This is a genomic window from Streptomyces sp. NPDC058880, assembly GCF_042742535.1.
Lineage (GTDB): Bacteria > Actinomycetota > Actinomycetes > Streptomycetales > Streptomycetaceae > Streptomyces.
This window is the reverse complement of the sequence record NZ_JBHYMC010000021.1, coordinates 46,858-104,528: the sequence shown is the minus strand read 5'-3', so window position 1 is coordinate 104,528 and position 57,671 is coordinate 46,858. Positions and strand designations below refer to the sequence as shown.

At 73.2% G+C, this 57,671-nt stretch carries 35 protein-coding genes, 1 tRNA gene and 1 pseudogene (1 of these 37 running past the window's edge); 11 read left to right on the top strand and 26 right to left on the bottom strand.

The window, feature by feature from the left end; all coding sequences use genetic code 11:
- The 14 genes from ACFW2G_RS15350 to ACFW2G_RS15285 form a co-directional block, all read right to left on the bottom strand.
- Positions 1 to 7,108 carry the 5' portion of an amino acid adenylation domain-containing protein gene (locus ACFW2G_RS15350; RefSeq protein ID WP_384580833.1) on the bottom strand. It extends 71 nt beyond the left edge of the window, so the window shows 7,108 of its 7,179 coding nt (coding positions 1-7,108); the start codon lies at positions 7,106 to 7,108; its stop codon lies beyond the left edge, outside the window.
- A gap of 46 nt (positions 7,109 to 7,154) precedes the next feature.
- On the bottom strand, positions 7,155 to 15,047 hold the full coding sequence (locus ACFW2G_RS15345; protein ID WP_384580831.1) for an amino acid adenylation domain-containing protein: 7,893 nt from the start codon (positions 15,045 to 15,047) through the stop codon (positions 7,155 to 7,157).
- 83 nt (positions 15,048 to 15,130) lie between these two features.
- Positions 15,131 to 16,855, bottom strand: a complete 1,725-nt coding sequence (locus ACFW2G_RS15340) for a condensation domain-containing protein (RefSeq protein ID WP_384580829.1) — start codon at positions 16,853 to 16,855, stop codon at positions 15,131 to 15,133.
- A 50-nt stretch (positions 16,856 to 16,905) separates the two neighbouring features.
- A complete protein-coding gene (locus ACFW2G_RS15335) occupies positions 16,906 to 18,432 on the bottom strand; it encodes an AMP-binding protein (RefSeq protein WP_384580827.1) in 1,527 nt (508 codons plus the stop codon).
- Positions 18,433 to 18,493: 61 nt separating this feature from the next.
- Positions 18,494 to 19,804: a PLP-dependent aminotransferase family protein gene (locus ACFW2G_RS15330; RefSeq protein ID WP_384580825.1), complete on the bottom strand. Its 1,311-nt coding sequence runs from the start codon at positions 19,802 to 19,804 to the stop codon at positions 18,494 to 18,496.
- Positions 19,801 to 20,907 (bottom strand): alpha-hydroxy acid oxidase, encoded by a 1,107-nt coding sequence (locus tag ACFW2G_RS15325; protein WP_384580823.1) that lies wholly within the window; start codon positions 20,905 to 20,907, stop codon positions 19,801 to 19,803. The genes ACFW2G_RS15330 and ACFW2G_RS15325 overlap by 4 nt, the downstream gene beginning before the upstream one ends.
- Positions 20,904 to 21,986 carry a 4-hydroxyphenylpyruvate dioxygenase gene (hppD, locus tag ACFW2G_RS15320; RefSeq protein ID WP_384447588.1) on the bottom strand — a complete coding sequence of 361 codons (1,083 nt, stop codon included), beginning with the start codon at positions 21,984 to 21,986 and terminating at the stop codon, positions 20,904 to 20,906. Before hppD ends, ACFW2G_RS15325 begins: the two co-directional genes overlap by 4 nt.
- The gene (locus ACFW2G_RS15315) at positions 21,983 to 22,801 is read right to left on the bottom strand and encodes a thioesterase II family protein (RefSeq protein ID WP_063890540.1); all 819 of its coding nucleotides are present in this window, start codon (positions 22,799 to 22,801) and stop codon (positions 21,983 to 21,985) included. The genes hppD and ACFW2G_RS15315 overlap by 4 nt, the downstream gene beginning before the upstream one ends.
- Complete coding sequence (locus ACFW2G_RS15310; protein WP_384447592.1) at positions 22,798 to 24,582, bottom strand: amino acid adenylation domain-containing protein; 1,785 nt, start codon at positions 24,580 to 24,582, stop codon at positions 22,798 to 22,800. Before ACFW2G_RS15310 ends, ACFW2G_RS15315 begins: the two co-directional genes overlap by 4 nt.
- The gene (locus ACFW2G_RS15305) at positions 24,575 to 25,636 is read right to left on the bottom strand and encodes a TauD/TfdA family dioxygenase (protein WP_384580821.1); all 1,062 of its coding nucleotides are present in this window, start codon (positions 25,634 to 25,636) and stop codon (positions 24,575 to 24,577) included. Before ACFW2G_RS15305 ends, ACFW2G_RS15310 begins: the two co-directional genes overlap by 8 nt.
- The gene (ddaH, locus tag ACFW2G_RS15300; RefSeq protein WP_384447598.1) at positions 25,633 to 26,481 is read right to left on the bottom strand and encodes a dimethylargininase; all 849 of its coding nucleotides are present in this window, start codon (positions 26,479 to 26,481) and stop codon (positions 25,633 to 25,635) included. The genes ACFW2G_RS15305 and ddaH overlap by 4 nt, the downstream gene beginning before the upstream one ends.
- Positions 26,482 to 26,485: 4 nt before the next feature.
- On the bottom strand, positions 26,486 to 26,698 hold the full coding sequence (locus tag ACFW2G_RS15295) for an MbtH family protein (RefSeq protein ID WP_384580819.1): 213 nt from the start codon (positions 26,696 to 26,698) through the stop codon (positions 26,486 to 26,488).
- An 11-nt stretch (positions 26,699 to 26,709) separates the two neighbouring features.
- On the bottom strand, positions 26,710 to 27,030 hold the full coding sequence (locus ACFW2G_RS15290) for a hypothetical protein (RefSeq protein ID WP_384580817.1): 321 nt from the start codon (positions 27,028 to 27,030) through the stop codon (positions 26,710 to 26,712).
- Between the two features lie 9 nt (positions 27,031 to 27,039).
- Positions 27,040 to 27,249, bottom strand: coding sequence for a hypothetical protein (locus ACFW2G_RS15285; RefSeq protein ID WP_384580815.1), 210 nt, complete (start codon positions 27,247 to 27,249; stop codon positions 27,040 to 27,042).
- Between the two features lie 250 nt (positions 27,250 to 27,499).
- Between ACFW2G_RS15285 and ACFW2G_RS15280 the strand changes: the two genes are divergently transcribed.
- Both ACFW2G_RS15280 and ACFW2G_RS15275 read left to right on the top strand, forming a co-directional pair.
- Positions 27,500 to 28,477, top strand: coding sequence for a helix-turn-helix domain-containing protein (locus ACFW2G_RS15280; RefSeq protein WP_384580813.1), 978 nt, complete (start codon positions 27,500 to 27,502; stop codon positions 28,475 to 28,477).
- A gap of 180 nt (positions 28,478 to 28,657) precedes the next feature.
- On the top strand, positions 28,658 to 31,735 hold the full coding sequence (locus tag ACFW2G_RS15275; RefSeq protein ID WP_384447610.1) for a BTAD domain-containing putative transcriptional regulator: 3,078 nt from the start codon (positions 28,658 to 28,660) through the stop codon (positions 31,733 to 31,735).
- On the opposite strand, the gene ACFW2G_RS15270 is transcribed toward ACFW2G_RS15275, so the two are convergent.
- Positions 31,719 to 31,910: a hypothetical protein gene (locus ACFW2G_RS15270; protein ID WP_037916094.1), complete on the bottom strand. Its 192-nt coding sequence runs from the start codon at positions 31,908 to 31,910 to the stop codon at positions 31,719 to 31,721. The two genes, ACFW2G_RS15275 and ACFW2G_RS15270, sit on opposite strands and share 17 nt — an antisense overlap.
- A 717-nt stretch (positions 31,911 to 32,627) precedes the next feature.
- Between ACFW2G_RS15270 and ACFW2G_RS15265 the strand changes: the two genes are divergently transcribed.
- From ACFW2G_RS15265 to ACFW2G_RS15240, 6 genes are all read left to right on the top strand, one after another.
- A complete protein-coding gene (locus tag ACFW2G_RS15265) occupies positions 32,628 to 34,610 on the top strand; it encodes an ATP-binding protein (protein WP_384580811.1) in 1,983 nt (660 codons plus the stop codon).
- A gap of 86 nt (positions 34,611 to 34,696) precedes the next feature.
- A complete protein-coding gene (locus ACFW2G_RS15260; RefSeq protein WP_384447684.1) occupies positions 34,697 to 35,119 on the top strand; it encodes a roadblock/LC7 domain-containing protein in 423 nt (140 codons plus the stop codon).
- Positions 35,116 to 35,547: a DUF742 domain-containing protein gene (locus tag ACFW2G_RS15255; RefSeq protein WP_384447616.1), complete on the top strand. Its 432-nt coding sequence runs from the start codon at positions 35,116 to 35,118 to the stop codon at positions 35,545 to 35,547. Before ACFW2G_RS15260 ends, ACFW2G_RS15255 begins: the two co-directional genes overlap by 4 nt.
- A complete protein-coding gene (locus ACFW2G_RS15250) occupies positions 35,525 to 36,169 on the top strand; it encodes an ATP/GTP-binding protein (RefSeq protein WP_384580923.1) in 645 nt (214 codons plus the stop codon). The genes ACFW2G_RS15255 and ACFW2G_RS15250 overlap by 23 nt, the downstream gene beginning before the upstream one ends.
- A complete protein-coding gene (locus tag ACFW2G_RS15245) occupies positions 36,169 to 36,714 on the top strand; it encodes a GAF domain-containing protein (RefSeq protein ID WP_384447619.1) in 546 nt (181 codons plus the stop codon). The genes ACFW2G_RS15250 and ACFW2G_RS15245 overlap by 1 nt, the downstream gene beginning before the upstream one ends.
- Before the next feature lie 158 nt (positions 36,715 to 36,872).
- Positions 36,873 to 36,949 (top strand) — tRNA-Pro (locus ACFW2G_RS15240).
- A 28-nt stretch (positions 36,950 to 36,977) separates the two neighbouring features.
- Here the strand turns inward: ACFW2G_RS15240 and ACFW2G_RS15235 are convergent.
- The 3 genes and pseudogenes from ACFW2G_RS15235 to ACFW2G_RS15225 all read right to left on the bottom strand — a co-directional run bounded on the left by ACFW2G_RS15235 (position 36,978) and on the right by ACFW2G_RS15225 (position 40,578).
- Positions 36,978 to 38,378, bottom strand: coding sequence for a tyrosine-type recombinase/integrase (locus ACFW2G_RS15235; protein ID WP_384580809.1), 1,401 nt, complete (start codon positions 38,376 to 38,378; stop codon positions 36,978 to 36,980).
- Positions 38,379 to 39,010: 632 nt separating this feature from the next.
- Positions 39,011 to 39,317: pseudogene (locus ACFW2G_RS15230) on the bottom strand (hypothetical protein); the annotation flags it as partial.
- Between the two features lie 442 nt (positions 39,318 to 39,759).
- A complete protein-coding gene (locus tag ACFW2G_RS15225; protein ID WP_384580807.1) occupies positions 39,760 to 40,578 on the bottom strand; it encodes a TetR/AcrR family transcriptional regulator in 819 nt (272 codons plus the stop codon).
- Between the two features lie 242 nt (positions 40,579 to 40,820).
- On the opposite strand from ACFW2G_RS15225, the gene ACFW2G_RS15220 reads away from it, so the two are divergent.
- Together ACFW2G_RS15220 and ACFW2G_RS15215 are read left to right on the top strand one after the other, a co-directional pair.
- The gene (locus ACFW2G_RS15220) at positions 40,821 to 44,582 is read left to right on the top strand and encodes an AAA domain-containing protein (protein ID WP_384580805.1); all 3,762 of its coding nucleotides are present in this window, start codon (positions 40,821 to 40,823) and stop codon (positions 44,580 to 44,582) included.
- Positions 44,579 to 46,279 carry a hypothetical protein gene (locus ACFW2G_RS15215; RefSeq protein WP_384580803.1) on the top strand — a complete coding sequence of 567 codons (1,701 nt, stop codon included), beginning with the start codon at positions 44,579 to 44,581 and terminating at the stop codon, positions 46,277 to 46,279. Before ACFW2G_RS15220 ends, ACFW2G_RS15215 begins: the two co-directional genes overlap by 4 nt.
- Before the next feature lie 230 nt (positions 46,280 to 46,509).
- Here ACFW2G_RS15215 and ACFW2G_RS15210 read toward each other — a convergent pair whose 3' ends face one another.
- Entirely contained in the window at positions 46,510 to 47,286 is a 777-nt protein-coding gene (locus tag ACFW2G_RS15210) for a hypothetical protein (protein ID WP_384580801.1), read from the bottom strand.
- A gap of 458 nt (positions 47,287 to 47,744) precedes the next feature.
- Between ACFW2G_RS15210 and ACFW2G_RS15205 the strand changes: the two genes are divergently transcribed.
- Complete coding sequence (locus ACFW2G_RS15205) at positions 47,745 to 48,152, top strand: HEAT repeat domain-containing protein (protein WP_384580922.1); 408 nt, start codon at positions 47,745 to 47,747, stop codon at positions 48,150 to 48,152.
- Between the two features lie 27 nt (positions 48,153 to 48,179).
- Here the strand turns inward: ACFW2G_RS15205 and ACFW2G_RS15200 are convergent, their stop codons facing one another.
- From ACFW2G_RS15200 to ACFW2G_RS15170, 7 genes are all read right to left on the bottom strand, one after another.
- A complete protein-coding gene (locus tag ACFW2G_RS15200) occupies positions 48,180 to 49,388 on the bottom strand; it encodes an IS110 family transposase (protein ID WP_384580920.1) in 1,209 nt (402 codons plus the stop codon).
- A gap of 416 nt (positions 49,389 to 49,804) precedes the next feature.
- Positions 49,805 to 49,996 (bottom strand): hypothetical protein, encoded by a 192-nt coding sequence (locus tag ACFW2G_RS15195; RefSeq protein WP_384580918.1) that lies wholly within the window; start codon positions 49,994 to 49,996, stop codon positions 49,805 to 49,807.
- Positions 49,997 to 50,521: 525 nt separating this feature from the next.
- Positions 50,522 to 51,883, bottom strand: a complete 1,362-nt coding sequence (locus ACFW2G_RS15190; protein ID WP_037916109.1) for a carotenoid oxygenase family protein — start codon at positions 51,881 to 51,883, stop codon at positions 50,522 to 50,524.
- Between the two features lie 400 nt (positions 51,884 to 52,283).
- Positions 52,284 to 54,275, bottom strand: coding sequence for an ATP-binding protein (locus ACFW2G_RS15185; RefSeq protein WP_384580799.1), 1,992 nt, complete (start codon positions 54,273 to 54,275; stop codon positions 52,284 to 52,286).
- 123 nt (positions 54,276 to 54,398) lie between these two features.
- On the bottom strand, positions 54,399 to 54,791 hold the full coding sequence (locus ACFW2G_RS15180) for a nuclear transport factor 2 family protein (protein ID WP_384447625.1): 393 nt from the start codon (positions 54,789 to 54,791) through the stop codon (positions 54,399 to 54,401).
- 159 nt (positions 54,792 to 54,950) lie between these two features.
- Positions 54,951 to 56,192, bottom strand: a complete 1,242-nt coding sequence (locus ACFW2G_RS15175) for a cytochrome P450, cyclodipeptide synthase-associated (protein WP_384447628.1) — start codon at positions 56,190 to 56,192, stop codon at positions 54,951 to 54,953.
- A gap of 257 nt (positions 56,193 to 56,449) precedes the next feature.
- Positions 56,450 to 57,253 (bottom strand): helix-turn-helix domain-containing protein, encoded by an 804-nt coding sequence (locus tag ACFW2G_RS15170; protein ID WP_384580797.1) that lies wholly within the window; start codon positions 57,251 to 57,253, stop codon positions 56,450 to 56,452.
- Between the last annotated feature and the right edge of the window lie 418 nt (positions 57,254 to 57,671).

Sequence of the window (57,671 nt, the reverse complement as noted above, 5' to 3'; positions counted from 1 at the left end):
CGTGCGCACAGGGTATTTCGTGATGGGCGACCGGGCCGGTGACGTACGGCTCCCACACCCGCGGCCCGGGCGCGTCCTGCTCGTGGGCGGCGGCGGCCAGCGTCACCCCACCCCGGAACACCCCGGGACGGTGGGCGGCGGCCAGCCGGTCGTGGTGGACGTAGGCCCCACCGAGGGCGGCGACGGTCTCCCCGTCGAAGACCGCCAGCGGGCCCTCCTCGGCGGCGGCCGCCGCCATCAGCCCGGCGAGGGTCAGCGGCACCCCTTCGGCCGCGCCGCACTCCTCCCGCGGCGGATAGCCGAGCGATTCCAGCAGGTCCCGCAGCGGGTCCGCGGCCGGGGCCGCCGGCTCGCCGGGGGCTGCCGGATACCCATCGAGCAGGGTGAGGCCGGCCACCTCCTGACCGTCCTGCTGGAGCGTCACGGCCACCGCGTGCGCGACCACCGCCCCGAAGGACCAGCCCAGCAGGTGGTACGGGCCGTGCGGCTGCACCGCGCGGATCCGCGCCGCGTACTCCGCCGCCATCTCCGTGACGCTCCCGGGCCGCGCCTCCGGCGCGCTGAGCGCCCGCGACTGCAGGGCGTGCACGGACCGCTGCGGATCCAGGTGCTCCAGCAGCCCCCGGTACACCCAGCCGGTGCCCGCGCCCGGGTGGACGCAGAACAGTGCGGGCGTGCCGGGCGCCCCCGTGCGCAGCGTGACCAGTGGCGCCAGCGGGTCCGCGTCCCCGCGCGACACCGGGCCGCCGCAGCGGGCGGCGAGCCCCGCGGCCGTGGGCGCGGCGAACAGGTCTTGGATCCCGAGCTCCTCGCTCAGCGCCTCGCGTACCCGGGCCATCAGCCGGGCCGCCAGGAGGGAGTGACCGCCCAGGTCGAAGAAGCCGGCGTCGGCACCCACGGAGTCCGTGGGCAGCCCCAGCACCTGGGCGAACAGGCCCGCCAGGACCTTCTCGCGTCGGCCGCGCGGCGCCCGGCCCACGCGGCCGTCCTCGGCTTCGCCGGGATCCGGCGCGGGCAGCGCAGCCCGGTCCAGCTTGTCGTTCGGGGTCCGTGGGAAGGCGTCCAGCACGACGAACGCCGACGGCACCATGTGTGCCGGGAGCATCCCCGCCAGGTGGGCGCGCAGGCCCGCCGCGTCCACCGCGGAGCCCGTACCGCCGCCGGAGGCCGGGACGACGTACCCGACCAGCCGCTTCGCACCGCCGGGTCCGTCCTCCCGGACGGTGACCGCGGCCCGGTCCACCCCGGGCGCCGCAGCGAGCGCGGCCTCGATCTCGCCGGGTTCGATGCGGAAGCCGCGGATCTTGACCTGGTCGTCGGCGCGGCCGAGGTACTCCATGCGGCCCTCGCCGTCCCGGCGGACGAGGTCGCCGGTGCGGTACATGCGCGCCCCGTCCTCGAACGGGCAGGCCACGAACCGCTCCGCCGTCGTGCCCGGGCGCCGCAGGTAGCCCCGGGCCAGCCCGGCACCCGCCAGGTACAGCTCGCCGGGCACCCCCGGCGCCACCGGCCGCAGCACCGCGTCGAGCACGTAGGCACGGGTGTTGGCGACCGGACCGCCGATGAGCGGGCGTTCGCTGTGCGCGGTGTCCCACCACAGGGCGTCGACCGTGCACTCGGTGGGTCCGTACAGGTTGTAGGCGAGCATCCCCTCCGTGGCGCGCAGCCGGCTCCACAGCCCCTCGCCCGCGGCCTCCCCGCCGATCAGCAGCAGCCGCGGCGGGGCGTCGAGCAGGCCCTCCTCGATCAGGTGCTCGGCGTGCGTGGGGGTGGTGTCGACGACGTCGAGGGCGGCGTCGGCGGCATACCGGACGAAGGCGGCGCCGTCGTGCCGCTCGGCGTCGCCGATCAGGTGGAGTTCGTGCCCGGCCACCATCCACAACAGGGCGTCCCAGGAGGCGTCGAAGGAGAGCGAGGCCACCAGCGCCACCCGCAACCGCCAACCGAGGGCGGTCCGTTCCGCCTCGGCCATGGTGTGGGCGCGGTGGAAGGCGTACAGGTTGCGCAGCGCGGCGTGGTCGACCACGACGCCCTTGGGCCGGCCCGTGGACCCCGAGGTGTACACGACGTAGGCGGCGTCGCCCGGCCGGGGCGGCCGCAGCTGCCCGGCACCGGGCGCGAGGGCGGCGGTGTCCACCTCGTCTGCCTCGTCCGCCTCGTCCGCCTCGTCGGTGAGGACGAGCGGGAACTCCGCGGACGGCAGCAGCGGTGCGGTCGCGGAATCCGTGACCAGCAGCGCCGGGGAGGAGTCGGCCAGCATGTGCGCGATCCGCCCGGCCGGGTATCCGGTGTCCACCATGACGAAGGCCGCACCGGCCTTGAGGACGGCCAGCATCGCGGCCACCGCCGCCGGGGAGCGGGGCAGGGCGATGGCCACCAGCCGCTCCGGACCCGCCCCGTCCCGGACCAGGCGATGGGCGAGCCGGTCCGACCAGGCGTCGAGGGCGGCGAAGCCGATCCGCTCGGCGCCGTGCACCAGCGCGGTCGCGTCCGGGGCGAGGGCGGCCCGCGCCGCGAACAGTTCGGGCACGGTGGCCTCCGGCACCGGCAGCGCGGTGTCGTTCCACTCCACCAGCGCCCGCCGGCGGGCCGCGGGGGTCAGCGGGTCGGCGGCCCCGATCGGCAGCCCCGGCGCCGCTGCGAGCAGCCGGACCATCCGTACCAGGGTCGCGGCGAGGTCCTCGGCGGTGGCGTGGTCGAACAGCTCGGCGGCGTACTCCAGCAAGCCCGAGATCCCGGCGGGGCGGCCCTCGGCGTCCCGGTGCTCCTGGACGTCCAGCGTCAGGTCGAACTGGGCGACGTCGAAGCGGAACGGCTCGGGGCGTACGTCGAGGCCGGGCAGCGCGAGCGTGCCGTCCTCGCCGGCCTGCACCTGGAGCAGCACCTGGAAGAGGGGGTGGCGGGCGAGGGAGCGCTCGGGGTTGACCGCCTCCACGACCCGCTCGAAGGGCACGTCCTGGTGCTCGTGCGCCGCGAGGTCGATCTCCCTCACCCGGCCCAGGAGTTCAGCGAAGGTCGGATCGCCCGAGACGTCGGTGCGCAGGACGAGGGTGTTGACGAAGAAGCCGACGAGGTCGTCCAGGGCCTCGTCCGTGCGGCCCGCGACGGGCGTCCCGATCGGGACGTCGTCCCCCGCGCCGAGCCGGGACAGGGTCACGGCCAGCGCCGCCTGCACCACCATGAAGAGGGTGCAGCCGTGCTCGCGGGCCAGTTCCAGCAGCCGGCCGTGCAGCTCGGCGTCCAGGACGACGGGGGCGGAGCCGCCGGCGAAGTCCGCCGCCGCCCGGCGCGGCCGGTCGTAGGGCAGGGACAGCTCGGCGGGTGCACCGGCCAGCGCGTCGGTCCAGAAGGCGAGTTGGCGTGAGACCGGGCTCGCCGGGTCGTCCTCCGAGCCGAGCAGCTCCCGCTGCCACAGCGTGTAGTCGGCGTACTGCACCGGCAGCGGGGCGAAGGCGGGCGCGGCGCCCGCGCACCGGGAGGCGTACGCCTCGGACAGGTCCCGGAACAGCGGCCCCCAGGACCACCCGTCGAGCGCGATGTGGTGAACGACCAGGGCCAGCACCCACTCCTGCGGCCCGGCGGCGAGCAGCGCCGCCCGTACGGGGGGCTGGCCGGCCAGGTCGAACGGGCGGGCCAGCAGCGCGTCGAGGGCCGCGGCGGTGCCCTGCGGACCGCACTCCACCAGCTCCAGCGGAACGCCGCACCCTGCCGGCAGCACGCGCTGGTACGGCTCGCCCGTCGCCTCCGGGAACACCGTGCGCAGGGCTTCGTGCCGGTCGGTGACGTCTCCCAGGGCCGCGGCCAGCGCCGCGGTGTCCAGTGGGCCGCGCAGCCGCAGCGCGAACGGGCAGTGGTAGCCGGCGGACTGGCCCGCCCGGCTCAGGAACCACAGCCGGCGCTGGGCGGCCGACAGCGGCGGGGCCTCGGGCCGCTCCGCCACCGCGGTCAGGGCCGGCCGGGGGGCCGCCCCGGCCGCGGAGCCCTGCGCCAGGCAGGCGGCCAGCCCGGCCACCGTCGGGTGCTGGAACAGCTGGCGGATGCCCAGGTCGCCGCCGAGGACGGCCCGGATCCGGGAGAGCAGCCGGGTCGCGAGCAGCGAATGGCCGCCCAGCTCGAAGAAGCTGTCCTCGGCGCCCACCGACGGCAGCCCCAGCACCTGCGCGAACAGCTCCGCCAGGAGCTCCTCGCGGGGCCCACGCGGGGCGCAGGAGGACAGCAGCGCGCCGAAGTCCGGTGCGGGCAGCGCCGCCCGGTCCAGCTTGCCGTTCCGGTTCATCGGGAAGGCGTCCAGGACCACGAAGGCCGAGGGCACCATGTGGTCCGGCAGCTGCGCGGCGAGCCGCCCGCGCAGCGCGGCCGGGTCGGCGCTGCGCCCCGCGGCCGCCACCACGTACGCCACCAGGCGCTTCCCGGCGGGGCCGCCGTCACGGGCGAGCACCGCGGCCTGCGCCACCTCCGGGAAGGCCCGCAGGCAGGCCTCGATCTCGCCGGGTTCGATGCGGAAGCCGCGGATCTTGACCTGGTCGTCGGCGCGGCCGAGGTACTCGATGCGGCCCTCGCGGTCCCAGCGGACGAGGTCGCCGGTGCGGTACATGCGGGCGCCGTCCTCGAACGGGCAGGCCACGAAGCGGCCCGCGGTGAGCGCCGGCCGGTTCAGGTAGCCGCGGGCCAGGCTCGGCCCGGCCAGGTACAGCTCGCCCGGGACGCCCGGGGCGACCGGCTGCAGCCCGGCATCCAGCACGTACGCCCGGGTGTTGGCGAGCGGGCGGCCCACCAGCGGCTCCTCGCTGGCGGCGGCGTCCCACCACAGGGTGTCGACGCTGCACTCGGTGGGCCCGTACAGGTTGTGGCAGAGCATCCCGTCGGCGGCCCGGACCCGCGTCCACAGGGCCGCGCCCGCCGCCTCGCCGCCGAGCAGCAGCACCTTGGGCCGGTGTACGGGATCGTCCAGCAGGCCCTCCTCGACGAGCTGTTCGGCGTAGGTCGGGGTGACGTCGAGGGCGTCGATGCCGGCGCGGGCGATGTGCCGGACCAGCGCGGCCGCGTCGCGGCGGGTGTCGTCGTCCACGAGATGGAGCTCGTGGCCGGCCACCATCCACAGCAGCCCCTCCCACGACGTGTCGAAGGAGAGTGCGGCCGTCAGCGCCATCCGCATCCGGCGGCCGTCGTACAGCTCCTCCGCGCGGGCGATGACCCCGGCCCGGTGGAAGGCGTACAGGTTGCGCAGCCCCGCATGGTCGATGACGACGCCCTTGGGCTCGCCGGTCGACCCCGAGGTGTGGATCACGTAAGCGGCACTGCCGGGCAGCAGCCGGCGGCCCGGGACGGGGCCGGCGGAGCCCGCCGGGGCCGCGCCCGGCGCATCGACGAGGATGCGGACGCCGCCGGTGTCCGGGAGCCCCGGGGCGGTCGCGGCGTCGGTGACGACAGTGGTCGTGGTGGACAGCAGGTGCGCGATCCGCTCGGCCGGGTAGTCGGTGTCGACGGGGACGAAGGCGGCGCCCGCCTTGAGTACGGCGAGCAGCGCCACGACGGAGTCGGCGGACCGGGGCAGGGCCAGGGCCACCAGGTGCTCCGGTCCGACCCCGTGCCCGGCGAGCCGGTGCGCCAGCGCGTCGGCGCGGCCGTCGAGCTCGGCGAAGGTCAGCGCGGTGTCCCGGAAGACCAGGGCGGTCGCACCGGGGGTGCGGGCGGCCCGCTCCTCGAACAGCTCGGGCAGGGTCCCCGCAGGCACCGGCGCGGCCGTGTCGTTCCAGCCGGAGAGGACCAGTGCGCGCTGCTCGACGGAGAGCGGGTCGGTCCGCCCGACGGGCGCGGCGGGGTCGGCGGCGAGGCGCTCCAGCACCCGGGCGAGGGCGGCCGCGAGGTCCTCGGCCGTGGCCCGGTCGAACAGGTCCGTCGCATATTCCAGGGCTCCGCCGATCCCGGCCGGGGCGCCGCCCGCGTCCCACTGCTCCTGGAAGTCGGCGGTGAGGTCGAACTTGGCGACGTCCCAGGCGGCGGTCTGCTCCGCGGACTCCAGGCCGGGCAGGGTGAAGACGGGACCCGCGCCGCTGTCCAGGGTCATCATCACCTGGAAGAGAGGGTGGCGGCCGAGGGACCGTTCGGGGTTGACCGCCTCGACGACCTGCTCGAAGGGCACCTCCTGGTGCTCGAAGGCGGCGAGGTCGCTTTCCCGCACCCGCTCTAGGAGGTCGGTGAAGGTCGGGTCGCCGGAGAGGTCGGTGCGCAGGACGAGGGTGTTGACGAAGAAGCCGACGAGGTCGTCGAGTGCTTCGTCCGTGCGGCCGGCGACGACGGTTCCGATGGGGATGTCGGTGCCGGCTCCGAGGCGGGACAGGAGGACGGACAGGCCGGCTTGGAGGACCATGAAGAGGGTGCAGCCGTGCTGCCGGGCCAGTTCGAGCAGTCGTCCGTGCAGCTGCGCGTCCAGCTCCAGGGGGACCGAGCCGCCCGCGAAGCTCGCCACCTCCGGGCGCGGCCGGTCGGCGGGCAGCGCCAGTTCGGCCGGGGTGCCGGCCAGTTCCCGCGTCCAGAAGGCGAGTTGTGCGGCGAGCAGGCTCTCCGGGTCGTCCTCGGCGCCCAGCAGCTCGCGCTGCCACAGCGTGTAGTCCCGGTACTGCACGGGCAGCGGCTCGAAGGTGGGCGCCGCGCCCGCGCACCGGGCGGCGTAGGCGGTGGCCAGGTCGGTCAGCAGCGGCCCCCAGGACCAGCCGTCCGTGGCGATGTGGTGGATCACCAGCGCTAGCACCCACTCCTCGTCGCCCAGGGCGAACAGGCGTGCTCGCAGTGGGAGTTCGGTGGTGATGTCGAAGACGTGCCCGGCCTCGGCGGCCAGCGCGTCGGCGAGCTCGGGCTCGCCGAGGCGGACCAGGGGCAGCTCCGGCGCCGCGTCGGTGATGTGTTGCACGGGCTCGCCGTCCACCTCGGGGAAGACCGTCCGCAGCACCTCGTGGCGCCCGGTCAGATCGCCGAGGGCCGCGGTCAGCGCCTGCGGGTCCAGGGGACCGCGCAGTCGGGTGGTGAGCGGGCAGTTGTAGGCGGCGCCGGTCTCGCCGAGCCGGCTGAGGAACCACAGCCGCCGCTGGGCGGACGATACGGGGAACACAGGACCTCCAGGGGCGTGCGGGGTGGTGCGGGGGCGGGGAGTCGGCTCAGGCATCGGCGGTGCGCCGGAGCGTGGGACGGGCCTTCGGCGCGTCGGTGAGCAGGGCGGCGGTGCGGGCCGGGGTCGGGTGCTGGAAGAGCTGGCGGATCTTCAGCTCCCGGCCGAGATCGGCCCGGATCCGGCTGATCAGCCGGGTGACGAGGAGGGAGTGGCCGCCCAGGGCGAAGAAGTTGTCGTCCGGGCCGACCTCGTTCCGGCCCAGGACCTCGGCGTACAGGGCGCGGACACGGTCCTCGGTGCTGCCGCCCGGGTCCTCGGCCGGCTCGGGCGCGGCGGGGGCGGCCGTGTGCGGAGCCGGGCCGTCGACCGATCCGACCGCCCGGTCCGGGGCGGCCGCGAGACCGCGCAGCACCAGGGCCAGGTCCGCCGCCAGCCGTTCCGCGCTCGTCCGGTCGAACAGCTCGCTGGCGTAGGTGAGTTCGCCGGTGAGGCCCAGCGGGGTGCCGTCGGCGGCGCGCCGCTCCCCGAGGTCCACGCCGAGGTCGAACTTGGACACCGCCCACTCGACAGGGTGCGGCCGGGCCGTGAGGCCCGTCAGGCGGGGCAGGGCGGGCGGCTCGTTCTGGACCTGGAGCAGCACCTGGAAGAGCGGGTGCCGGGCGAGGGACCGCTCCGGGTTCACCCCCAGGACGACCTGCTCGAAGGGCACCTCCTGGTGGGCGTAGGCGGCGAGGTCGGTCTCCCGCACCCGCTCTAGGAGGTCGGTGAAGGTCGGGTCGCCGGAGAGGTCGGTGCGCAGGACGAGGGTGTTGACGAAGAAGCCGACGAGGTCGTCGAGTGCTTCGTCCGTGCGGCCGGCGACGACGGTTCCGATGGGGATGTCGGTGCCGGCTCCGAGGCGGGACAGGAGGACGGACAGGCCGGCTTGGAGGACCATGAAGAGGGTGCAGCCGTGCTGCCGGGCCAGTTCGAGCAGTCGTCCGTGCAGCTGCGCGTCCAGCTCCAGGGGGACCGAGCCGCCCGCGAAGCTCGCCACGTCCGGGCGGGGCCGGTCGTAGGGCAGGGCGAGCTCGGCCGGGGTGCCGGCCAGTTCCTCGACCCAGAATTCGAGCTGGCGGGTGATCAGCGCGTCCGGGGCGCCCGGCGTGCCGAGCACGGACCGCTGCCAGACGGTGTGGTCCCGGTACTGCACGGGCAGCGGCTCGAAGGCGGGCGCCGTGCCCGCGCACCGGGCGGCGTAGGCGGTGGCCAGGTCGGTCAGCAGTGGCCCCCAGGACCAGCCGTCGGTGGCGATGTGGTGCACCACGAGCACGAGCACCCACTCCTGTCGCCCCAGCTCCAGCAACCGGGCCCGCAGCGGGAGTTCGACCGCGATGTCGAACCAGTGCCCCGTCACCTCCCGGACCGCGTCCGCGACGGCACCGGCCTCCGTGACCGCGAGGACCTCCAGCGGCACCTCGGCGGCCGCGCCCTCCAGCAGCCGGACCACCGGCTCGCCCCCGCACTCGTCGAAGACGGTCCGCAGCACCTCGTGCCGGGCCACCACGTCGCCCAGCGCCGCACGCAGCGCCGGCGCGTCCAGCGGACCGCTCAACCGGTAGGCGAAGGGCACGTTGTGGTGGCCGGACGGGCCCTCTGCCTGATGCGCGAACCACAGGCGGTGCTGCGCCGGGGACAGCGGCGCGCCCTGCCCCGGCTCCGCACGGCGCAGCGGCGGCCGCGCCCGGTCGGCGCTCCCGGCCAGCTCCGCGAGGGCGGCCACGGTCTGCGCGCGGAAGACGTCGCGCAGCGCCAGCTCGACCCCGAGGGCCGTACGGATCCGGCTGACCAGCCGGGTCGCCAGCAGCGAGTGGCCGCCCAGGTCGAAGAAGCCGGCGTCGGCGGCGACCGCGTCGAGGCCGAGCACCTCGGCGAAGAGCCCGGCCAGGATCTCCTCCCGGGGGGTACGGGGGGCACGTCCGCCGGAAGCGGGCAGCGCGGGCTCGGGCAGGGCCCGGTAGTCCACCTTGCCGTTGGGGGTCAGCGGCAGCGCGTCCAGGACCAGGACGTACGAGGGCAGCATGTAGTCCGGCAGCAGCCGCTCCAGCCGGCGTCGCACCGCGGGCCCGGACACCTCCCCGACCACGTAACCGGCCAGCCGCTTCTCACCGTCCGCGGCGGCCCGTACGGCGACCACGGCCTGGCGGACCCCCGGGCATGCGGCCAGCGCGGCCTCGACCTCACCGGGCTCCACGCGGAAGCCGCGGACCTTCACCTGCTCGTCGGACCGGCCGAGGAACTCCAACAGCCCGTCGGCCCGCCACCGGGCGCGGTCGCCGGTGCGGTACATGCGGGTGGCGGGCGCGCCGAACGGATCGGCGACGAACCGCTCGGCGGTGGCCGCGGGCCGCCGCTGGTAGCCGCGCGCGACTCCGGCACCGGCCAGGTACAGCTCGCCCGGGGTGCCCGGCGGCACCAGCCGCAGCCGCTCGTCCAGCACGTACGCACGGGTCCCGTCCAGGGGGCGGCCGATCGGCACCGGGCCGTCGGCGTCCGAGGCGCCGGCGATCAGGTGGCTGGTCGCGCACAGGGTCGCCTCGGTGGGCCCGTACAGGTGGCGGACCACGGTGTCCGGGCAGGCGGCCAGCACGGCCCGGACCGCGGCGGGGCTGACGACGTCGCCGCCGGTCAGCACCTCGCGGACGCCGGCCAGCAGGCCCGGGTCCTCCTCGGCGACCACCCGGAACAGACCGGCCGTCAGGTGCACGGCGGTGACGCCCGCCCCGCGGATCAGGGCGCCCAGCGCGGCGGCCGTGGGCTCGCCCTCGGGGGCGACGACGACCTGCCAACCCGACAGCAGCGCCACCCACAGCTCGTAGTCGGCGATGTCGAACGCGTGCGGCGCGTGGAACAGGACGCGCTCGGCACCCCGGGTGTGCCAGCCCCGGTCGGCCACCAGGGCCAGGACGTCCCGGTGGGTGACGGCGACGCCCTTGGGCTCGCCGGTCGAGCCCGAGGTGTGCATCAGGTAGGCGAGCTGCCCGGGCGGGCACGACGCGGCCGTGAACTCCGCGTCCCGCGCGTCCGCCCCGGCGGTGTCCGCCGCCGTGACCAGGACCGTGCGGGCGCACTCCAGGCCGAGCGGGGCGAAGGCCTCGTCGACCAGCAGGACGGAGCAGCCCGCATCGGACAGGATCCTCTGCATGCGCGCGGCCGGGTACCCGGTGTGCAGCGGCACGTACGCCCCGCCCGCCTTCAGGACGGCCAGCATCGCGACGACGACCTCGGGGGAGCGGGCCATCAGCACGCCGACCGGGGTCTCGGTGCCGACCCCGTACCCGGCCAGCCGCCGGGCCAGCCGGTCCGCCCGCCGGTCCAGCTCCCCGTACGTGATCTCGTCCGGGCCCGAGAAGAGGGCCACCGCGTCCGGGTGCAGGCGGGCCCGGCGGGAGAACTCCTCGTGCACGGAGCCCGCCGCGGCCTGCTGCGGCCCCTCCGGCAGCCAGCCGCCGAGCAGCTGCCCGCGCTCCTGCTCCAGCAGGACCTCCAGTGCCGAGATCGGACCGCGCGGCGCCCGCACCGCCGCCTGCAGGACCGCCCGCAGCCGCCCCACGAGGGCGCGGACGGTGGCCTCGTCGAACAGGCCCGTACGGTATTTGGCGACGGCGCGCAGGCCCTCGCCCGGCGAGCCCGCCTCGGTGAACTGCAGCGCCAGCTCGAACTCGGCCTCCGGTACGTCGACCTCCTCGGCTTCCGCGGTCAGCCCGGGGAGGTCGAGAGCGGCCGTTCCGGTCGCCGGGCGCATCGCCAGCGCCACCTGGAACAGCGGGTGGTGGGAGAGGGAGCGGCGCGGGTTGACGGCCTCGACGACCTGCTCGAAGGGGACGTCCTGATGGGCGAAGGCGGCCAGGTCGGTGTCCCGGACCCGCTCCAGGAGTTCGGCGAAGGTCGGATCGCCGGAGACATCGGTGCGCAGGACCAGGGTGTTGACGAAGAAGCCGACCAGCTCGTCCAGGGCCTCGTCGGTGCGGCCCGCGACGACCGTCCCGATCGGCACGTCGGTGCCCGCCCCGAGCCGGGACAGCACCACCGCCAGAGCCGACTGGAGCACCATGAAGACGGTGCACCCGTGCGCCCGGGCCAGCGCCGCCAGCTGCGCGGTCAGCGCCGCGTCCAGATCGAAGCCGAAGGCGGCGCCCGCCGGGTCGGCGACCGCGGGCCGGGGACGGTCGGTGGGCAGCGCGGGCTCCTCGGGCAGCCCGGCCAGCACGGTGCGCCAGTGGGCCAGCTGCTCCTCGGCTACGTCGTCCAGCAGGGCGCGCTGCCACAGGGTGTAGTCCGCGTACTGCACGGCCAGCGGGGCTCGCCGGCCCGAACCCGCGCCGGTACGGGCCGCGTAGGCGTGCGCCAGGTCGTCCAGCAGCGGCCCCCAGGACTCGCCGTCGGTGGCGATGTGGTGCAGGGCCAGCACCAGGGTGTGCTCCCGCGGCCCGCAGGCCAGCAGCGCGGCCCGCAGCGGGGCCTGCGCCGCCAGGTCGAAGGGGCGGCCCGCGACCTCGGCGACCAGAGCGGCCGTCCCGGCGCCGCCGCTCGCATCGAGGACCTCCAGGGCCGGTGGGGCCGGGGGCAGGACGACCTGGCGGGGCTCGCCGTCGACGTCCGGGTGGATGGTGCGCAGGATCTCGTGCCGCTCGGCCAGGTCGGCCAGCGCCCCGCGCAGCGCCGCCACGTCCAGCCGACCGTCGAGCCGGAGGGCGACCGCGCTGTGGTAGGCCGGGTTCGACCCTTCGAGCCGGTCCAGGAACCACACCCGGCGCTGCGCCGGGGAGAGCGGCAGCCGCTCCGGGCGCGCCTGCGGCCGCAACGCGGGACGGGCCCGGTCCGCGCCGTCGACCAGCGCGGCGAGTGCGGCCGGCGTGCGGGCGGTGAACACCTCACGGATGCCCAATTCTGCGCCGAACGCCCCGCGCACCTGCGCCACCAGCCGCATCGCCAGCAGGGAATGGCCGCCCAGCTCGAAGAAGTCGTCGTCGGCGCCCACCTCGGGCAGGCCCAGCACCGACGCGAACAGACCCGTCAGGATGCGCTCCCGCTCGGTGCGGCCGCCGCGGCCGCCGCGGCCGCCGGTGCGCAGGGCGGGGGCCGGCAGGGCCCGCCGGTCGAGCTTGCCGTTCGGCGTCACCGGCAGCTCGTCCAGCACGACCACGGCCGGGACCATGTGCTCGGGCAGCGCGGCGGCGAGCTCGCCGCGCACCCCGGCGGGGGTCGGCGCGGTGCCCGGGCGGGGCACCACGTACGCCACGAGCCGGGGATCGCCCGGGCGATCCTCGCGGACGACGACCGCCGCGTGCGAGACGCCGGTGCAGCCCGCGGCGGCGTTGCGGACCTCGCCCGGTTCGATGCGGAAGCCGCGGATCTTGACCTGGTCGTCGGTGCGGCCCAGGTACTCCAGGACGCCGTCGGCCCGCCAGCGCACCAGGTCGCCCGTGCGGTACATGCGGTCCCCCGGCTCGAAGGGGCAGGCCACGAACCGGTCGGCGGTGAGCCCGGGCCGGCCCAGGTAGCCGCGGGCCAGCTGCACACCGGCCAGGTACAGCTCGCCGGCGGTGCCGGGCGCCACCGGGGCGAGCCGGCCGTCCAAGACGTAGGTACGGGTGTTGGCGGCGGGCCGTCCGATCGGGACGGTGGCGTCCCCGGCCCGGCAGGGCCAGAGCGTGACGTCGACCGCGGCCTCGGTCGGGCCGTACAGGTTGTGCAGTTCCGCGCCGGGCAGGACCCGGAAGAAGGCGTCCTGGGTGTGCGGGGGCAGTGCCTCGCCACTGGCGATCACCCGGCGCAGCGAGCGGGCACCCGCCGCGGCGGGCTCCCGCAGGAACACGTCGAGCATGGACGGCACGAAGTGCGCGGTGGTGACGGACTCCCGGGCGATCAGGTCGGCCAGGTAGGCGGGGTCCTGGTGGCCGCCGGGCTTCGCGACCACGAGCGTCGCCCCGGTCAGCAGCGGCCAGAAGAACTCCCACACCGAGACGTCGAAACCGCTCGGCGTCTTCTGCAGCACCCGGTCCCCGGCCCCCAGCCCGTACTCCCGCTGCATCCACGCCAGCCGGTTGACGATGGCCCGGTGCGGGACCAGCGCGCCCTTGGGGCGGCCGGTGGAACCGGAGGTGAAGATCGCGTACGCCGGGTGGTCGGGCAGGACCACCGGCCGCGGTGCGCGGTCCGCCGCGGGGAGTGGGGCGTCCAGCCGCAGCGTGGGCGTTCCCGGCGCCTCCCATCCGGTGCTCAGCACCAGCGCCGGGGCGGCGTCAGCCATGATCTGGAGGTTGCGCTCCTCGGGCTGGCCCGGGTCGACGGGCAGGTAGGCGGCGCCCGCCTTCAGCACCCCGCACAGGGCGACCATCAGGTCGAGGGAGCGCGGCACGGCGACCGCGACCAGGCTCTCCGGTCCGATCCCAAGGGACGCGAGCACGTCCGCGAGGCGGCCCGCCCGCTCGTCCAACGCCCGGTAGGTCAGGGACTCGCCCTCGAAGACGACGGCGGTGGCGTCCGGGGTCCGGGCGGCCTGCTCCGCGAGCAGCGCGGTCAGCGTCGACTCCGGGAGGGCGGCCGCGGTGTCGTTCCACTCGGCCAGGACCCGGTGGCGCTCGGCCGCTGTCAGCGCGTCCAGGACCGCCACCGGCGCGTCCGGGTCGGCCGTCCACCGCTCCAGCAGCCGCACCAGCCGCTCGCCCAGCTCCCGCACCCGCTCGGTGCCGACGAGCCCGGGGTGGTGGCTCAGCCGCAGCCCGAGCGCCGCGCCCGGCTCGACCACCAGGGTGAGCGGGAAGTGCGTGGTGTCCCGGAACCGGATCCGTGCCTCCAGGCCGAAGCCGGGCAGGTCCAGTGCGTAGTCGCTCATCGGGAAGTTCTCGAAGACCAGATTCGTGTCGAAGAGCGCGGACGGGGAACCGGCCAGCTTCTGGATCTCCGTCAGCCCCAGGTGGTCGTGGCTCGCCAGCTCGGCCCGCTCGCGCTGGAGCTCCGCGCAGACCCGGCGCAGCGGGGCGGCCGCGTCGATCCGGGCCCGCACGGGCACGGTGTTGATCAGCATGCCGATCATCCGCTCCGCACCCGGCAGTTCGGCGGGGCGGCCGCTGACCGTGAGACCGAAGACCACGTCGTCCTGCCCGGTGGCGCGGGCCATGAGCGTCGCCCAGGCCCCCTGGACCACGCTGGTCAGCAGCAGCCCGCACGCCCGGGCCCGCGCGGTCAGTGCCGCCGTCCGCTCCTCGTCCAACCGCACCACCACGTCCTCGGGGGTGGCGCCGGGGGAGACCCGGCCGGCGCCCTCCGCGATCCGGCCGGGTGCGTCGAGACCGGCCAGGGCGGTGCGCCAGGCCTCCTCGGCGGCGGGCCGGTCGCAGCCCGCGAGGTGCGCCAGGTAGTCCCGGTAGGGCCGCACCGGCTCAAGCCGGCCACCCGTGTACAGGGTGAACAGCTCGCGGAAGAGCAGCCCGAACGACCAGCCGTCCAGCAGGATGTGGTGGGCGGTCACCAGGAGCCGGTGTCGGTCGTCCGCCAGCCGCAGCAGCGTGAACCGCAGCAGCGGCGGCCGGCGGCTGTCGACGCCCTGTGCCCAGTCCTCCTCCGTCAGTTCCGCGGTCCGCACCTCGGCCGCACCGGCGGGCAGATCGCCGAGGTCGTGCTCCCGCCAGGCCGGCTCCATGTCCCGGCGCACCACCTGGACGGGATCGCCGTTCTTGCGGTGGGTGAGGACCACCCGCAGGTTGGCGTGGCGGCGCAGCAGCTCCCCGGCGGCCCGGCGCAGCCGTCCCGCGTCGAGCGTCCCGTCCAGGTCGACGGTGAACTGGGCGATGTAGAGGTGCTTGGAGTCCTCGTCGTACCCGGAGTGGAAGAGCATGCCCTCCTGCAGCGGGGAGAGGGGCAGGACGTCCTCGATGGCCGGCCGGCTGGTGTTCATGGCTGATGTCGCTTTCTGGGAGACCGTCGAAGAGCGGCGGAGGTGCGGAGGTGCGCAGGTGCGCAGGTGCGGACCGGTCGGGGTCAGAGGAGGCCGAGCGAGGCCGCGAGGTCGTCCAGTTCGTCCTGGCCGATCGCGCCGAGCGTCAGGCCGGCGGCGGGCGGGACCGTGGACGCGGCCGCGGGACCGGTGCGGTCGGCGTGGACGACGAGGGCGCCGAGCATCCGGAACCAGCCGTCGGCCAGCGCCCGGACCTCCGCCTCGTCGTGGACGCCCTCGGCCCAGGCCCAGTCGGCGTGCAGGACGGGCCCGTCCGCCGACTCCAGGACGAAGGCGTTCACCTCGACGGCGTGCGCCATCGGCATGCCGGGGCCCGGGGCGTCGAGCCGGGCCCCGTGGGCGGGCAGCAGCTGCCAGTCGGCGTCGGCCGGACCGCCCAGCCGGCCGAGGTAGTTGAAACCGATGCCCGCGGGCTCCGCCGCGGCGAGCTCCTTGCCGACGACCGGGTCGAGGTGGCGCAGCAGGCCGTACCCGATGCCCTTGCGCGGGATCGCCCGCAGCTGCTCCCGGACCCGCCGCAGCGCCTCTCCGGCGGTGGGTCCGCCGTTCTCGGCGTCCGCCGCACCCAGGCCGTCCAGGGCGAAACGGGTGGGAAAGAGGGTGGTGAACCAGCCGACCGTGCGGGAGAGGTCCGCTTCGGCGCCGATGTCCTCCCGGCCGTGGCCCTCCAGCTCCACCAGGGCCTCCGGGCCGCAGGGCCGCCACCGGGCCAGGGCCAGGGAGAGCCCGGCCAGCAGCACCTCGTTGGCGTCTGCGCCCAGCCGGTCGGCCACCGACGTCAGCAGCGGCCCGGCCGTCGCCGCGGGCAGGCTCAGGGCGAGGTGCCCGGCGCGGTCCTCGTGGTCGCGGGCCGGGTCCAGCGGGCGGCGGCCCGCGATGCCCGCACCCGGCCGCACCACACCGCGCCAGTACGCGGCTTCGGCAGCGGTCCGCTCCCCGGCCGCCTCCGCGGTGAGCAGCTCGGACCAGCGGCGGAACGAGGTGGCCACCGGTTCGAGGGCGCCGGCGGCGGCCCGCCCGGCGGCGACAGCCTCCCAGGCCCGGGCGAGGTCGCCGGTCAGCACCCGCCAGGAGATCCCGTCCACGACCACGTGGTTGACGATCAGGGCCAGCGCCCCGGGCAGCCCGGCCCCGGCGTCGAACCAGACCGCCTGCACGATCACCCCGCCGCCGGCCGAGAGCCGGTCACGGGCCGCGTGCACCTCCCGACCGACCTCCTCGGCGGTGGCCTGGCGGCCCTCCGTCGGTACCCGGCGCAGGCACGGGGCGGCGGGCACCGACCCGGCCGGGCGGGTCCGCCAGCCGGAGCCGTCCCGGATCACGCGCAGCATGTCGTGCCGGTCCAGGATTGCCTGGAGCACCTCGGCCGCGCCCTGTCCGGTCAGCCCGGCCGGGGTCCGCACCACCAGGTACTGGTAGTAGCGGTCGGCCGGCCCGCCCCGCTCGTCGAGCCAGTGCATGACCGGCGTCGGCCGGACCGGCCCGACGCCGTCGTCGCCCGACCGGGCGGACCGGGCCAGCGGCCGGGCGGCGTCGGCCAGGGCCGCCACGTCCGGCAGGGTCAGCACGTCCCGGACGGTGATGCGCAGCCCGGCCCGGCGGGCCGCGCCGACCACCTGCACGGCGATGATGCTGTCACCACCGAGCCGGACGAAGCCGTCCTGCGGGCCGACCTCCCGGATTCCGAACAGGTCCGCCAGGACACCGCACAGGATCTGCTCCGCCTCGGTCACGTCGATTCCCCTCATGGTCTTCCTCGTTCTCGCTCTCCACAGGCCCTCGGGGCCTGCGCGGGTTGTCAGACGGCGGTGCGGGCCGGGGCGAACAGCGCCCGCAGGGCGGCCCGGTCGACCTTTCCGTTGGCGGTCACCGGCAGCTCCGCCACCGGCCGGAAGTGCCGGGGCACCATGTACGCCGGCAGCTGCGCCGCGCACGCCGCGGCCAGTTCCTCGGGCCCGGGGCCGTCTGCCCCCGTCCGGGTCCACACGGCCGCGAGTCGGCGCGAGCCCGCGACCTCCACCGCCACCACCACGGCCCGGCGGACCCCCGGGACCGCGCCCAGGACCGCCTCGACCTCGCCGGGCTCGACCCGGTACCCGCTCACCTTGAGCTGGTCGTCGACCCGGGCCACGAAGTGGAAGTCCGCCCCGTCGAACCGGACGAGGTCCCCCGTGGCGTACGTACGGCGCGGGATCCCGTCGCGGTGCGGCAGGGTCCGGAAGCGGGTCGCCGTCAGCTCCGGGTCGCCCAGGTAGCCGAGGCCGACACTGCCCCCGCCGACGACCAGCTCCGCCTCCTCGCCCGCCGCGAACGGCCGCAGCCCGCCGTCCGCCTCGCGCAGCAGCTCCGCGCCGGCGACGGCGCAGCCGATCGGCGGGTGCTCGGGCCAGGAAGCGGCCTCCCGGGGGTCCAGCCGGTACTGCGTGACCACGTGGGTCTCGCTGGGCCCGTACTCGTTGACCAGCGCGACCCCGGCGGCCGCGCAGAACTCCCGCACCTCGGAGTTGACGACCAGGCGCTCGCCCGCGACCGCGATCTCCCGCAGGTCGGGCATCGCGCCCGGTTCGAACACGGCGGCCGTGGCCAGCGCGTGCAGCCCCACCACCGGCAGGAACAGCCGGGCGACCCGGTGTGCGCGGATCACGTCCATCAGCGCGAAGGGGTCCTGGCGTTCCTCGTCGGAGACCACGACCAGCGCGGCCCCGGCCAGCCAGGTGGCGACGATCTCCTCATAGCCCACGTCGAAGCCGATGGAAGCCGCCTGGAGGGTGTGCGGCGGGCGGTCGTGGGCCCAGTTCCGTACGTGCCAGTCGCCGAGCGCGGCCAGCACCGAGGACGCCACGGCCACCGACTTGGGCTCACCGGTCGATCCGGAGGTGGGAATGACGTACCCGAGGATTCCCTCGCGCAGCTCCTCCAGCGGGGCGCCGCGCAGCTCGCCGAAGGCGACCTCGGCGGGGCCGAGCCCGGTCGGCGCGGTGTGGTCGGGACGGACCAGCAGGGCGCAGTGTCGGGCGATCCGGGCGGCCCGCGGCGCGGGCATGCCCGGGTCCACGCAGACCACGCCCACCCCCGCCCGCCAGGCGCCGAGCACGGCGGCGCACCGCTCCCAGGACCGTGCGCCGTGGACGGCGACCACGTCGTCGGGTCCCAGGCCCCGGGCGGCGAGCCCGCCCGCGATGTCGGCGGAGCGGCTGTCGAGTTCGCCGTAGGTGTGGGCGACGCCGCCGTCGACGACGGCGACCGCCGCGGGGTCGCGCCGGACGGCGCGGATCAGGGTCCGGACGAGCGAATGCCGTGGTCCGTGCGCCTCGTCGGCGTGCATGGACGTCCCTTCTGGGGTGGGTGCGGGGAGGGCAGGGAGGGGTGCGGGCGGGGCGAGGGGCTCAGTCACGCGATGCCGCGCCCTGCTCGTCGACCAGCGCCGCCAGCCGGTCGAGCCCGTCCTCGATCACGGCGGGATCCAAGGAGCTGCACGAAAGCCGCAGTTGGCGCCGGGCCCGCTCGTGGTCGCTGAAGTGGCGCATCGGCGTGAAGAGCACCCCGTGCCGGACGGCGGCCTCCTCGACCAGGGCGTCCGTCACCTCGAACGGCACGTCGAGAACGACGAAGAAGCCGCCCGCGGGGGCGATCCACCACACCCCGGGCACCCCGGCGAACCGCTGGTGCAGCCCGTCCAGCAGGGCGCGCAGGTTGCGCCGGTAGACCTCGATCTGGCGGCGGTTGGCCTCCAACAGGCTGCCGTCGTGCTCCAGCAGCATGCCGCCGACCAGCGCCTGCGTCACCGGCGGGGTGTTGACGGTCAGCATGCTCTTGGCCCGGGCCAGCTCGTCGGCCAGCAGCGCCGGGCCGCCCGCCCCGGTCACCCGCTGGTCCGCGACGGCGAAGCCCACCCGGGCGCCGGGGAAGCAGGTCTTGGCCAGCGAGCCCAGGTAGACGACCCGCTGCCCGGTGTCGAGGGCCTTCAACGTCGGAGGCCGGGAGCCGACCGTCATCCGGAAGTACCCGTACGGGTTGTCCTCCAGCAGCAGTATGTCCTCCTGCTCGGCGACCTCCAGCAGCGCGCGGCGCGACTGTGTCCCCAGGGAGTGGCCGCTCGGGTTGGAGAAGTCCGGTACCAGGTACAGCGCCCGGGGCCGCTCCCCGGCCGCGCGGACCTCGCGGATCCGCTCGCGTACCTGCTCCGGACGCACCCCGCGGGGGCCCTCGGGCACCGACCGCACCGGGAGGTCCAGTAGCCGGGCCGCGCCGGTCAGCCCGACGTACGTCGGGTCCAGGGCCAGCACCACGTCCCGCGGGCCGGCCTTCAGGGCACGCAGCACGAGCCACAGCGCCTCCTGCGCGCCCACCGTGACCAGGACGGCCTCCGGGGCGCAGACGATGCCCTCGTCCCGTTCGAGGTGATGGGCGATCAGCTCGTGCACGACGCCCTTGGTGCGGCCGTACTGGAACAGCTCCCGCCGCACCCCGGCCGCGTCGTAGCCCTTGTCCGAGGTGAGGTGCTGGATGTACGTGTCGAGGTAACGGTGCAGGTCGGACGGGTCGAAGAAGTCCTCCGTCGGCCGCCCGGGGGCGAAGGAGACCGCCTCGGGGAACCGTCCCGCGATCTCGTTGAGGAAGGTCATGGACAGCAGTGCGGGGTCCGCGAGGGACGCGTGCAGATCGGCCCGGTCCAGGGCCACGGCAGCGGGGGTCACCGGCCCGCCCCCAGCGCCGTCAGCCAGGGGGCGTCGGCGGGGGTGCCGCAGCCCGACAGCTCCATGGCGGAGCGCAGTTCGGCAGCCACCAGCTCCAGCACCCGGGACACGCCCGCCGCGCCGTCCGCAGCCAGACCCCACAGGACGGGCCGGCCCAGCAGCACCCCGTCCGCGCCGAGCGCCAGGGCCTTGAGGACGTCGGTACCGCTGCGGATCCCGCTGTCCAGCAGCAGCCGGCAGGGCGGCGGGACCGCGTCCCGGACCGCGGACAGCATGTCCGCGCTGGCGACCGCGCCGTCGAGCTGGCGGCCGCCGTGGTTGGAGACGACGACGGCGTCCGCACCGGCGGCTGCCGCGGTCGCGGCGTCACCCGGATCGAGGATCCCCTTGACGATCAGGGGCAGTCCGGTCTGTTCCCGCAACCGGGCCAGGTCGTCCCAGCCCAGGGTGCGGGCGAAGGACTCGGCGGTGTGCTCCGCCACCGCGCACGTGCCGGCCCGGCGTTCGCCGGCCCGGCGGGTGGTGGCCGGGTCGAGGTGTGCGGCCGCCACGCCCGCCGGCAGGGCGAAGCCGTTGCGCAGGTCGCGCAGGCGCCGGCCCATCGAGGGGACGTCGACCGTGACCATCACCGCGGCACAGCCCGCGTGCTCGGCGCGCCGCACCAGTTCGGCGGTGAGCCCGGGGTCCCGCTGGCAGTACAGCTGGAACCAGGTGGTCCCGCCCAGCGCGGTGACCTCCTCCACCGGCACGCTGCTCAGCGTGCTCAGGGTGAACGGCACCCCGGCGGCCGCCGCCGCGCGGGCCGTGGCCAGCTCGCCCTCGGGGTGGAGCAGCCGCTGGTAGGCCATCGGCGCGACCGCCACGGGCAGGGCCGCCCGGCCGCCGGGGAGTTCGGCCGAGGTGTCGAGGGCCCCGGAACCCGACAGGACGCGGGGGACGAGGCGGATCCGGTCCAGGGCGGCCCGGTTGGCGGCCATGGTCAGCTCCTCGCCGCTGCCGCCCGCGATGAAGTCCCAGACCTCCGGCGGCAGGGCCCGGCGGGCGGGACCGGCGAAGTCCGCCAGCCGGACCGGGACCGGAGCGGTGTCGTGTCCGGCGCTCACCGCAGGACCTCTGTGGCGCCCAGCCGCTCGGCCTCGACGGCCTCGTACAGGGCCTTGATGTTGCCGTTGCCGAAGGTGCGGGCGCCGAACCGCTCGATCACCTCGTGGAAGAGGGTGCGGCGCGGATGGGTGGAGCGGGTGAAGATCTGGAAGAGCTGCCCGTCGTGGTCCTCGTCGACCAGGACGCTGGTGCGCTGGAGCTCCTGCGTGGAGTGCCGGGTCAGGTCGAGCCGGTCCGCGAGCATCGTGTAGTACGTGTCGGGGACGCTCAGGAACGTCACGCCGCGCTCGCGCAGCGCCCCGACCGCCCGGACCACGTCCCGGGAGGCGAAGGCGATGTGCTGGACCCCCGCGCCGCCGTGCTCGGCCAGGAACCGGTCGATCTGGCCCGGCTCCCGGGAGGTGTCGGGCTCGATCAGGGTCAGCGTGACCTCGCCGGAGGCGCTCTGCACCACCTTGGAGTCCATGGCCTGCGCGCCGACCCGGATGAGCTCCTGGAAGATCATGCGGAAGCCGAGGACGCGGGTGTAGAACTCCACGGTCCTGGTGAGTTCCCCGGCGGGCAGGCAGACCGCGAAGTGGTCCAACTCCTCCAGGAGTTCGCCCGCCGGGTCCGCTTCGGCGGCGTCCGGCAGCGGGGTGAAGCCCGGGGGCAGCCCGGCCGGGTCCGGCTCGACGAGGGTGTGCACGACGTCGCCGAAGCCGGCCAGCACGGCCCGGGTGCGGCCGTCGGAGTGCCGGCGCGGCACGGCCAGCGGGACCGCGCCGCGGGAGACCGCCTCGTCGAAGACGGCGGTCACGTCGGGCACGCTCAGCGCGATGTCGGCGACGCCGTCGCCGTGGGCCAGGACGTAGGCGGCGCCCGGGTGGTGCGGCGAGCGGGCCTGGGTCAGGACGAGGGAGATCCGGCCCTGGCGCAGGAGCAGGGACTCCGCGTCGGCGGACTCGGCGCGGGCGACCGCGCGGAAGCCGAAGCGGCCGGTCATCTCGGCGGCCGCCGACGCGAGGTCGGCGACGTAGGACTCGACGTGGCTGATGCCGAAGGCGGGGGAGAAGGTCATGGAGCTGCCGTTCTTCATGGGGCCGCCGTCCCTCGCGGGGCGGCGGACGTGGGGAGGACGGGGGTGGGGGCCGCAGCGGCCCCGGTCGTCAGGGAATCGATCCGAGCGGGCAGGTCCCGCCACACCTCCGGGGTGTAGAAGTGGCCGCCGGGCAGGACGTCGTGGCGGAACGGTCCGTCGGTCAGCGCCGCCCAACGTGGCGCCACGTCCTCGCCGATGACCGGGTCCGCGTCCCCGGAGAACACCTGGAGCGGGACAGCGGTCCGGGCGCCGGGGGTGTGGGTGAAGGTGTCCCGGGCGGCCAGGTCGGCCCGCATCAGCTCCACGGCCATCTCGGTCAGCTCGGGCTCGTCGAGGACGTGCCCGGGCAGCAGGCCGTGGGCGCGCATCCAGCCGAGCAACTCGTCGTCGTGCTGACCCCGGTCCAGGAACCGGTCCCGGTCGGTGACGCCGCGGTCCGGGGCGTTGCAGGCGGAGACGACCAGGGCGCGCGGCGCGGGCGCACCCGCGGCCGCGAGCCGTACGGTGACGTCGAAGGCCATCCAGCCGCCCATGCTGTGCCCGAACAGGATGTACGGGCCCTGCCCGGCCACCGCCGCGACCCCGGCGGCGGCGTCCGTCGCGAGCTCGTCCCAGGTCCGGGCGAACTCCTCGGCGAACCGCCCCTCCCGCCCCGGATAGCAGACGGCCACCAGGCCGGCGCCGTCCGGCAGGGCCGGGATCCAGTCGTGGAAGGTGGCGGTGCCGCCGCCACAGAAGCCGAGGCAGACCAGGGTGGGCGCGCCCTCCGCGGCCTCCTTCAGACGCACCGCGGTGGTGTCGAGGACGCTCACGCGAGCTCCCCGGCGGCGAGGGCGTGCACCGACCGCGCGTGCCGGGCCAGCTCTGCGAGGACGGGGAAGCGGTAGACGTCCGTGGTCCGCAGCGCGATCCCGGCGTTCTTCTTCAGCCGGGACACCACGCGCAGCGCCAGCAGCGAATGGCCGCCGAGCGCGAAGAAGTTCGCGTCCGCGTCGACGCCGTCCCGGCCGAGGACCTCGGCCCACACGCCCGCGATCAGCTCCTCCAGCGGGCCCTCGGGGGCGCGCCCGGAGGATTCCGACGCGGCCGCGGCGGCCGTCGGCAGCGGCGGCAGCGCCTCGGTGTCCACCTTGCCGTTCGGCGTCAGCGGGAGCGCGTCGAGCATGACGAGGACGGACGGGACGAAGTACGCGGGCAGGGCGGCCTCGCAGTGCCGGCGCAGCTCGGCGTCGGTCGCCCGGGCCCCGGGCGCCGGGACCCAGTACGCCGCGAGCAGGGTGTCGCCGTCCGGCCCGGTCCGGGCCACGGCGACGGCCGCCGCCACCGCCGCGTGGTCGCGCAGCCGGTCCTCCAGCTCGCCCGGCTCCACCCGGAAGCCGCGGACCTTGAGCTGCCGGTCGGTGCGGCGCAGGAACTCCAGGCCGGCGTCGGCCCGTCGGCGCACCAGGTCGCCCGTGCGGTACATCCGGCTGCCGTCGGCGGCGAAGGGGTCCGCGACGAACCGCGACGCGGTCAGGCCGGGCCGGCCGACGTAGCCGACGGCCACGCTGGGACCCGACAGGTAGAGCTCGCCGGTGGCGGCCGGCCGCAGCCGCTCGTCGAGGACGTGGGCGCGGACCCCGGGCAGCGGCTCGCCCAGGCGCGGGTCGTCGCCGGTGATCCGGGTCGCGGTGGCGTCGACGGTGCACTCGGTGGGGCCGTACAGGTTCCAGCCCTCCACGGTCGGGTCCTCGGCCAGCGCCCGCCACATCGGCGTCGGCACCGGCTCGCCGCCCAGCAGCAGCCGCAGCGGACGCCCGGGCCGCAGCCGCGGGCCGGTCAGCTGCCAGTGCGAGGGCGTGCAGTCGAGGTCGGTCACGCCGTGCGCGTCCAGCAGCGCGTCCAGCCGGGCAGGCTCCGTGCGGTCCTCGTCGTCCAGGACGACCAGGGTGTCCCCGCGGCACACACGGACCCACTGCTGCACGGACGCGTCGAAGGACAGGCTGGCGTTCCAGGCGACCACGCGGTGGCCGGACGGGTAGACGCCCCGCTCCTCCAGCCCCGCCACGAGGGCGGCGACGCTGCCGTGCGTGACCTCCACGCCCTTGGGCAGGCCGCTGGAGCCCGAGGTGTGGATGACGTAGGCGGCGGTGGCCGGGTGCCCGGCCCGGCCGGACGGCAGCGCGTCGGCCGGCACGACCGTGCCCGTGTCCGCCGGGTTCGCCGGGTCCGCCGCGGCCGTCTCCGGGTCCAGGACCGGCAGGCCCCCGGCCCACACGGCCCCGGCCCTCGCAACCACCGCACGCAGCCCGGCGTCGGCCGCAATGTGCGCGAGCCGCTCCCCGGGGTACGCCGGGTCCAGCGGGACGTAGGCCGCGCCGGCCCGCCACACCGCCAGCGGGACCGCGGCCCAACCCGTGCCGCGGGGCAGGCTCACGCCCACCCGGTCGCCCGGGCGGACACCGAACGCGCGCAGCGCCGCCGCCAGGCGGGCCGTGCGTCCGGCCAGCTCCTCGAAGGTCAGGGAACCGTCCGCGGCGTGCACCGCGGCCCGGTCGGGGAAGCACCGGACGGTCTCCATGAACCGCTCCACCAGGTTCAGAGGCTCAGCCACGGGACACCTCCGCCACGGTTCCGGCGCACGGGGCGACGGTCGGGGCGCAGTCCGCCACCGCAACCGGGTCGCCCATGGCGACGACGATCCGCCGGTCGCCGCGGAAGGGGTCGCGGCCGTGCGCGGTCAGGACGTTGTCGACGATCAGCAGGTCCCCCGGCTGCCAGGCACGGCGTACGGTGGCCCCCTCGTAGGCGGCGTTGACGGCCGCCAGTTCCGCCTCGGTCAGCGGGACGCCGTCGCCCAGACCCGTGTCGAAGGGCAGCCCGTCTTGGCCGAGCTCGTCCAGCAGGACCTCACGCAGCTCCTCGTCCAGCGAGAAGCGGTTCCAGAACGCCATGTGGTTGAACCACACCTCGTCGCCGGTCCGCGGGTGGCGGACGATGCCCGGGCGCACCTGGCTGGTGCGCAGCGTGCCCGCGTCGTCGAAGGCGCAGGCGATGGCGTTCTCGGCGCAGTACGCCTCGACCTCCTCGCGGGCGCCGGCCCCGAAGGCGGATTGCCAGGCGACCGAGAGGTGCTCCGAGTAGGTGCGGGTCAGGACCCAGCCGGCGGAGCGCATCCGCTCGACCAGCGCGGCGGGGACCGAGCGCAACACCGCGCGGCAGTCGGTGACGGGGGTCGCGCCGCCCTCCTCGGGGGCGGTCAGGCAGCCGAAGAGCAGCAGGCCGGGGAAGGTCAGCGTGTAGCTGTTCTCATTGTGCGGACGGATCGCCTGCGCGGCGGGCAGGTCGGTGGAGGAGAAGACGCCCGAGCCGAAGTCGCTGCGGGGCGTGGCCTTCTCGCGGTACGGGGTGGCCCGGCGGACCAGTTCGTCGCGGACGACGGCGAAGTCGTCCACGCTGCGGACCGGCAGCCCGCTCACGTACACGGCGCCGAACCGGTCCAGTCCGGCGCGCAGTTCGGTACGGTGCTCGGCGAGCCAGTCCCGAGCTGCGGCCGCGTCGGTCAGCCCGGGGGCGCGGACGGTGGCCGGGGCGCCGGGCTCGATGAGCCAGTCGAGGACGCCGGCGAAGGGGACGGCCCCGGCGGCTGCGGTGGGGTGCGGGCTCATGCGGCACCGCCCGCGGTCGGCGCCGGCGCGGCGTGACGGAGCTCCAGGGTGCAGCACTTGACGCTGCCGCCGCCCTTGAACAGCTCGGACAGGTCGACGCCGATCGGCGTGAAGCCGCGCTCGGCCAGCCGGTCGGCGAGCCCGCGGGCGGCCTCGGCGAGCAGCACGTTGCGCCCGTCGGAGAGCGCGTTCAGACCGAAGGCCTCGGCGTCCTCCTCCGTGGCCAGCAGCGCGTCCGGGTACAGCGCGCGCAGCACCGCCCGCGACTCGGCGGAGAAGGCACCGGGGAAGTACATGATCTCGTCGTCGTCGAGCACGGCGAGGGCGGTGTCCAGGTGGTAGAAGCGCGGGTCGACCAGGGTCAGGCCCACCACCGGGGCGCCGAGCACGCGCTCGGCCTCGGCGTGCGAACCCGGGTCGGTGCGGAAGCCGGTGCCCGCCAGGATCCGGGACCCGGCGACCAGGTAGTCGCCTTCGCCCTCGTTGACGTGCTCCGGGGCGACCACCTCGGCGTAGCCGTTGGCCTCGAACCAGGCCTGGTACGCGGGGGCTTCGGCGGCGCGCTCGGGGTGGCGGAAGCGGGCCATCAGGACGCGGTCGCCGAGCACGGTGGCACCGTTGGCCGAGTAGACCATGTCGGGCAGCCCCGGGAGCGGGTCGATCAGCTCGACCGTGTGCCCGAGCTCCTGGTAGAGGGCGTACAGCCGCTCCCACTGCAGGACGGCCAGGTCGGTGTCGGTCGGCTTGGCCGGGTCCATCCAGGGGTTGATGCGGTAGTCGACGGTGAAGTGGGACGGGCGGCACATCAGGTAGTGCCGGGGACGTGCGGTGCGCTGGACGGTCACGGGCTCAGACCTCCCCGAGCGCAGCGACCAGCGAGGCCGGGCGCAGATCGGTCCAGGTCACCTCGATGTGGTCCAGGCAGTCCTGGCGACCGGCCGGGCCGTGGGTGGCCGTCCAGCCGGCGGGCACCTTGATCGAGGCGGGCCACAGGGAGTGCTGGTTCTCCTGGTTGACGAGGACGAAGTAGCTGGCTTCGTCGTCCTCGAAGGGGTTGGTCACGGGTGCTCCTGTCAGGTGGTGGTGGGCGGTATCGCGCCGGGACGCGCGAGTCCGGTGGGTCCGGCGGCGAGGTGCCAGCCGTGGAAGGGGGAGGGGGGCGTCAGCGCGCGGCGGCAGATGGCCAGGGCGGCCTCCGCGGCGGTCGTCCCGGGCGTGGCCACGGTGAAGAGTCCGAGGTCCACGCCGTGCGGACCGCTCCGCACGCTGATGTGCTCCAGTCGCTCCGCCGGGCGGGCCGCGCCCCACAGCAGGCGGAGCAGGCGGCCGTCGTCCGCGGGACCGGGACCGGGCCCAGTCACGGGCGGTACGAGGGAGACGAGGGTCAGCTCCACGCGACCGGGTCAGTCCCAGATGAGGCCCCGGGCGACCGCGCCCGGGGCGGCCGGGAGCTGTTGCGGGGCCGCCTGGACGGTGCCGGCCCCGGCCCCGGCCGCGACCGCACCCGCCGGTCCGCCGACGGTGAGCACGAGCGCGGCGTGGACGACGGCCGCGGCGAGCGCCACGGCGGCGGTGCGGACCGGACGGACGGCGGTGTGGACGCGAGAGGTCATGGAGGTGCCCTTATGGGGAGTGGGGAAGAGGTGCCGAGCGGCACGTCTCCATCCTGACCAGGGTGTTGACCTGTGGGAACGGGTTCAGGGGTGGCGGAAACGGCCAGGACGCTTTGTGACTGCGGCCCCCGCGGGCAGCCGGATCGAACCGCGTGGACGCGCGTGGAGGGCCCGTCTATGTCGCGTAGATGTCCGGTGGGCAGGCTGGTCGCAGATCGACGGGGGCGACCGCAAGCGAAGAGGGGGAACGATGTCCGCGGGGCTCGGCCTGGAGGAACTCGACCAGACGGTGTACGAGGAGATGCTCGCCCGGCCCGAACTGGGCCTGGCCGAATTGGCCGCCCGGCTCGGGGTGGAGCCCGACCGGGTCCGCGACTGCCTCGACCGGCTGTTCGCGCTGCGCCTGGTCCAGGCGTCCTTCGAGACGCCCGGCCGCTTCACCGCCGTCGACCCGGTCTTCGGGATGCAGCGGCTCCTGGACCAGCAGCACGAGGAACTGATGACCCGGCACCGGCAGGCCGCCGGCCACCAGCAGGCCCTGGTCCGGCTCCTCGCGGGCACCGGCTCCGGTGGTCGCCCGGCCGAGGGCGTCGAGCGGCTGGCCGGACTCGACGCCGTGCAGCGGCGGTTGGAGCGCCTGGCACTGGAGGCCAGGACCGAGGTGCTGACCCTCATGCCGGGCGGCCCCCAGTCCCCGGCCGCACTGGAGGCCGCCGAACGCAACGACGCCCTGGTGCTCGCCCGCGGGGTCGTGATCCGCACCATCGGGCTCGACCTCGTCCGGGAGGACCCGGGCACGCTGCGTTACAGCCGGGCGCTGCTCGCCGGCGGTGGGGCCTTCCGTACGGTCGCCGCGTTGCCGACCCGGATGGTGCTGGTCGACCGGACCCACGCCCTGCTGCCCATGGACCCGGCGGACAGCCGTCGGGGTGCGCTGTTCCTCTCCGCGCCCGGCGTGATCGCGCCGCTGGTCGCGCTCTTCGAGCGGGAGTGGGGCGCGGCCGTGCCGCTGGGCGCGGATCCGTCGGAGGCGCGGTACGTACCCACTGAGCAGGAGCGATCACTGCTGGGCCTGCTGGCCGAGGGGCACACCGACGAATCCGCCGCCGGACAGCTGCACATCTCGGCCCGTACCGCGCGGCGGATCATGGCCTCGCTGATCGAACGGCTGGGCGCGCGCAGTCGTTTCGAGGCCGGGCTGCGCGCGGCCCGCCTCGGCTGGGTGTGACCCGGAACCGGTCACTCCGAACCGCCGTGCGGACCCGGCCGGGCCGCCGCCGCGCCTGCGCGACCCATTCCGATGGCATGGTCATGTGAACCGCTTAGGATGACGCTCCGTACATCGGCGGGCCAGTACGACTGGAGACCGACCGCCGGGTGGAGCTGTGCGCGTGCACAGGGGGAACTCGTGGAATTCTTCGTGCTCGGATCCGTGGGGATGTCCCACGGGGGACCGGCGCTCACTTGCGGACCGCCGCAGCAGCAGGCGGCCCTCGCCGTCCTGGCGCTCCGGGCGGGCCATGTCGTGCCGCTGCACGAACTGACCGCCGCGGTATGGGGCGAGTCCGCTCCGGACTCCGCGGTGATGATCCTGCGGACCTACGTCTGGCGGCTGCGCAAGCTCCTGGAGAAGACCGGCGCCCAGGTCCTGGAGTCCGCGAACGACGGCTACCGGCTCGCCGTACCGCCGGGCTCGGTCGACGCCGTACGGGCCGAGGAGCTGGCCGCGAAGGCCGCGCGCGCCCACGCGGCCGGGGAGCCGGAGCGCTGCGCCGAAGCCCTGACCGAGGCCGGGGCCCTGTGGCGGGGCGAGCCGCTGGCCGGGGTGCCGGGGCCGTTCGCCGAGAGCCAGCGCTCACGCCTGGCGGAGCTGCGGCTGCACCTGTTGGAGGAGCGCCTCGGGACGGACCTGCTCCTCGGGCGGCACGAGCGGGCCGTCCCCGAGCTCACCGCCCTCATCCGCGACGAACCGCTGCGGGAGCGTCCGTACGGGCTCCTGATGCGCGCGCTGTACGCCGCGGGGCGGCAGGGCGACGCCCTCGCCGTCTTCGGCCGGGCCCGCGAGGTGCTGGCCGACGAACTCGGCCTGGACCCGGGCCCCGAGCTCCGCTCCCTGCACGCCCGCGTCCTGGCGGGAGACCCGGCTCTGCTGCCTGCCGCCGCGACCCGGGCCGCCGGACCCGAGGCGCGGCGCGGGCCGGCGGCCGCCGTGCCCACCGGTGTGCCCGGGGCCTTCGCGCCTCCGCGAGTCCCCGAGCAGTCGGGTGCCGGCCAAGCCCGGGTCGACGCCGGGCCACCGAGCGGGGGCGCCGAAACGTCCTACGCCGAACCGGGGCGGGCCGGGTACCTCCGGCCCGCCCAACTGCCGGCCGACATAGCCGACTTCTGCGGCCGGACCGCTGAACTCGCGGTCCTCGCCGACGCCCTGGGCGACCCGGCCCGCACTGCCCTGGCCGTCGCCGCCGTGAGCGGGATGGGCGGCATCGGCAAGAGCGCCCTGGCCCTGCGGGTCGCGCACCACGTCAAGGACGCCTACCCCGACGGCCAGCTCTACGCCGACCTCCGCGGGACCGGCAGCGACCCCGCCGACCCCGGCACCGTCCTGGCCAGCCTGCTCGGAAGCCTCGGCGTGCCCCGCCGCGAGGTGCCGCCCTCGACGGAGGACCGCGCCCGGCTCTTCCGCACCGTCATGGACGGCCGCCGACTGCTCCTGCTGCTCGACGACGCCCGGGACATCTCCCAGGTCAAACCGCTGCTCCCGGGTGCCGCCGGCTGCGCCGTGGTCGTCACCAGCCGGGCCCGCCTGGGCGGGCTGCTGTCGGGACGCCACGTCCAGCTCGCGGAGTTCACGCCGGAGGAGGCGCTCGGGCTGCTGAGGCAGATCGTCGGCGCCGACCGGGTGGACCGGGAGGAGGAGGCCTCGGCCGCGCTGGTCGCGGCCTGCGCCCGGCTGCCGCTGGCGGTCCGCATCGTCGCCGCCCGCCTCGCCGCCCGGCCCGGATGGACCGTCGCGCACCTGCTGGCGCGGCTCGCCGAAGAGCGGCGGCGGCTGACCGAGCTGCGGGCCGACGACCTGGCCGTCGCGGCGGTCTTCGAGCTGGGCCACCGCCAGCTGACCGGGCCCCAGGCCGGCGTGTTCCGCCGGCTCGCCCCCGTTTCCAGACCCGGGATCGGGCTCGCCGCGGCGGCCGCGGCCCTGGACCTGGCCGAGCCGGATGCCGAAGAGCTGCTCGAAGCCCTGGTGGACGCCGCCCTGCTCGAATCACCGGAGCCGGGCCGCTACCGCCACCACGAGCTGGGCCGGGACTTCGCGCTCAACCTGCCCACCCCGGCCGGTGAGGCCGGCCCGCCGGTGCAGCACCGCCTCCTGCACCACCTGCTGGGCATGGCGGCCGAGGCCTTCCAGCGGATGATCCCCGGGGACCCGGTCCACCGCTCGATCGTCGCGGCGGCGGCCGAACCGGGGGCGGGGCGGCTCGCGGACCTGACCGAGGCCCGCGCCTGGGTCGTCGCGGAGTTCGACTGCGCGCTGCACACCGTCCAGCTGGTGGTGCGGCGGCCGGACGCCGCGGACCCGGAGGAGCTGACGATGGCCGCCGACCTGCTGGTCGCGCTCAGCTCGTTCGGGCAGGACATCCCGTACGCGCGGATCACGCAGACCGCCGCCGAACTGGCCCGGGCCGCGACCCTGCGCGGCAACGACCGCGCGGCCGGCCGCGCCCACTTCCTCACCGGGAACGCGGCGCTCCAGGCCACCGACCTGGGCCGGGCCCGGGCAGCCGCCGAGCTGGCCGTACGGGCCTGCCGCCGGGCGGGCGACCGGGCGATCCTGCAGCAGGCGTACAACGACCTCGGGGTGATCGCCCAGTTCGAGCACCGCTTCGGCGAGGCCTCCGCGTGCTTCGACGAGGCACTCGTCCTGGCGCGGGAGCAGGGCCACCGCTCGGGCGCCCTGACGATCACCCTCAACGCCGCCCTGGCCCGCGTCCGCGGTGGCCGGGCGGCCGAGGCGCTGCCCGCCTGCGAGGAGGCCCTGCAGGCGCTGCGGGAGATGGCCGACGACCACGGGGTCGCCCACGCGCTGTGCGTGCGCGGACAGGCCCTGCACGAGCTCGGCCGGCTGGACGAGGCGCTGGCCGCGTACGGGGAGTGCCGCGACCTGTGCGACGCGGCCCGGATCCCGGGTCAGCGGGCACAGGCCGACTACCGCAGCGCCCGGACGCTGAGCGACCTGGGCCGGACCGGGGAGGCGCTGGAGGCCTCCGCCCGGGCCGTGGCCCATCTGCGCACGGTGCCGGGCCGGGGCCGGGACCGCGGCTACGCCCTGCTGATCCACGCCCGGGTCTGCCTGGCAGCGGGCCGGCGCGAGGAGGGGCTGCGGTACGCGACCGAGGCGTGGGAGGTCTTCGAGCGGTCAGGCCTCCCGGAGGCCGCGGAGGCCCGCACCCTGCTGGAGCCGCGCGCGGCGGTCACGCCTTGCTGTTGAACTCGTTGTGATCCAGGCGCGGTCGGGGGATGGTGGCGTCGTCGGCCGAGACGCTCGTGCTGCGGTCCGCCGTGAGGGCGGGGGCTCCGGCGGTGGCACCGACGGCGAGCAGAGCCAGGAGCACGGCGGGGACGGCGAGGGCCAGACGGCGCGTGACGGTGCGGGTGTGCGGCACGGTGGATCCTGTCTGTTCGTCCAGGTGCCGTGTGCGGCCCCTGGCTGGCTTGCGGGTTGTTCTGCCGAGGAGGCTCGCAGCCGTCCATCTACGTTTCATATACGCCGCCGACGGCCGCCTGCCGTGGCGGCGGACCGTCCTCCGACGTGCAGTCGGACACCGCTGATCGACACGGCCCGTACCGGTGTCGCCCTGCTGGAGCGCCTCGGCGGTGAGGGGCGTGAGCCGGGCTCGGGGGCGGCGCCCCGAGCCTTTGGGCGAGCCGGCCGGGTGGCGGCCGTTCGTCACCGGGCGGACGGCGGGCGCACCCGCGCAGCTGTCCGCGCAAGGGCCTGCGGCCGTGCACCCCGCACCAGGCGGGCGGCGCGGCGCCGACGGTGTCCCGCGTGGCGTCGCCGGTGGTGAGCGGGCGGGCGAGGCCGGAGTCCGTCGGGTCGCAGCGGGCGCGCCGGCCCGGACACGGGTACCGCCCCCGCCCGGGCCGGCGCCGCAGCCGGCGTCCGCGTGCGCCCGCAGGGGCGCCGCGGGGCGCCCGCAGCGGCCTGACCGGCGCATTAGGGCTGCTGTACGAGCGCTCCACCGGGAGCGGGAAGCACCCCCGGGAAGTTCGCCAACTGGCGGTCCGCGGCGGGATGGCGGGGTCTAGCGTGGGTATTCGGTGATCAACACCGGGCCCCGGGAACGCTGGGGGCCGGGCCCCACGTACCGAGGACGCCGATGTCCGGACCCCGCGCCGCCCGCCACGCCCCGTCGAGACATGCCGCCCCCGGTCCCGGCCGGCAGATACGTCCCCAGCTGGTACGTGCCGCCCTCCTGCCCACCCTCGCCGCCGCGCTCAGCGGCGCCGCCGCGGTGATCTTCACCCTCCAGCTCGGTGGCGGGGCCGGCGAGCGTGACGCCCGGCTCTGGCCGGTGCTCACGGGCTGCGGCCTGCTCACGATCGGCGCCCTCGCCGCCGCCCTGCTCGGCGCGCAGCGCGCGGCCAAGGCCGTACGGGACCGGTGCGAAGCGCTGCGCCGCTCCAGTGTGCGCGGCCGCCAGGAACTGAGGGCGGCCGCCGACCGGCTGGAGCGGGGCGAGGCGGCGCCGCGACCGGTCCGGGGCGGGCCGAACGCACCGCTCACCGGGGGCGACCCGGCCGGGGTGGACGAGTTCTGGCTGCTCTCCCAGGAACTGCGCGGCGCCCGGGAACAGGCCCACACGGCCCTGGTACGGCTGGCCGGTCCCGTCACCCCGTCCGACAGCGACCGCAAGGTCGAGGTCTTCGTCAACCTCGCGCGCCGGCTCCAGTCCCTCGTGCACCGCGAGATCTCGCTGCTGGACGGCCTGGAGGACACGGTCGAGGACCCGGACCTGCTCAGGGAGCTCTTCCACGTCGACCACCTCGCCACCCGGATCCGCCGCCACGCCGAGAACCTCGCCGTGCTCGGAGGCGCCGCCTCCCGCCGCCAGTGGACCCGGCCGATCGACCTGAGCGAGGTGCTCCGCTCCTCGGTCGCCGAGGTCGAGCAGTACACGCGGGTCAAGGTCGTGCCGCCGGCGGGCGGCACCGTACGCGGACACGCCGTCGCCGACGTCGTGCACCTGCTGGCCGAACTCGTCGAGAACGCCACGGTGTTCTCCGCCCCCGACACCGATGTGGTGCTGCGCGCCGAGCGGGTCACCGCCGGGATCGCAGTCGAGGTGGAAGACCGGGGACTGGGCATGCCGGCCGAGGAACAGCAGCGGATGAACGCCCTGCTCGGGGATCCCGACCAGGTCAGCGTCCGGAGCCTGCTCGCGGACGGGCGGATCGGCCTGTACGTCGTCGCGGCGCTGGCCCGCCGGCACGGGATCGCCGTCGAGCTCAAGTCGAACATCTACGGCGGCGTCCTGGCGGTGCTGGTGCTGCCGCAGGAGCTGCTGGGCGCGGCCGAGCCCGCCGACGCGGCCGGGGGCTCGCGGGTGACGCCGCCGCTGGAGCCGGCGCGGATGCCGCTGCCCCGTCGCGCGGAGCAGGCCGTCCCGGCTCCCCGCTCCGAACCCCGCCCTTCGGAGCCCGCCGCCCCGACCGCGACTGCTGCCGCACCGCCGGCCTGGTCACAGCCCGGGCCCGTCACCGGACGGGAGCCCGGGGCGGCGGCGGGACCCGTGCCGCAGGCGCCGGCCGCAGCCGACCGGGAGCCCGCCCCCGCGGCGGACGTGCGGTCGGCTCCCGCCGGTGGGCCGCCGGGTGCTCCCGGCACCGGCTCGGCGACGACGCGGCCGGCCGAGGCGCGGACTCCGGCGGACCGTGTGGCGGCGCCCGGCACCGCGACAGCTGCGTGGGGCGTGTCCCAGCCCCCGTCCGCGTCCCGGCCGGGCACCGGGTCGGTGCCTGCGGTCGAGCGGCCGGGTGCGCCGGTGATGGATGCGGGGAACGCGTCCGACACCGGGCCCGGGGCGGGGCCCGGACCGGAGGCGCCGACGGCAGTCGGCCGCCCGGATGCCCGGCCCGCAGTCCCGGCCCAGCCCGGCGGCCCGGACGTACGGGGCGCCGGGGCCGCGGGCGAGCGGCCGGAGTTGCCGCGGCGCCGAGCCCAGCAGCACCTCGCGCCCCAGCTGCGCCTCGCCCCGGACCCGCGGTGCCCCGCGGACGCAGGGCAGCCCGTACCCGATCCCGGCCTCATGGCCGCCTTCCGGCGGGGCTTCGGCCTGGGGCAGTCGGAGAACCAGGCATGACCCCCACCCCCAGCACCCCCACCCCCACCCCCAGCACCCCCACCCCCAGCACCCCCGGCAAGGAGCGCACCACCATGGGCGGCGAAATGGCGACCGAGACCGGCAGCCGGCTCTCGGACCTCGAATGGCTGCTCAGCGGCCTGGTCCAACGCGTGCCGTACACCCGCAGCGCCGTACTCCTCACCGCCGATGGGCTCGTGACCTGTGTGCACGGCCTGGACCACGACAGCGCCGACCATCTCGCGGCCCTGGCCTGTGGCCTCTACTCACTCGGCCGCAGTGCCGGCGCACGCTTCAGCGACGGGGCAGGGGTGCGGCAGGTCGTCGTCGAGCTCGATACCGCGCTCCTCTTCGTCTCCGCAGCCGGGTCCGGTACCTGCCTGGCCGTCCTCGCCGACCGCGAAGCCGACGCCGGTGTCCTCGGCTACGAGATGGCGATGCTGGTCAAGAGCGTCCGTCCCTACCTCGCGGCCGAGCCCCGGCGGCCCGCCGCGAACGCGGAGCGATGAGGGCCCACGGCAGGGGGGTGCACAGGGCCTGTGGCGGATACGGGAAGGGGCGGGACACACCGTGGCTCGACGACTCGGCGGGGCGGGTGGTGCGCCCGTACACCGCCAGCGGCGGCCGGACCAGACCGGGGATCGCGCTCGACCTGCTGTCGCTGATGAGCGCGACCGGCGTACGCCCGCGCGTCCCGCTCGGGCCCGAGCACACCCTCGCGCTGAGGTGGTGCGCCGGTGCCGCGGCGGTCACCGTCGCCGAGCTCGCGGGCCAGCTGCGGCTCCCCGCCGCGGTGGTCAAGGTACTGCTGTCCGATCTCATGGAATGCGGAGCCGTGACGGCGCAGCCGCCGCGGTTCCCGGGTGGAGGCACGCATGCCGCCGATGACCAGTTCCTCCTCCTGGCGGTCCTCGATGGCCTACGCCGACGGCTGTGACGCCCCCGTGACGCTGAAGGTCCTGGTCGCGGGGGGCTTCGGGGCGGGGAAGACCACCTTCGTGGGCGCGGTGAGCGAGATCGAGCCGCTGAGCACCGAGGAACTGCTCAGCGACGTCGGCATCGGCACCGACCCGCTGCACGGGGTCGAGGCCAAGGCCACGACGACCGTCGCGCTCGACTTCGGCCGGATCGCTCTGGACGGGCGTCACGTGCTCTACCTCTTCGGCATGCCCGGCCAGCACCGCTTCTGGTTCCTGTGGGAGGAACTGTGCGCGGGCGCGCTCGGCGCGGTGGTGCTCGCGGACACCCGCCGCCTCGCCGACTGCTTCCCGGCAGTGGACTTCTTCGAACGGCGCGGGATCGGCTTCATCGTCGCCGTGAACGAGTTCGACGGCTGCCACCGCTACACCCCCGACGAGGTTCGGGACGCGGTGGGCCTGGGGCCCGAGGTACCGGTCGTACCGTGCGACGCACGCCTGACCACGTCCGGGACGGTGACACTCGCCGCCCTGGTCCGCCGCCTGCTGTGCACGTCCGCAGACCGATCGCCCGCGGCGGCATCGATGACACCAGCGACGACCGCCACGACGACAGGGCCGAAAGAACCGGGGGAAACGTGATGCCCTCCTACGAACCGACCGGGCGCCTGCTGCTCACGCCCGTCGACCGGGAGGCGCCGGCGCGAGCCGTCCGCCTGCGTGAACTGGGTCTGGGGGAGCGGGTGGACCCCGAACTGGACGCCTTCGCCCGCCGTGTGGCGGACGTCCTCGCGGCCCCCTGCGCGGGGGTGAACTTCGTCGGCGAGGAGCGCCAGTTCTTCGCGGGCCTGCACCACGTGCCCGACGCCCCCGGGAGCACCTACCCGGCGCGGGTCCTGGCCCGCGATCACGGCTACTGCCCGCACGTGGTGGTACGCAGGCGCGCGCTGGTACTGGAGGACGTGCGCGACTTCGCCCGCTTCGCCTGCAACCCGGTGGTGGACGAGAGCGGGGTCCGCTCCTACCTGGGGGCGCCGCTGACCGACCGGCGCGGGATCGTCCTGGGCACGGTGTGCGTGGTGGACACGGTCCCGCGGCGGTGGGGGACGGAGGGACTCGTCGCCGCGAAGGGGCTGGCGGCGGAGCTGGTGGCCCTGCTGCACGAACGGGAGGACCGGCGCGCGTGAGCCCCGAAGCGCCTGGTCGCAGCCCATCCGGAGCCGCTCGCCGGCACCGGCCGCCCTGATCGCGCACCGGTGGCGGAAAGGCGCGCGCGACCACCCACGGAAATGCGGTATCGTTCTCATGCGCGTTCGGCCAGGGGAAACCCCAGGTCAGCGGGCATCGGGACGTGGCGCAGCTTGGTAGCGCACTTGACTGGGGGTCAAGGGGTCGCAGGTTCAAATCCTGTCGTCCCGACCAGCGTTTATGCAGGTCGGAGGCCGTTCTCTCACATGTGAGAGGACGGCCTTTTCCGTGCCCGGAATGCTGGTGGTCGCAGTGTGGTCGCACGCCCGCTTCGGGGCTGGTTCGCGATGGTGCTGAATGCGGGCGGGGCGGGGGAGCGGAGCCGGTTGAGGGCTTCGCGGAGGTGCTGGATGTGGTCGCGTGGTGGTCGCAGCCGTTCCAGCCAGGTCCGTCGGTCGTTTCGTTTCTGGGCCCGGGTGAGGGTGTGGTCGATGGTGTCGACGGCTTCGCGGGCGGCTTGTTGGGTGAGGTGGCTGTAGATGTTGGCGGTGGTCGACAGGGTGGAGTGCCGCAGGGTCTTGGAGACGACGGTAAGGGGGACGCCGGCGGTGATGGTGATCGTGGCGGCCAGGTGCCGCAGGTCGTGAACGGTCACCCGCGGTACACCGGCCTCTTTGGAGAGTTGCCGGAGCCGGTCGAGGACGGTGTGGGGTCGCAGGGGTCGGCCGTCGGGTCTGCAGAAGACAAGTCCGGTGAATGGATCGCCGGGGTCGCTGTGGCGGCGGGCCCTTGACCGGGCCCGGTGCTCGAGTGCAGTGGCAACGCGGGGTGAGAGGGCGACCCAGTTCCGACTGGTGCGGGTCTTGGGCGTGGTGATGACGAGGTGGTTGTTGTCGATCGCGGAGAGCGTGCAACGTACGTAGAGGACACGTTCGGCCAGGTGGACGTCGTCCCAGTGCAGACCGAGGGCCTCTCCTTTGCGCATGCCGGTGCCGATGAGGAATTCGAATAGGTCGGCCATGTCCGGGTCTGCCTGATGGCAGTGCTGGAGGAAGCGGATGGCCTCGTCGGCGGTCCAGATCCGGCGCTCGGGTGACGGTGGCCGGTGAAGTGCCGGGGGGCTGGCGGGGTTGTGGGCGAGGCGGTGTTGGCGGACTGCGTCACCGAGGGCGCTGGAGAGGGTGGCCAGGCAGCGGTAGAGGGTGGTCTTGCCGCGCCCGGCGTTGAGCTCGCTGGTGACGAAGGCGGCGATGTGACGGTGTCCGAGTTCGTCCAGCTTGAGGGTGCCGAAGGCGGGTGCGAGGTCGTTGTGGACGTAGTCCCGGTAACGCGCCATGGTGGTGGGCTTGAGCACGAGCGCCTTGGCGGCCAGCCAGGTAGTCAGGTAGTCGTCGACGCTCTGGTTCGGGTCGGCGTTGAATCCGCCGGCCTCGCCCTCGAGAAATCTGCGGAGTGCGGTCTCGGCTGCGTCGTGGTCGACGAAGCCGCCCCTGCGCACGGTCGTCCGGCGGTGGCGCGGTGCCGGGACGTCGACCGCGAAGGTCCACGTCCCATGGTCACCGTCAGCGAACAGGTGCGGGCAGTGTGCTCCGAATTGGTGACGGTGGGTGTCGCGGCAGCCACACCTGCGGTAGATGCGGCCGCGGCCTCCGGTGCTACGCATGGGGATCGCCTCCAGGAGGCGGAGGAAAGGTCGATACCTCCAGTCTCGTGCGACCACCTGCGACCACCACGACCCATGCGCCCCCTGCTACCTGCGCTTTCCCCTTGTCTCCGCGCCAAGGGCAGCGCCTTGACCTAGCTTCGGAGACGCCCAGCAGATTCTTCGAGTGCTGGTGGCACGGGAGCGGCACTGCCGCTGACCAGTGGAAACGTGGATGTTGGGCTGGGGTGGTCGGAGGTTGGCCCGTGAATGGCCCGGATCTTGGTCTGTGTCGACCGGGCGGCCCGCAGGATCACGGTCGGACGTTTCGCGGTTCGCCCGCTTCTGGAAGGGCAGCCTCTCCGCCGGGCAGGTGATATGCAACCCAGCCTCATCCACCGCCCTCTTCGACTGCTTTCCGATGACGCGCGTGGCGATCCTGGAGCCGGTGCGCGAGGACTCCTGACCTGGTCTTTCTCGGATTTCGTCAGGTACTCGACCTGTTTCCGGACGAGCAACACGGTGAAGGAGGGTCGGCGCCGCTGGATCTCGCCTGACCTGCAGGTTCGGTTGGGACCATCTTGGTCTCGCTCGCGTCGTCCGGGCGCGGCTTAAGTTGCTGACGCTCAGGTGACGCTGGTTCTGAAGCCTCGTCACGTCGCCCCGGCCGCGTCCACGACGCGGCGGGGCGAGGTCTTTCCTTGCTCCGCGTACTCCGAGCCCGTCAACGAGGGCCCAAGGAACGGGCTGGGAGCGCCGTGCCAGAAGATGTCCACGCTGTCCCGGGCCCTGGTGGCCGCAACGAACAGCCAGGGACCGGGCTCGCTGCACCTCGTGGCGGAAGCGCACGAGATCTCTGGAGCGCAGCTGGTTGACCGCATCGCGCGGAACCAGACCGTCTGTGACACCACCGACATGCGGGTTCGCCTTGAACTTGTGCTGGAAGTCGAAGAACGCGCCCTTGACCGTGCGGGGGAGCTTGAGGATCTCCTTGTCGGCCTTGTCGGCCTTGTCGGCCTTGTCGGCCTTGTCGAGCAGGCGCAGTGTCACGCCCGAGGTGTTCATTGCCCGTGCTCCCCGTGAGTGCGGAGGATTTCCCTGGCGTAGACGAGGTGTCCCTCGGCCAGGCCGAGCGCAGTGCAGGAGCCTGCGGCCGCCCTGCATCGTGTAGGTGAGGCGGAGGTGTCGTCGGATAACCGCATTGATCCGCTCGAGCGTCCTGAGCTGGTCATCCCAGCCTTGCGCGGCCGGCTTTTTGGCTAGCTCCCTCTTCAACTGTGAACTGCTTCTGGCTGAGCCTCGGCAGCGACGCCGGCCGGCCCGCCTTCTTGCAGATGCCGCGTGGCCCCATTGCCCCAGCGAACGACCAGCCGTCAGTCCTGACGACACCACGAGCTTCAACTCAGTAGTGGTTGCGAAGAACCACTTCTCCTCGCGGCCTCTGCACCGTGACTTGCCGCTGAGGGCCGACCTTCAGGTAGCGGCGCTTCGGGCTTGGCAGGACCCCCAGCTTGGGCAGCAAGTCAGCCATCATCTCCTCGAACAGGGCCTCGTAGTCGTCGCCGAAGACGAAGGCGAGATGGTGATTGACGGCCATGCAGATCAAGCCGTAAATCTGCCGCCAGCAGTACATCATCGCGCTGATGGCACCCAACGGAAGCCCGGGGCTGACCGCCCGCTGGTAGACGACGAGCTGGCGCCGCAGGACTTCCGACATACCCTGTTCGAATTCGCCGTCGATCAGTTCCCGCCGAACGAGCTCGACGAACAGCCCGGCGAACAATCCCCCCAGTTCACGGGAGATCGCCTGTGGGATCTCGTCCCCGGACTCGGTGGCCTCGGGGAAGCCGGCCCCCATCAGCAGGCTGAACTCGCCAGGATGCGCCACGGACCAGACGAGGACGGCATGCGTCGCGGCGTGCAGCTTGGCGCTGAGGTCGTCGGCGTCCTGGTGCTCCACGGTAGTCTGAACCGTGCTGATGAGTTCCGTGGTGATGTCTCCGTACAGTGCGCGGATCAGTCCGTGCTTGCCGTCGAAATACCGGTAGAGCGCAGCTGGCGTCACGCCCACCTTGCCAGCCACCGCCTTCACGGTGAGACCGCTCAATCCTCCGGCCGCGATGATCTCTCGCGCCGCGTCTCGGCTGTCCTGCATGAGCTGCTCACGCAGCTGGGCGCGCCGGGCGCCCCCACGGGCCTTGTGAGGCGTGCCAGTGGCCACTTCGCTACCTCCTCGCCGCTGTCCGGATGCCGTCCTGTCTTGGCCTGCCGGCCACCCTGTTCAGTGATCCACATCTGCAAGTTTCCCATAGCGCTTGTGACCTCGGCCACTAGCGGAGTAAAACACATTCACAATGTGATGGTGGTTCACCAAGCGCCTGAAATGACAGCTTCGTCAACGGAGTTCTTGCTGCCCTTGAGCAGCCAGGCCGTCCTCGGTGCCCGCGCTGACTGGAGGTATGCGTGAAGCTCGGTCCAGGAGACGTCTTATTGGGAGGGCGCTACGAACTCCTTCGACCACTCGACTCCCCGTCGGAGGAAGGGAGGCTGTGGACGGCCAACGACAACCTGGAGTACGTGAAGCCGTACTTGCTGAAGACCTGGCACTTCTCCGAAGACGGCCCGGATCAGGTCCAAAGGGCCTTATGGGACGCAGAGTTGCGGTCTCTCTACCAGGTCAGGAGCAGCCCCGGCTCGGAGCGATCGCTCATTCAGCTGCACAACGTGGGCATCGATCACGATCAGGGCTGTTTCGTCATGGTGTTCGAGACGAACGGTCACCGGACCCTTGCCTCCATGCTCGCCGACCGGCGCAGCTGTTCCTGGCTGTCGGGACGCCCGGTCGACCGGCAGTCGGTCTGGAGAATGCTCGGTCGTCTGGCTTCGGGACTTGACCTGCTGCACCGGCAACACGTCGTCCACCGTTGCGTGTCGGCGGAAAACGTCTTTCTGGACCCGGAGACGGGACCTGAGTTCGCACGGCTCGGTGGCTTCGAGTGGAGCGTCCGGCTGGGACGTCCTCCTGCGGCGGCGCGGACTCGGCGCGGCTGGGAGACTCCGCCCGAGTGGGCTTCGGGTCGCCAGACCTTCGGCCCCGATGCCGACTGGTTCGCCTTCGGCATGCTGGCGGCTCGCTCCATGCTGGACATCGAGCACCTGGGCAGCACTGCGGATGCCGCTGAGCGTCACCGGCTCGTGCAGAACCAACTGAGTAAGGGCCAGGGAGGGGGGAGGCGCAGGGGAGACGCCCCCGCAGTTCCCAACAGCCGCCTGACGCAGCTTGAGAGGGATGTGATCGGCAGGCTGATCGCCGAGGAGCCAACGGAGCGACTTCGACGCGGGGACGAGGTGCAGGCATTCATCAGGGAAGTCATCGACTCCCTGGAGGTGCCTCCGGAGAGTGCGGACCCTAATCAGCGCCACTTCGTTGTCGTCAACGCCGGAAACCAGCGGCTTGTGGAGGTGATGGAGGCCCAAGGGCTCCGCTCCGCTCTGGGGTTGCAGCCCGGCGACGCATTCAGCTCCCAGAACAAGGAGCACGTAATCAAGCTGCTCGGCTTCCTCTACGACGACTTCGCCGAAGGAGGCGTGCTTTCCCCTGGTCATGCCAGCGGCACAGTGGTGCTGTCGGGCAAGTGCCTGCACCTTGAGCTCGGCAAGCACGACGATCGCGGGAACAAGAGCTGGGAGAAGGCTTTCTGTCAGAGGGTTCTCGACTACTTCGAACTGGATCCACAGCGGAGCCGAGAGATCCCCGCTGGCCAACTCGCCTTCATCAGCACGCAGAGGCATCAGGGCATCCAGGCACCGACACTCAGCTGGGATCTCGTGATCCCCTCGAAGGATGAGGCGAGCGATCGGCAGAAAAACCAGGAAGATCTTGCCGAGTTCATCCGGCTGACCAACCAGATCGACCTCCTGATCCGCGACGCGGAGGTCTTCCGATGTCAGGTTGCCGATGTCCGATACCGGGAGGATGGCAGCATTGACTGGATCGAGGTCCAGGAAATGCCGAGAAATCATCCACCCTTGGAAATGTTCAAACCCGACGGCGGCATGGCGGCCTTTCTGCTCCGGGACAAGTACAGCGGGAAGTCCGGCAGCAACGAGATCCAGTTGTCCTCCCCGGATTCCGAAGGACTCCGGAGTGCCTTGCCGGCGGACGGGCACTGGGAGCTGAAGGATGCCGACGTCACCGTCGATACCGTGAGGCTGCGGCCCGCCGGTGCTCTGGCAGGTATGAGCCGTCTCGACGGCCGCAGAGGCGCTGATGCCTGGGAGCCTCGTCCGGGACAGGAGTACGTTCTGCGTACCAAGGGCCTGGCCCGGCAGCTCCAGTTGATCAGACGCAGGAAAAAGGCCATCGAGAGATTGGCGGATCACACGTACCTGCTGGCGAGCCTGTCCAACCCCGGGCAGGTCTTCATGGACAGTGGGACCCGCCCCGACGAGCTCGACGGTCGGCCCCTCGACGAAAGTAAGCGGAAGCAGATCGGGGAAATCCTCGGCACCCGGCCGATCTACACGGTGCAGGGGCCGCCCGGCACCGGCAAGACACACATGGCAGCCTGGCTGCTGCGTGAAATCCTCGATGATGATCCGATGGCGCAGATCCTCATCACAGCGCAGGCGCACTCGGCGGTGGATGTTCTGAGGGCCAAGGTCGAGGGCGAGGCGTTCAAGGACATCCCAGACGAGAGCCGACCTCTGTCGATCAGATTGCGCCGGACGACGGATCCGTTCCGGACCGTGGATTCCACGGACGAGCGCTGGTCGGTCCGGTCTGTGGCCCGTCAACTTCTGGACAGCACCGTCAGAAAGCTGGAAGCGCACCAGGCGGACGAGCGCTTGTCCGAGGTCACCGCCACCTGGCTTGAAGCCTGTCGGACCATGCGTCGGGACATCGACACTCAGGGTGCCTCAGAGGCCAACGAGTTCAGGGAACTCGTGCGTCGGAGCGCCAGCATCACCTACAGCAGCGCGAGCGATGGCGATCTCGCAGGGCTGGCGGGAGAAGTGAGCTACGACTGGTCGATCGTCGAAGAGGCAGGAAAGGCTCACGGTTTTGAACTGGCTCTGCCTCTCTACCTCGGTCATCGATGGCTGTTGATCGGCGACGCCCAGCAGTTGCCTCCCTACCGAATGGAGGACTACCAGAAGGCGCTTTCCAATCTGGAGCGGGTGGTGCAGGCGCTGCGCGACCTCGAAGGCGCCGACCGTTTGGTCGACTGGGAGTTGCTCAACCGGTGGAAGGACAAGACCGGTGAGGAGAGGAAGTACTTCACCGAATACTGCAAGCGATGGCTCACCTTCTTCGGACAACTGCATGGCCTGACCAAGGATCACGAGCCCGAAGGCGGCATGCTCACCGGGCAGTACCGCATGCACCCGGACATCGGTGAGCTCGTCTCGGAGACGTACTACAAGGGAAGACTCGAGCACTACACGCACGATCGAGATCCGCACGGGCTGACCACCCCCGCGGCCCTGGAAGGCAAGGCCGTCGTATGGCTTGACCTGCCGGCAGCATCGGTCGACCCGCGCACGGCTGAGACAGCGCAGCCGAAGTACCGCAACGAGGCGGAAGCGCACGCACTGGAGCTCTTCCTGCGCTCGCTGCGGGGAGATCCCGCACGACCGGTCGATCTGGCCGTCCTGTCGCCCTACGCCCAGCAGGTTGTCGTGCTGGGTAAACGTCTGCGCCGACCGGAGATGCGTGCCGAACTGCTACGCAACGGAATCGCCCTCGCTCCCGACCCACGCGGTGCTGGCGGTGGCCAGGGTGCCACGGCCGACGATCCCACCAGGGGAGGCGTCTTCACCGTCGACTCGTTCCAGGGCAACCAGTCGGATATCGTCGCGGTGAGCCTGGTCCGCAACAATATGAAGCAATCGGGCCAGGGCCTGGGCTTTCTCAAGGCGGCATCACGGATGAACGTCCTCTTCTCGCGAGCTGAGCGCCTCCTGATCCTCGTCGGCTCGTGGGACTTCTTCCGGATCCAGGTGTCGGAGGTGCCACGTGACGAACGCCAGTACGACGAACTGCGCCATGTGGCTCTTCTGGTGGACAGGTTGGACAAGCTGTTCGCCGAGGGCCGGGCGATCCGGGTGGCGGCCGACCTGACCGGCCTGGACGAGGGAATGCATCGGATCAGCAGCGCTCTGCGCAGCGACCACAGGGGTGGCGCACGCGTGACCCCGCACGGGGAAGGGGGACGGCTGTGATCCACGTTCTGTTGCCGCTGGACGTCTTCCGCGTGTCGTACGACGTGGCGGTGGGTCGGCCGTACAGCAGGCTGGAGGAACTACTGCTACGACTTATCGCCGAAGATCAGGGTGAAGGGGGCCGCGTCTTCGAGGAGCTCCGCGAGGCGTTCCAGGTCCACGACAGGTTGCTCATCGAGGGTCTGGTCACGCTGCTCCGCGAAGGATGGGTGGCCATGGTCCAGAGTGACCAGGACATCCGCTATGTCGTGACGCGCGAAGGGCTCGTGACTATCTCCGAGAGTCGCCGGCCGGCCAGCCTGCGCGTCCAAAGACGACAGACGAGCGTCGTACGCGAAATGCTCAGTTGCCAGTTGGCCCGCCTCTCCGACTTGGAAGTGCTTCGCGCAGAGGAGGTCCGTCGGAAGACCAATCGGGGGGCGATCAGTTACGCCCTGGGGGGTCGTCACCACCGCAAGACGCTGAACGGAGGCGAGACCGAGTGGCTGCTCCCGCGGAACGCTGACGAGCAGCAGTGGATCCGCCGGATCGACAGCGACGCGAAGCTGGCGCGCGGGAAGTACTACCTGCCCCTACGCGTGGACTTGGAGGAAGGAACGGTGCTGGGTCTGCCCGGCAACTGGCGTCATCTGACCTCTCTCGTACTGGAGGAAGCCGAGCAGCAGTACCAGGACCTCGCCGTCGACTCCGATGCCCAGAGACGGTTTGACAGCATGCTGAAGGAACGGGAGACGGACCGCGGCCGAGTCCGGCGCCCAGACGGGTCGTCTGTTCCGCGGGCGGAACTAGCTACCATGCCCAGTATCGAGGCGACCCTGCAGGCGGGTGATAGCCGTCGACTCGCCGAGCGGGCTTTGGAGCGCGCGTCGGGTCATGTGTTGATCGTGTCCTCGTACCTGGATGACGCCCAGGTCGCCCGGGTCGGCGAGGTGGTCACGAGCCTACAAGGCCGTGGTGTGAGTGTTGATGTGCTCTGGTCTGGTACCGACGTGCAGGAAGAGTCACGCAGGCGCCTGGTCAGCGCGCTGGATTCAGTGCGAGGAAGGGCGACGCAAGGGAAGGTCTTCTTCAACAAGACGCCGGCGGCCGCCAAGGCGGACTTCGTGCTGGCGGACACCAGCAACGGACCGCTGGCCGTAGTGGGTGGCGGGTTGCTGTCCGGGACGGCGCAGGAGCAGGCTCTCAGCCCTGCTGTGCTCGTCGAGGACGTGCGTGGACTGAGCACACTGGCCTTGCTTGCCTCGGGGTGGTGGCAGGAGAGCCCCGACGGCAACGCGGAACTCGCGGCAAGCCGCTGGCGTCATCTGGCGGAGCGGTGGGTCGAGGAAGCGGCCCTGAGCCTGGCGGCTCCGGGGGTGGAGGAACCCGAGGACTCGTGGAACGCGTCGGAACCGCTTCTCCTCTCACCCCGGTCTGACGATGACGAGGCGAGCAGCGTGTCGCTGCTCATCGGAGCCGAGGCTGCCGCAACCCGAGAGAGAGTCATGCAGTCCGACGGCTCTCGGGCGGACCGCCTGGGACAGACGTGGGATCCGGTGCAGGTGGCGGCCACGGCCCGGGAATGGGTCGTGGGCGTGCGCAGTTCATCGGTCTCGGCTCTTTCCTTCCATCTCCGTGGCCGCCTCGCCGCTGAACTATGGCAAGAAGTTGGAGTTGGACGCGATCGATTGGGGGCGGCTGACCGCCTGCCAAGGTGACGAGCATGTGCGACGAGGGCCTCCGTCTTGCAGGCGAGGCCCTCGTCGGGCGTGTGTGGACAATTGGCCTTCCAGCACGCTGGTGGATCTCGACTTCGCCGGTGCGGAGGGCAACTCTGCGCCGCAATGCCTGGTGTCCGGTTCGTACAACGAGGTGGCAACGCACGGCGCGTGGGCTTCGGAGGACACCTTGGTGGTGAAGCCGAAACCGACGCGGTACCCGGCACCGTTCAGTCGGTCAGCCGGCACACCCGGTCGTCATCCGTCACCTCGTAGACGTCGATGCGCAGGAGCTGTCGGACGTGGGCCGGGACGCGTGCGGCGGCCTTGAGGGAGGAGGACGGCACGACGAGGGCGTAGCGCGTGTGCGGGTCCTGGCTCGTCATGCGGCGCAGCAGTTGGCCATAGGCGATGTCGGCGTCGATGCCTTTCTCGCTGGTGCGGCCCTTGGCCTCGCAGATCACCCGTTCCCGGCCGCGTACGGCTTCCAGGTCGGTCCAGCGGTCCGTGGGATCGGTGGGTGTCCAGCCTTCGGTCAGTAGCCAGGTGCGGAAGGTGTCGGTAACCCGGTCCTCGTCGCTGGCGCGGGCCAGGATCTTCTTCAGTGCCGCCAGGTCGGCCGCTTCGTTGCGGCGCAGTCGTCCGCGGCCGTCCGCATCCAGGTCGGCGGGGCGGATGAGGACCAGGCGCAGCCCGTGCGCGGGGATCTGCTCATCGCGCCGGGCGTCGTACAGGGCGCGCTGCTCGCCGCGGTGGACGCCGCTGACGGTGAGGCGGTTCGGCTTGTCAAAGTGGGGCATCGGCTGGTCGTGCTGCAGTTCGCGGTACTCGACCACCAGCTGATGGCCCGGCCAGTAGGCGTCGACCGGCAGTTGGACTCGTTGGCCGCCTGATCCGGGATCTCCGAGCAGCCAGTTGAACCTGTGCTGTGTCAGGGCGTTCTCCCCGAGGATCCGCTCGCACAACCCAACGACGTACGCCTCATCGCTGCCATCTCTCGTTGCCATGACCGAGCATCCTGCCACCCCCCCCCATGGACCAGCAGCACCGGGCTGGCGAACCCAGAGCCTCGTCGCGCAGAAGACTGGCAACGACAAACAGGCCGTCGGCTTGGCGGTCAACGCCCTGGAGGGCGTGGTGAGGCTGGCCAGCTCGACGGTGATCGCACCTACCGCGCTCTGTCGAACCGGATGCCCTGATCAAGCAGCTGGACGAGCTCGCGGACTGGGAGCCCGCCGGGCACGAGGATTGCGACTGGGGCGGTTCCTGGCGTTGGTATGAGGTCACCCGCGACCTGCGACGCCGAGCCGAACGGACGCGGCGTCACCCCGCTCCCTGAGCCGCTTTCCACCTGGCGCCCGTCTGTGAGGGGGGGTGCCTCTATGTTTTTCGTCAAGCGTGTGGGCAGCTTTTGCCTGGGGTTCGATCTTCTCTGTGGGCATGAGAGTGTCTGGTCGTGCCAGAGATGACGAGTGGGTTGGAGACGGCCTTGGCTGAGGTGTCGTCTCCTTCGTGGACGCAACGTGTTCGTGCCGGGCGTGGTCTTGCTGCCTTCGCTGATGTTCCTGAGGCTGCGGAAGCGTTGGTGGGACTGCTGCTGGACGTCGAGAACACGGCGGTGACCCGGCAGACGGCAGAGGCCCTGGCCCGGGTGGGGACGGTGGCCGCCATAAGGCTCATCGCTCTCGCGGTTGCCGAGGCTGACGACAGCCAGGCTGGCTGGCTGCAGACCGGGGTGCATGACGCGCTCGTGGGACCGGGCGGTGTGCCGGACGTTGCAGCGGCCTGCGGGAAGCTCGCCCGGGACCCGGAAGAAGCTGTCCGTCAGGGGGCCGCGGACATCTCGGCATGGGCGGACGGCACAAGGTGTTGATCTGCATAGATCTGTCTGTGGGCTGGTTCATGCAGCCGTCGCCTCAGGGACGCGGGGTTCGTAGAAGGCGCCGTCGCGGAGCATGGCGAACAGGACGCTGATGCGTTGGCGGGCGAGGCGGAGGAGGGCTTGGGTGTGGGTTTTGCCGCGGGCCCGGCATCGGTCGTAGTAGGTGCGGGAGGCGGGGTCGTGCAAGGCGGCGAACGCGGAGAGGAACATAGCCCGTTTGAGCTGCCGGTTTCCGCCTCGGGGCGCGTGTTCGCCGTGGATCGAGGTGCCCGATTGCTTGGTGGCGGGGGCGAGGCCGGCGTAGGAGGCGAGGTGGGCGGCGGTGGGGAAGCCGGTGTCGTCGCCGACGGTGACCAGCAGGACTGCGGCGGTCCTGACGCCGACGCCGGGCAGCGACGTCAGGACCTGGGAAAGAGGGTGGGCCTCCAGCAGTTCGTTGATCTGGGCTTCCAGGGCCCGGCGTTGTTCGTGGACGGCCGCGAGCGAGCGGGCCAGGGACGGGACGACGATGTCGAGGGTGCTGGTGCCGGGGACCATGACGGTCTGTTCGTCGAGGGCTTCGAAGACGTCGTCGATGAGCCGGGTGGCCATGCGCGGGGCCTTGGGCCGGATCACCTCGAGGAGTCTGCGTCGGCCGGCTTTCCGCAGTGCGGCCGGGGAGCCGTAGCGTTCCAGCAGCCAGGTGATGGCCTGGTGGTCCAGACGTGGCCCAAGGACACGTTCCAGGCTGGGGTGGAACTGGGTGAGCAGGCCGCGTATCCGGTTGGAGGTGCGGGTGGCCTCGGCGGCGAGGTCCTGGTCGAAGCCCACCAGGACGGTGAGCTCGGCGGTGATCTCGTCGGTCAACTCCAGCGTGCGCAGGGTGTGGGGCATGGTGCGGGCGGCATCCGCGATCACCGCCGCGTCCCTCGCGTCGGTCTTGGCCTCGCCGGGGTAGAGGTCGGCGATCCGCCGCATGGCAAGGCCCGGCAGGTAGGCGACCTGGCAGCCCGCGTCGCGGGCGACGGTCAGCGGCAGGGCGCCGATGGAGGCGGGCTGGTCCACGACCACCAGGACGGTGCCGAACTTGTCTCGCAGCTTGTCGAAGACGGCCCGCAGCTTGGGTTCGCTGTTGGGCAGCGGTTTGTCGAAGACCTTCTTGCCAGCAGGGGTCAGCCCGTGGCCATGGTGCGTGCTCTTGCCGACGTCCAGGCCGAGGAAGACGCCCACGCCTTCGGTGTCGATCATCATGTCCCTACTCGCTCGATGCCGTGCTGGCCTGGGCGTCGGGGGCCGTTCTCGCGCATCCACGTTATGCAGACCTGCCGCCCACGAACGACCGGGCATTGCGCCTGGTCAGGCGGTGGTCGGACCTCTCATCAGCGTCTCCGACGGCACCCCTCGGGCCCGGTGACACCACCCCCCAGGTCATCCGTTCGACAGGGGGACACAGTCATGCCGGGCCCGGAGGCCAGCGGCCCTCTTGCAGGACCGCGAAGAACATAACGGGGGGGCGGGCCCGAGGGCCAGGTGGCGCCCCTTGGGGACCAGTTGGGGACCAGCGCCCACGTCGGTGGGCGCACGGCAGGTACGTATGTGCACGTTGTGCGCCCTCAGATTGAGGCATATATTGAGAAATTTCCTCCGACCCATCGATCTGGGGGTCAAGGGGTCGCAGGTTCAAATCCTGTCGTCCCGACTCGAAGGAGTCGCAGGTCAGAGGCCGTTTCCGCCACAAGGTGGAAACGGCCTCCGCCGTTGGTGATCATTCGAGAACCGGCGCCGCCCCGCTCGGCGGCCTTCAGGCCCGCTTCGAAGCGGCTCGTGGCGCCGAGGCGTTCCCTGATCGAGGCCATGTGGCGGCTGACGGTGCGTGACGAGATGCCGAGGTGGTTGCCCGGCGCCGTCGTCGGTGAGGCCGCCGGCAAGGAGACGCGCTGATACCCGCCAGTGACGCGTTCGCCGGAACTCTTCCAGTGGCCCCGCCCCTCGACCGGCAGCATAGGTCCGGCCGCGCCAGCCGGCGCGATCACTCAGGAACAGATCATCGCCCGGGCGCACGACGGGATCAGCAACGCCGTTCCGGACAGCCAGTCGCTCGCTCGGAAGGACAGCACGGTCGGTGGACCGTACCGCGCGGACTGCTCCGGGTTCATCTCGATGGCGAGGGGCCTGAAGGACAGCCTGGATACCGGACCCTTCCCGATATCTCGACCGTCACCGCCTCGCCAATGACTGGGTGAGCAATGGTGCCCGGCGGGGCCCTCCGGCCTGGGCGGCACCAGCCGCTGACCCCCACCCGGCACCCACCTCGGATGAGGTCGCATTTCAGGGGCCGTTCCAGAGCGATCTGGAACGGCCCCTGAGCGCTGTGCGCGGTGTCAGGACGCGTGGTGAGGGGTGTCGGGGATCCAGGAGCCGTGGAGGCCCGCGGTGACGCGGTGGGGGAGGTGGACGGTCGCGACGGTGCCCAAGCCGGTGGCATCGAGCACCAGGAGCTGCGAGGCGTCCTGCTTGATGTCGGAGACGACGGTGAGGAGGTAGCCGTCGTCCTCGTTGGTGGCGCCCGCGGCGGGGACGAAGACCGCTTCGGCGGGGAGGCGGGCGTCGCCGACCTGGTGAATGCGGCGGGCGCCGGTGGTGCGGTCGTACTTGACCAGCCCGTAGCCGCCCAGGCCGTTCTCGTCGGGGAAGGCGACGGCGTACTGGTAGCGGTTCTCGACGCCGAGGTAGTCCTCGTTGAGCGTGGGGAACTCGATGGGGAGGTCGTCGATGATGCGCTCGTCGACGGTGCCGGCGGCCATGTCGATGGTCCAACGGCGGGTGTAGGAGCGGGAGACGGGTTCGCTGCCGCGGCCGGGGGCACCGGTCCACCAGTTCCAGGAGAGGCGGAAGCCCTCGCGGTCGACGGTGGGGCCCTCCAGGACGATGCGGCCCTGGCCGTCTTCGTAGGCGTTGGAGACGTGGAGCATGTTGCCCGGCTCGATGGAGTACCAGCGGATGTGCCGGTGTCCGTCGGTGCCGCGGGGCATCACGCCGATCCGGGAGGGCTGCCGGTCGCTCCAGCCGTAGGGGATGCCGGAGTGTTCGGCGGGGTCGAAGGTGACGTTGCCCTCGATGAAGACAACATGGCGCCGGGTGAGGGCGAAGTCGTGCTTGAGGGAGGCGGTGGCTCCGGGTACCTCGGCGGTGTGGACGAGGGCGCCCTCGGCATCGGCGACGTGATAGGTGAGGTACGGGGGGAAGGGGGACGAGGCGAAGAAGTGGAGTTCCCCGGTGACCGGGTCCTCCTTGGGGTGGGCGGTCATGGCGGTGCGGAGCTTGCCGTCGAAGTCGTAGGCGCCGATGGTGCCGAGTTCCCCGTCGAGTTCGAAGGGGAGATTGGCCTCGCACAGGGCGAGGAGCCGGCCGGCGTGCTCGATGATGTGGGTGCCGGCGGCGCTGGCGGTGAGGTCGGGGCCCTTCTCGGTCATGTAGGGGGCGCCGTCGAGGGCGGGGGTGTGGACCCAGCGGTTGCGGTACCACTCGGCGCGGCCGTCCCGCAGGCGGATGCCGTGGACCATGCCGCTGCCCTTGAACCAGTGGGTGGGGGTGACACCGGGCTTGGGGTTGTGGCTGTTGCGCAGCAGCCGCCCGGACAACTCCGGCGGCAGGGTGCCCTCGACCGTGAGACCGGTGGCCGTGACCTCCTCCGCGACAGGAGTGAAGTGGCCGGTCAGATAGGGCGGGTTCACAGTGGTCATGACGCGATCTCTTTCCTGGGGGCGAGTGGGGCGGCAGCCGTCGTCCCGGCCCGGCTGCGCCGGGCGGGTGAGGAGGTGCGCGGGACCGGCCGCGGCCGGCGGTCGGCCGGCGCGTCCGGCTGCGTGCCGCGTTCGTGGTACACAGCCTCGCGTCGGCCGGTGTCCACCCTCCAGCCCCGGCCGGGACGAGGCGTGTCCACTGCTGTCCGTACCTGTCCACCCCGTCCTGCCGGACCTCCCCCGTGCTGTGGCCGCAAAGGTGTGCCGGCTCGCGGCCCCCGGTGCGGCGCAGCGCACGGCGGAGGATCCCACCTCGTCCTCGACGTCCTCGCGCGGTCCGACAACGCGGCGAGATGCCGTGCCGGGGGCCGTGAGGCGGTGAACCCTTCCGGTCACAGCGCTAGCGCGGGCCCTGCAGCTCCCGTTGCCACAGGGCTTCGCAGAGCAGGTCCAGGCCCTGGCGCAGATGGCGGCGGTAGGTGCCGTACGGCAGCCCCAGGCGGCGGGCCGCGCCCTCCTGGGTCGGGACACCGGAGAGGTACCCGGCGGTGAGGGCCTCGCGGGCGCGCACCCCGCGCGGGTCACGGGCCAGGTCGTCGACGGCCTGCCGCAGCAGCGTGCGCAGCTCCTCCACGGGATCGTCGAGGTCGGCCGCGAGCCGCGTGCGCATCAGGACGCAGGCGGCGAAGGCCTTCGGGTCGCGCCAGTGCGCCAGCGCCTCGCGCACGGCCTGGTCGAAAGCGGTGCGCGAGACGGCCGACGGCGCGGCCGGGGCCGGTGCGTGGGGGGTCGATATGAAGCGCAGGAGCCACGTCTCCACGGGGACCTCGCGCCAGTCGACGCCGAACAGCCCGTAGGTGTGCTCGCCGACCCGGGGGCGCTCCCCGGTGTCGCGCAGGGTGCCCTCGACCCGTTCGGCCCAGGTTTCGGCGTCCTGGAAGACGGCGAAGCCGAAGGCTCGGCCGCGGGCCCGGGCGGCCTCCGCCTGGGCCCGGGAGCTGCTCAGATCGATGACGCGGGACGGTACCTGGTAGCGCTCGGGGTAGACCGAGAAGCGGCTGATCCCGATGTGCTCGCCGGGGCTCACCGGTGCCGTGGCGTCGGTGTGGCGCCACGCGGCCGCGACCACGGGGTCGGTGGCGAGGTCCTCCGGGTCGGGCGGGGCCGGCAGGGCCAGCCGGGCCGTGAAGGCGACGATCCGGCCCGTGTCCACGAGGCGGTAGACGCTGAAGGCCTGCGGCTGGCGCCGCACCCAGTAGCGCACCAGTTCCGCCGAGGCAGGCCCCTCGGTCTCCTCGGCCATCCGCAGGACGACGTCCACGTCGTCCGGGTGCAGCGGACGGTCGTGCAGCTCCTCGTCGCGGGACCAGGTGCGCAGCCGGGAGAGGGTCTCGCCCTCCCGGAAGAGGTAGAAGAGCTCGTCGGTGACGGTCCACACCCGCTCCTCGGGCGCTTCCCGCAGCAGGCGCAGGTATTCGTCCGCCAGGCGCCCCCGAATCGCCTCGAAGGCGTTGGGGGCGCGCCAGCGCAGGTCGGCGGCGAGCGTCTCGCGGGCGGCGTCGTGCGGGTGGAGTCCCCGGTGCGTGGACTCCATGAACGGCAGGTCCCTGAGCCAGGAGAACAGCAGGTGGGCGTCCTCGTCGGGCAGTACGGAGGACAACAGTTCCTCGGACGTCGAGTGGGCCTGCGCCGCCACCTCCAGGGCGCGGCGGTGGGCGGCGGTGGGGACCTCGCCGATCAGCCCCGCCAGCAGGGTGCGCAGGACGTCCGCCGACGGCGCCCAGATCTCCTCCCGGGCGCAGCCCGCCGACCCCGCCGCGGCGGCGAGGGACAGGGCGAGCGGGTTGCCGCCGGCGAAGCGCAGCACCCGGTCGTGTAGTTCCGGCCGGATCCGTGCCGCGACCAGCAGGCTGCCGGCCTGCTCCTCGGAGAACGGCTCCAGTTCGGTCACGTGCAGGAGCCGGGACCAGGCCGGGTCGGCCGTCCACTGGGGCTGCGGAGCGCGCCGTCCGGCGAGGACGACCAGGGTGTCGTCCGCGGCGCGGGGCAGGAAGTGGTGCCACAGCCAGCTCTCCAGCCACTGGCAGTGGTCGAAGGAGTCCACGAACAGGACCGTGCCCGGTACGTCGAGGAACGGCCCGGCGGCGTGCTCGAAGTCGCCCGGGTCCCGGCTGACGAAGCGGCCGTCGAGTTCGACGAGCAGCCGGCCCGCCGCGCGCGCGTGGTCGGCCAGCCGCCTGAGCAGCGTGGACTTCCCGATGCCGCCCGGCCCGCACACGTAGAACGCGAACGGGGCCTGCGCATCACCGGCCAACGCCCGGCCGAAGAGGTCGAGTTCCTCGTCCCGGCCGATGAAGGCCCGCACTCGGGCCCGGCTGAGTCTTTCCCCCACGGACACCATGGTCGTTTCCCTCTCCTTGCTCCACACCGACGCTCTGCGTGCCCACAGCAGGGAGAGCGCTCTCTTCCGTTCCGGTTTCCCCCGTCGGAGCCCCTGACGGAGCTCCTGTTCAGCTCACTTGACGCTGCCGAGGTTGCCGTCGTCGGGGTGCCCGGTCACCAGGAGGGTGGTCTCCTCGACGCACTGGAATCGGCCGTCGGGGGCCAAGCGGGCGAAGAGGTAGACCTCGGTGCGGGAGGTGCGTCCGTTGTGCTGGGTCAGGGTGACGGTGTGGCGGTCGGCGTAGCGGGGGCCGTCGCGGAGTTCGTCGTGGACCTCGATCCCACCGCTGAGCACCAGGGTGCGCAGGCGCGCCATGTGCTGGACGAAGGAGGCGCGGTCGCTCCACACGCCGTCGGTGCGCTGGCGGTAGTCGGGGGTGAAGTGCCGGTCGACGGCTTCGTCGAGGTCGAGACCCGGCGTGAACAGCAGGTCGTTGAGGGCTCTGGTGATGTCGGTCGGTCTCATCGTCGTCTCCGCTTGGGGGATGGGGCAACGGGCTTTCGGGGCCGGGAGTACGGTGGCTGCCGGTCCCGGCCGGAACCGCCCTGCCAGTGCCACGGCCGCGGCGGTCCACCGGGTCGCGGCGCCCCGGCGAACCCTGCCGGTCACCGCACTAGACGGCCGTTAGTCGCGGCGGGTTCCACTTCCCCGCACGGGAGTGAAGTCCAGCGACAGGGAGGCCGGTCCCCGGGTGTACAGGCCCGTCTCCCGGTAGCGGAACCCGGGGCTGTAGCGGACCTCGTCCAGCAGGGGCAGGAGCATCGCGGCGACGGTCTCGATCTCGGCACGCGCGAAGGCCGCGCCGACGCACTGGTGGAGCCCGCTTCCGAACGCCAGGTGCTGGGCGGCCGCGGTGAACGACCGGGCCGTACCCAGGTCCGCGCGGTGGATGTCGAAGGAGTCCGGGTCGGCGAACGCGTCCGGATCGCGGTTGGCCGCGCCGATCATGCAGAAGACGGTGGCGCCCGCCGGGACGGTGGTCCCCGCGAACACGGCGTCCTGCGCCGTCTGTCGGGGGATGAGCTGGACGGGCGGGGTCAGGCGCAGGGTCTCCGCGATCGCCGCGGCCAGCAGTTCCGGGTCCCGGCGGACCTGCGCCATCTGCTCGGGGTGGTCGATCAGGTGCTTGAAGAGCAGGGCGATGGTCTTGTCCGCGGGTTCCGCGGCTGCGACCAGCACGTTGATGATCAGCGCGGTGACGTCGCGATCGCTCATGGTGATGCCGTCGAACTCCGCGGTGCACAGCTTCGATATCAGGTCCTGGCCGGGCCGGCGGCGCCGCTGCCGGATGACCGGGGCGAGGTGGGCCTCCAGTCGCTCCGCGCAGTCCAGGCAGTGCCGTCGGCGCTCCGGGGTCAGGGCCAGGCCGGTGACGAACTCGGCGACCCCGCTGTGCCAGCGGGCCACCTGCTGCCAGTCGGCCCTGTCCAGGCCGAGGACGTCCAGGGCGACGTGCACGGCGAAGGGCTTGCCGAAGTCGCCGACCAGGTCGATCCGGCCCTGCGGGAGGAACGGGGCGATGAGTTCGGCGGCGTTGGCGCGGATGGCGCGTATCTGGTCCTGGAGGGCGGAGCCGGTGAACGCGCGCACGACGATCTTCCGCTTCGCCGTGTGCTCCGCGCCGGTCATCTGGGCGAGGACCCGCCCGCGCATCACGGGCTCGGCGCGTACCTGGAGCATCTCGGTGGTGAACGCCTCCTGGTCGGTCAGCACCCGCTTCACGTCCTGGTGACGGGAGAGGAAGTAGCCGTCGATCGTCGGCTCGTAGTGCACCGGGACCCGCTCCCTGAGGTGCGCGAAGAAGCGTTCGGGTGCGGCGTCGAACGCGTCGGACAGCACGCTGAAGGGCGGGATCGCCAGGGGCATGTTCGGACTGCCTCTCGAAGGTGCTCGTGGTGCGGTGCGGTGCGGCGGGGAGGGGGCGGGGTGACGGGCGCGCCCGGACATCCGACCACGGCCCGTTCTTCGCATGGGAATTCGACGGATGGTACCCATGTCGCACGAACGGCCGGTCACCCCGGTCCCCGGTGCGCCTCGACCCGCGCCGGGCCGGCAGACGCGGGCGGAGGGGCGTGCCGGACGCGCCGGCGCCGCCACGCCCCTCCGCCGGACGGGCCCTGTACCTAGTGCCGTTGCGCCATCACGGCGTGCCGGGAGGCCCGGCCGGCCGGACCCTGCGCGGACTCCCCCTCGCGGCGCGGCCGCTCCGCGGGCGCCCGCAGCCGGGACAGGTTCGTGCTCACCCTCGCCGCCGCACGGACCACGGCCTCGCCCAGGAGCGCGATCTGTTTGCCGTCCAGTGCCGACGCCGCCACGGCGGCCACCACGTGCCCGGTGTCGGAGAACACCGGAGCCGCCACGCACGACAGCGCGCTCACGCACTGCCCGTACTGGAAGGCCATGCCCTGTTCCCTGACCCGTACCGCCTCCCGCGACCACGCGGCCCGCGACCACCCCGGCGGCGGGCCCGCCTCCCGGGCCGACGCCGTCAGGACCAGCTCGGCCGCGCTCCCCGGCGGCAGAACCGCGCCGGGATGCAGCGCGAACGCCTCGTCCACCTCGCTGCGCGTGCTCCCGACCACGAGGGCGTTGCCCGCCTCGGGGACCGACAGGCTGACCCCGAGCCTGCCACCGCCGACCGCGGCGAGTTCACGCAGGGGCCGCGCCGACGCCGCCCGCAACGCCCGCGCCGGATGCCACGCCTGCCCCAGCCGGAACGTCCTCGGCCCCAGCCGATAGCGGCCCGAGACGCTCTGCACCGCGCCGAGCGCGACCAACTGCCCGAGCAGCCGGTGCGCCGTGGCCTTCGGCAGTTCGGCGTCCGCCGCCAGTTTGGTCAGACCTACCTCGTCGCCGTGCGCGAGCACTTCCATGAGCGCGAACGCGCCCTCCAGTACACCCCGCCCCTCAGTGCCGGATCTGGCCATGAGCGGAACCCCCTTTCGTACGGACGACATCGGTCGGATGGTGTCCGTAACTCCCCGTTCGTCCCGGCTCATCAGCAGGAACGGTGGTACCGCCCTCCGCTTCCGCCGGTCCGTTGAACGGACCCGATCATTGCCCGCAACACCGCGATCGCGCCAGGGTGTTGTCACCCAGGGACGGGCGGAACGACCCTCAAGGGGCCCGGGAAGCGCGTCCACCAGGAGCGACAAAGGAGGATCCGATGAGCGCGATCAAGACCAGCGCCAAGCAGTTCAAGTACGTCATGGGTGCCATGACGGCCGTCTTCTTCGGTTCTTGCTCTTCCAGCTGACGCAGATGCGGGGGGTGGGGGCGGCGCGCCGCCCCCCCCCCGCGTAGGCACGCCGGGGAGGCGGCCCGCGGGGTGGCGACCGGGGGGCG

Excerpts from the sequence above, each read along its gene's own strand:
- ACFW2G_RS15345 (WP_384580831.1), bottom strand. The coding sequence starts at position 15,047 with ATGAACACCAGCCGGCCGGCCATCGAGGACGTCCTGCCCCTCTCCCCG.
- ACFW2G_RS15340 (WP_384580829.1), bottom strand. The coding sequence starts at position 16,855 with ATGAGGGGAATCGACGTGACCGAGGCGGAGCAGATCCTGTGCGGTGTC.
- ACFW2G_RS15335 (WP_384580827.1), bottom strand. The coding sequence starts at position 18,432 with ATGCACGCCGACGAGGCGCACGGACCACGGCATTCGCTCGTCCGGACC.
- hppD (WP_384447588.1), bottom strand. The coding sequence starts at position 21,986 with ATGAAGAACGGCAGCTCCATGACCTTCTCCCCCGCCTTCGGCATCAGC.
- ACFW2G_RS15305 (WP_384580821.1), bottom strand. The coding sequence starts at position 25,636 with ATGAGCCCGCACCCCACCGCAGCCGCCGGGGCCGTCCCCTTCGCCGGC.
- ACFW2G_RS15285 (WP_384580815.1), bottom strand. The coding sequence starts at position 27,249 with ATGACCTCTCGCGTCCACACCGCCGTCCGTCCGGTCCGCACCGCCGCC.
- ACFW2G_RS15280 (WP_384580813.1), top strand. The coding sequence starts at position 27,500 with ATGTCCGCGGGGCTCGGCCTGGAGGAACTCGACCAGACGGTGTACGAG.
- ACFW2G_RS15265 (WP_384580811.1), top strand. The coding sequence starts at position 32,628 with ATGTCCGGACCCCGCGCCGCCCGCCACGCCCCGTCGAGACATGCCGCC.
- ACFW2G_RS15260 (WP_384447684.1), top strand. The coding sequence starts at position 34,697 with ATGGCGACCGAGACCGGCAGCCGGCTCTCGGACCTCGAATGGCTGCTC.
- ACFW2G_RS15255 (WP_384447616.1), top strand. The coding sequence starts at position 35,116 with ATGAGGGCCCACGGCAGGGGGGTGCACAGGGCCTGTGGCGGATACGGG.
- ACFW2G_RS15250 (WP_384580923.1), top strand. The coding sequence starts at position 35,525 with ATGGCCTACGCCGACGGCTGTGACGCCCCCGTGACGCTGAAGGTCCTG.
- ACFW2G_RS15245 (WP_384447619.1), top strand. The coding sequence starts at position 36,169 with ATGCCCTCCTACGAACCGACCGGGCGCCTGCTGCTCACGCCCGTCGAC.
- ACFW2G_RS15235 (WP_384580809.1), bottom strand. The coding sequence starts at position 38,378 with ATGCGTAGCACCGGAGGCCGCGGCCGCATCTACCGCAGGTGTGGCTGC.
- ACFW2G_RS15210 (WP_384580801.1), bottom strand. The coding sequence starts at position 47,286 with ATGGCAACGAGAGATGGCAGCGATGAGGCGTACGTCGTTGGGTTGTGC.
- ACFW2G_RS15205 (WP_384580922.1), top strand. The coding sequence starts at position 47,745 with ATGACGAGTGGGTTGGAGACGGCCTTGGCTGAGGTGTCGTCTCCTTCG.
- ACFW2G_RS15200 (WP_384580920.1), bottom strand. The coding sequence starts at position 49,388 with ATGATCGACACCGAAGGCGTGGGCGTCTTCCTCGGCCTGGACGTCGGC.
- ACFW2G_RS15195 (WP_384580918.1), bottom strand. The coding sequence starts at position 49,996 with ATGGCCTCGATCAGGGAACGCCTCGGCGCCACGAGCCGCTTCGAAGCG.
- ACFW2G_RS15190 (WP_037916109.1), bottom strand. The coding sequence starts at position 51,883 with ATGACCACTGTGAACCCGCCCTATCTGACCGGCCACTTCACTCCTGTC.
- ACFW2G_RS15180 (WP_384447625.1), bottom strand. The coding sequence starts at position 54,791 with ATGAGACCGACCGACATCACCAGAGCCCTCAACGACCTGCTGTTCACG.
- ACFW2G_RS15175 (WP_384447628.1), bottom strand. The coding sequence starts at position 56,192 with ATGCCCCTGGCGATCCCGCCCTTCAGCGTGCTGTCCGACGCGTTCGAC.
- ACFW2G_RS15170 (WP_384580797.1), bottom strand. The coding sequence starts at position 57,253 with ATGGCCAGATCCGGCACTGAGGGGCGGGGTGTACTGGAGGGCGCGTTC.